The following is a 56368-nucleotide window of genomic DNA, read 5'->3' as shown; positions in this document are numbered from 1 at the left end:
GTTGTACTGGTTGGGTGCCGCCGCCGGGAGCCTGGTGTTCCTGCGGCGTGGTTTCAAGGACGCCTCCGGGATCCTCGCCTGGGCATTGTTGCCGGCGCTGGCCTGGTGGTTCTTCGGCGAGCCGCGCCCATTACTGGTGTTGCTGGGTACGCTGGGACTGGCTGCGCTTCTGCGCGCTGGACACTCCTGGAACCGGGTGCTGTTGTTCAGCATCCCCTTGGGCCTGGTGTATGGCGTAGCCCTGGCGTCGGCGTTCCGCGAACCGATCGAAGCTCTGGCTGGAGCGCTTGAAAAAGCCCTGCCGCAGATGCTCGACGGTCTCTACCAACAGTTATCGGTAGAGGAGCGGGCCCGCCTGGGTGGCCTGATTGCACCGGTGCTCAACGGCCTGATAGCGGCCTTGTTGCAAGCCGTCAGTGTGCTGGCCCTGATGTTGGGTCGTTACTGGCAGGCAGTGTTGTATAACCCGGGTGGGTTTGGTCGCGAGTTTCAAGCGGTCAGGCTGCCCCTGGTGCCGGCGCTGGTGCTGGTGGTGCTCATGCTGGTGGGGCCGAATTTCGGTCCTGAACTGGCGATGTTGACGCCACTGTGCAGCGTACCGCTGATGTTTGCAGGGCTTGCCCTGATGCATGGGCTGGTGGCGCAAGGACGACTGGGCAAGTTCTGGTTGGTCGGGATGTACGTGACACTGCTGCTGTTCATGCAGCTGATTTATCCGTTGCTCGTGGTTTTGGCCATTGTCGACAGCCTGATTGATTTTCGCGGTCGCAAGGCACCCAAAGGTGCCGACAACGATTCCGCGAACGGTGAAGGTTAAAAGTTAGAGGATTTTCATATGCAACTGATCCTTCTGGAAAAAATCGCCAACCTGGGCAACCTGGGCGATAAGGTAAATGTTAAGGCTGGTTACGGCCGTAACTACCTGCTGCCATTCGGCAAGGCCACCGCTGCTACCGCCGCCAACCTGGCTGCGTTCGAAGAGCGTCGTGCTGAGCTGGAAAAACTGGCTGCAGAGAAAAAAGCTTCGGCTGAAACCCGCGCTGCCCAACTGGCCGAGCTGGAAGTGACCATCACTGCCACCGCCGGTGACGAAGGCAAGCTGTTCGGCTCGATCGGCACCCACGACATCGCTGACGCCCTGACCGCCTCCGGCGTTGAAGTGGCCAAAGCTGAAGTTCGTCTGCCGAACGGCACCATCCGTAACGTCGGCGAATACGACGTTGCCGTGCACCTGCACAGCGACGTTGAAGCCACCGTTCGCGTGGTTGTTGTCGCAGCCTAAGCTGTACCGATCGGCTGGCACCTTGAGTGTCAGCCGGTTAACATCGGGCACGATCCTGCTTTGCAGGTCGTGCCCTTTGTCTTTTTCAACACCCTGATTCCTGCGTGGCCATGAACGAGATAACCACTCCCGAGCAATATGATCTGCAAACCGCTGCCCTGAAGGTGCCGCCGCATTCCATCGAGGCCGAACAGGCCGTGCTCGGTGGCTTGATGCTGGACAACAACGCCTGGGAGCGAGTGCTCGATCAAGTCTCCGATGGCGACTTCTACCGTCATGACCACCGCCTGATCTTCCGCGCGATCCACAAGCTGGCCGACCAGAACGCCCCGTTCGACGTCGTGACCCTGCACGAACAGCTGGACAAGGAAGGCCTGAGCTCCCAAGTGGGTGGCCTGGGCTACCTGGGCGAACTGGCCAAGAACACCCCGTCGGTTGCCAACATCAAGGCCTATGCCGGGATCATCCGCGAGCGGGCGACCTTGCGCCAGCTGATCAGCATCAGCAACGAGATTGCCGACAGTGCCTTCAACCCCCAGGGCCGCAATGCCGCAGAGATCCTTGACGAAGCCGAACGGCAAATCTTCCAGATCGCCGAAGCGCGTCCCAAGACCGGCGGTCCGGTGGGCGTCAACGAGCTGTTGACCAAGGCCATCGACCGTATCGACACGCTGTTCAACACCGACAGCGCGATTACCGGCCTGTCCACCGGCTACACCGACCTCGACGAGAAGACCAGCGGCCTGCAACCGGCCGACCTGGTCATCGTCGCCGGCCGTCCGTCGATGGGTAAGACCACTTTCGCCATGAACCTGGTGGAAAACGCCGTGTTGCGCAGCGACAAGGCGGTGCTGGTGTACTCCCTCGAGATGCCAGGCGAATCGCTGATCATGCGTATGCTGTCGTCCCTGGGTCGTATCGACCAGACCAAGGTGCGTTCCGGCCAGCTGGAAGACGACGACTGGCCGCGCCTGACCTCGGCAGTCAACCTGCTCAACGATCGCAAGCTGTTCATCGACGACACTGCCGGCATCAGCCCGTCGGAAATGCGCGCCCGTACCCGCCGCCTGGTGCGCGAGCACGGTGACATCGCCCTGATCATGATCGACTACCTGCAACTGATGCAGATCCCGGGCTCCAGCGGCGACAACCGTACCAACGAGATTTCCGAGATCTCCCGCTCGCTCAAGGCGCTGGCCAAGGAATTCAACTGCCCGGTAGTGGCCCTGTCGCAGCTCAACCGTTCCCTCGAACAACGTCCCAACAAGCGTCCGGTGAACTCCGACTTACGTGAATCGGGTGCGATCGAGCAGGACGCCGACGTGATCATGTTCGTCTACCGGGACGAGGTGTACCACCCGGAGACCGAGCACAAAGGCATTGCCGAAATCATCATCGGCAAGCAGCGGAACGGCCCGATCGGCTTTATCCGCCTGGCGTTCATCGGCAAGTACACGCGCTTCGAGAACCTTGCGCCAGGCAGTTACAACTTCGACGACGACGAGTAATGCGCTGCTGGACGGGTCGGCACACTACTGCACCCGTCCATCCTCAAACCGGATCACTCGATCAAACCTTGAAAGTGCTTCCTGATCATGGGTAACGCAGATCAGGCCTCGTCCTTTGAAGGCTTCAAACAATACATCCCACGTTTGACTGGCCGATTTCCGGTCCAGGCCTCTGGTCGGCTCGTCGAACAGGTTGTAGTCCCCTGGACGGTTCAAGAGGCGCCGCAGTGAAAGGCGTCTTGCCTCACCGCCAGACACGCATTCGCCTCTTCCATCCAGCTCACGCTCATACCACTCGCCACCCAGCCCAAGTTGAGCCAGCCAGTGTTCGATCTGAGCTCTGTCGTGCTCGTGGTCGAAGAGCACTGACCTTGGCAGGGGGCCGGGAATGAAGCGGTCCCCTTGAGGGGATAGTCGCAGCCTTCTGAACTGGCATGGGGCGTCCAGCTTTTCGACGGTCTGGCCGTCGAGATGAAGATGTTGGCGCAAGGGGTGGAGCGTGCCGGCGAGGGCATGCAGCAGCGTGGACTTGCCTGCGCCGCTCGGGCCAACGAGCGCCACTCGTTCGTCTTTCCTGATGATCAGGGGGCTGTCCAGGTGCAGTCGTATCTCGCTACCCTCGTTCAGGCTGCAAGGTTGTAGTGTCAGGCGGGCTACGGCCTTGAGTGGAGCGCTTTCTGTCGGGGCGCCAGCACCAAAGTCAGGCAGTCGTAGCCAGTGTTCGAGGCTTTGCTTGTCGACCCTAAACTGGTCCAGCATGCGTCAGGCTTCGGCGAGTTGTGCGATTCCACCAAGAAATCCGCCGACCAGTGTGAACAGTGCCACCAGTTCGCCCAGGCTGAGTGAGGGTGCTTCACGCGCCTGATCCAGCATTCCCCACGCCAGCATCCCGCCGCTGCCAAGCCCGATGAACAGAATTTTCAGCGCTTGCAACCAACCACCGGAGGTTGCGACGCAAACGGCAGCATCCGCATAGCGCCCAAGTGTTTCGTTGACAGGTTTCATGGCTGCGGCTTCAGCACTCTCAAGCTTTAACGCCGCCGCGCTGGCAAAGGTATCCTCTCATTGTTCGGCCAGTTCATCCTCGCGGGAATTGACCGCTTCTATATGAGGCCGGCGCCAGTGGATGAGCCGGCTGTTGATAGCAAGATAGGCAGCACTGAGCACCGCAAGCCCGATCAGCACCGGGCTCGCCCCGAGGAAGATGAATAAGGCAGCCAGCACTGCTGCTTCCGCGAATACCGGCCAGGCAGAGCTGATCAGAAATCCCAGCCAACGCTCCTGGGCAGTGATTCCTCGGTCCAGCACCTTCACCAGGACGCCGCCCTGCAACTGCCCGAAGGCTTCAAATCGCTTCTCGAGCAACGTTCGGCACCACCCGATCGATAGCTGTCGCACACGGTCCTGGCAGAGGCGGGCAAGGCACCAGGCTTGTAGAGGGGTAAAAAGTGCCTGACTGGCAATCAGGCTGAGAAATATGGCCAGCAATGTCAAAGGGGGTGGGTGGGAGCTCGAGAGGTTGTCGATGATGTCCGCCAGTATCAGCGCAGGTATCACGGTGGCGACCTTCAGCAGTAACGTCATGCCCAAGGCAGCGAGAACACGTCTATAGGTAGGCATTTTTTTCTCTCAAGCCTTGGGAAAGCGTGCTTTGTGGCACGACGGGAATTCCCGAGCGAATGAGGTGAAAGCGCTCCAGGCCCGGTATGTAGGCTTGAACCACACATGCCACCCCCGGTTTATTGAACAACGTGCGATAGAAGACCGCGCGGCCATGTGCGTGCAGGTTTTCAGCGGCGTGCTGAATCTGTGCTCGCATGCCTTTAGTCGGCGTTTGCCAATTAAGCGGTTCAGTTGGGTAATCTACTGTGGGGGTTAGAAGATTACTGAGGCGTCTTGAGGAACCAAGCATGCAAGCCGTGCGTTGGTCTTCTTGTATTTCCTTTAGGCTGCGCAATCTAGAACATTGAAGTTGCTCACTGACTGCACGATAGAGTGCAACGGCTGGGTCGGCAGAGCATCCGGATCCGACAACGGAAAGTGAACAGTCAACATCGCGCGCTGCAATGGCAATACAAAAAAGACGCCGTAAGATTCGTCGGTCAAATATAAGGTCAAGCGTTCGGCATGAGCCCGCATTGTGTTGTTAGTGCAGCATGCATCTTCCAGGAGTGAGGCAGGGGGTGTTTTTAACTTGAGTGCGGGCATGAGTTCGCCTACCGACATGTAATAAACCGAAAGTGCATGGCGTTCAATACACTCATTGATGGCGTGCAGGAGCGCTTCATTCTCTGTGCACCCCAGCGCCATTCCAGAATTGCTGGAGTACTTGGTCAAAAACGAAGCCTCGGTTTCAAGAATTTCCGCTACGTACCCAGAGGTAGGGTTCAAGAGCACTGCTGGTACGTAAATACTGTCCTCGCCCTGCAGGGCATTCAGTCGAAAGGCGGGAATGTCAAGGCTGGCCGGTATGCTTTTAAGAAGCCAGTCGTCATGAACGTGAGGGCATGCGTGAATGTGTTGCCCTGAAATGACCTTGGGTTCATCCCCAATGCACTGCTCCAGAAAATGATGTTCCAAGCTTTCTGCGACTGCTCCCAGTTCACAGTACCGGCCTTTTCCGGCACCTGAAGAAATCTCTTCTCCGGAAGGAGAGTACACGCTGAAAATGGCAACTAAGTTGTCGTTATCCACACATTGTATGTTCGGATTTAGGTGCAGTAGTCGACATAGATTTTTAAGTCGGTGACTTGCTTCGGATGTGCTCATTTCACGTTCGGCGATCATTGTGACGTCCTCGAAGTCGGCGAGAAAGGCTCGGGCCTTCCTCGCCGGTTACCTACAGGTTGCTGAAGAACTCGATTTCCGAATGGGTGAGTGGATAGTTCAATGTATACGATGTGCTGATCTCGCTACGGCGTCGTCCCATGATGGGCGCTCCTTTATTTGTTTGATGTGCGTCGGTTGACGCCAGTACTTTGTATCACTGCTTTTTGATAATGCTCAACAGGGGGAGGAGTGATTTACAGGTGTGTTTATGTAGGAGGGGTCTTCAGGGGGCAGAAGTTTCTTCCTAAGAATTGTTGCTGATTTTGCGGTTGTGTTTTTATATCAATTAGTTGGTGTAATGAATGGGTAGGGGAGGGATAACATCTTGTAAAAAAATCTGTGCGCGAAGTACATCTGGAGCGAGGTTCTATCGTCCTGTGAAAAAGCGACTGCGCTACCAGGGTGGTGGCGTAACGCCTGCACCGAAGCCAAATCCGACCATTACCGTCGGATGTGATCAAAATTTGTGCTATATTCCGCGCCCGCGATTTTTCATCGATTAGCCACCGGTCACTGACATGCAAGCAGCCAAACCACTTTTCGACTATCCCAAGTACTGGGCCGAATGCTTCGGACCAGCGCCATTCCTGCCAATGAGCAGGGAGGAGATGGATCAGCTCGGCTGGGATTCCTGCGACATCATCATCGTGACCGGTGATGCCTACGTCGACCATCCGTCGTTCGGCATGGCGATCATCGGTCGTCTGCTCGAGGCCCAGGGCTTTCGCGTGGGCATCATTGCCCAGCCGAACTGGCAGTCCAAAGACGATTTCATGAAGCTGGGTGAGCCGAACCTGTTTTTCGGCGTCGCGGCCGGCAATATGGACTCGATGATCAACCGCTATACCGCGGACAAGAAGATCCGCTCCGACGACGCCTACACCCCGGGCGGTCTGGCCGGCAAGCGTCCCGACCGCGCCAGCCTGGTCTACAGCCAGCGCTGCAAGGAAGCCTACAAGCATGTGCCGATCGTGCTCGGCGGCATCGAGGCTTCCCTGCGCCGTATCGCGCACTACGACTACTGGCAGGACAAGGTCCGCCATTCGATCCTGATCGACGCCTGCGCCGATATCCTGCTGTACGGCAACGCGGAGCGGGCCATCGTCGAAGTGGCCCAGCGCCTGGCGTTTGGTGAAAAGATCGAGAACATCACCGACATCCGTGGCACGGCTTTCGTGCGTCGTGACACCCCGCAAGGCTGGTACGAAGTCGATTCCACGCGTATCGATCGTCCGGGCAAGATCGACAAGATCATCAACCCGTACGTGAACACCCAGGACACCCAGGCCTGTGCCATCGAGCAGGAAAAGGGCCCGGACGAAGACCCGAACGAAGCCAAGGTCGTGCAGATCCTGGCCAGCCCGCGCATGACCCGTGACAAGACGGTCATTCGCCTGCCTTCGTTCGAGAAGGTCCGCGGCGATGCCGTGCTCTATGCCCACGCCAACCGCGTGCTGCACCTGGAGACCAACCCGGGTAACGCCCGGGCCCTGGTGCAAAAGCACGGCGAAGTGGACGTATGGTTCAACCCACCACCCATTCCGATGACCACCGAAGAAATGGACTACGTGTTCGGTATGCCCTATGCGCGCATTCCGCACCCGGCGTACGGCAAGGAGAAAATCCCGGCCTACGACATGATCCGCTTTTCGGTGAACATCATGCGCGGCTGCTTTGGGGGCTGTACCTTCTGCTCGATCACCGAGCATGAAGGCCGCATCATCCAGAACCGCTCACACGATTCGATCATTCGCGAGATCGAAGAGATTCGCGACAAGGTGCCAGGTTTTACCGGCGTCATTTCCGACCTCGGTGGCCCGACCGCGAACATGTACCGCATTGCCTGCAAGAGCCCCGAGATCGAATCGGCGTGCCGCAAGCCGTCGTGCGTGTTCCCGGGTATCTGCCCGAACCTGAACACCGACCATTCGTCGCTGATCAAGCTGTACCGCAGTGCCCGAGCACTGCCGGGTGTGAAGAAGATCCTGATCGCCTCGGGCCTGCGCTACGACCTGGCTGTGGAATCGCCGGAGTACGTCAAGGAGCTGGTCACCCACCACGTGGGCGGCTATCTGAAGATCGCTCCGGAGCACACCGAGGAAGGCCCGCTCAATCAGATGATGAAGCCGGGTATCGGTAGCTACGACCGCTTCAAGCGCATGTTCGAGAAGTACTCGAAAGAGGCGGGCAAGGAGCAATACCTGATCCCGTACTTCATCGCCGCGCACCCGGGGACCACCGACGAAGACATGATGAACCTGGCCCTGTGGCTCAAGGGCAACGGCTTCCGTGCCGACCAGGTACAGGCCTTCTACCCCTCGCCGATGGCGTCGGCCACAGCCATGTACCACTCGGGAAAGAATCCGCTGCGCAAGGTTACTTACAAGAGCGACCCGGTGACCATCGTCAAGAGCGAGCAGCAGCGTCGCTTGCACAAGGCCTTCCTGCGTTATCACGACCCGAAGGGCTGGCCGATGCTGCGTGAAGCCCTGGAACGCATGGGCCGTGCCGACCTGATCGGCCCGGGCAAGCACCAGTTGATCCCGCTGCATCAGCCGACCACCGACACCTACCAGAGTGCCCGTCGCAAGAACTCGACCCCGGCAGGCAGCCATAAGGTGGGCAAGGAGCAGAAGATCCTCACCCAGCACAGCGGCTTGCCGCCACGTGCCAGTGATGGCTCCAAGCCGTGGGACAAGCGCGAAGAGGCCAAGGCCGCAGCGTTCGCCCGCAACCAGGAAGCGGCCAAGGCGCGCAAGGATGCCGCCAAGGGTGGCAAGGGCAAGAAGAAGCCCGCCCGCCAGCCGGTCATCCCGCGCTAATAAAACGCCAGCCCTCGGGCTGGCGTTTTTGTTTCTGCCATTGCGCCGCCGTGCCGGCGATGGACGGACGACCGCGAATCTTCCTGGCAAAGCTTCAAATCTGTGCAAGGCTTGCACGGCAGCTTCGTCACGGTGCGCTTTTGGTGCGCCGGCATGGGCTGTACGCAGGGATTCGCTGGCCTGGCCGCATGGCACAAGTCTTGCGCGGTTCCGCTACCGTCCAGGCTCGCAGGAGGCCCGCCGTGTCGATCCATGTCGCGTTGCACCATGTCACCGAGTACCGCTATGACCGTGCCATCGAACTGGGTCCGCAAATCGTGCGCCTGCGTCCGGCTGCCCATAGCCGTACGCGGATTCTTTCCTATGCCTTGAAAGTGCAGCCGACCGGGCATTTCATCAACTGGCAGCAGGATCCCCAGGGTAATTACCTGGCCCGCCTGGTGTTTCCGGAAAAAACCGACAACCTGCGGGTGGAAGTGGACCTGGTCGCCGAAATGGCCGTGTTCAATCCCTTCGACTTTTTCCTTGAACCGTACGCCGAGCAGATTCCCTTCAGCTATGGCCGCGATGAGCGTCACGAACTCACGCCCTACCTCGAAACGCTGCCGTTGACGCCGCTGCTCGCCAGTTACCTGAGCAGCATCGAACGCACGCCCCAGGCCAGCGTAGACTTCCTGGTCGCACTGAACCAGCGCCTGAGCCAGGACATCCGTTACCTGATCCGTCTGGAGCCCGGTGTACAAACGCCGGAGCAAACCTTGGAAAACCGTTCGGGCTCCTGCCGGGACTCGGCCTGGCTGCTGGTGCAACTGCTGCGTCACCTGGGGCTGGCGGCACGATTTGTTTCCGGTTACCTGATTCAACTCAAGGCCGACGTCAAAGCGTTGGACGGGCCGTCGGGCAGCGATGAGGATTTCACCGACCTGCACGCCTGGTGCGAGGTCTACTTGCCGGGCGCTGGCTGGATTGGCCTGGACGCGACTTCAGGCCTGTTTGCCGGGGAAGGGCATATCCCGCTGGCCTGCAGCCCTGATCCAACGTCCGCAGCACCGATCAGTGGCCTGGTCGAGCCTTGTGGATGCGACTTTTCCCATGAAATGAGTGTGGAGCGGCTGTGGGAATCGCCCCGGGTGACCTTGCCTTACAGCGACGAACAATGGCAGGCCATCGTCGCCCTGGGCCGCCAGGTCGACAGCGAACTCAAAGCGGCAGACGTGCGCCTGACCATGGGCGGCGAGCCGACCTTCGTCGCCATCGACGATCCAGATGGCGCCGAATGGAATACCACAGCACTGGGGGCGAACAAGCGACGCCTGGCGACTGAGCTGTTCCAGCGCCTGCGCAGGCATTACGCGCCCAAGGGGCTGGTGCATTTCGGGCAGGGCAAGTGGTATCCGGGCGAGCAGTTGCCGCGCTGGTCGCTGAACTGCTTCTGGCGCCGTGATGGCGAACCTGTGTGGAACAACCCGGCGCTGATCGCTGACGAGACGCAGAATCATGGCGCCGACAGCCACCTGGCCGGGCGTTTTCTCGCCAGTGTGGCCGAGCGGCTCAAGTTGCCGGTGCGGTATGTGTTTCCAGCCTGCGAGGATGCGCTGTATTACCTGTGGCGCGAGGGCGGTTTGCCCTCCAACGTACGTATCGACGACGCGCGCCTGGGTGATGAAATGGAGCGTGCGCGTTTGCGCAAGGTGTTCGGCCAGGGGCTGGACCAGGTCATAGGCCAGGTGCTGCCGCTGGCGCGTAGCGCCGATGAGCAGCGCTGGCAGAGTGGGCGCTGGTACTTGCGTGACCAACACTGCCGTTTGGTGCCGGGTGACTCTCCGCTGGGGTACCGCTTGCCGCTGGCAGCGCAGCCCTGGGTGAGCGCGGCGGAATATCCGTACGTACATCCAACCGATCCCAACCAGCCGCTGGCCGACCTGCCGGATCGCGATTCGCTAGCCAATGCCAGTGCCAACGATGCGGTAGATGAGCAAGAGCAGCAAGCCCCCGGGGTAGATGCCTCGGCCGACGGGTTGACCCGTACGGCCTTGTGCGCCGAGCCCCGGGATGGTCGGCTGTATGTGTTCATGCCACCGCTGTCGCGGCTGGAGGATTATCTGGAGCTGGTGGCGGTCATCGAGGCCACCGCCCAGGAGCTGCATTGCCCGGTGTTGCTTGAAGGCTATGAGCCGCCTGCCGATCCGCGTCTGGTCAATTTCAAGGTGACCCCGGACCCGGGTGTTATCGAGATCAATGTGCAGCCGTCGGCCAATTGGGACGAACTGGTCGAGCGTACCGAGTTCCTCTACGAGCAGGCGCGCCAGACGCGACTGATCAGCGAGAAATTCATGATCGATGGGCGGCACACCGGCACTGGCGGTGGCAATCACTTCGTACTCGGCGGCGCCACGCCTGCCGACTCGCCGTTCCTGCGCAGGCCTGACCTGTTGCGCAGCCTGATCAGCTATTGGCACAACCACCCGTCACTGTCGTACTTGTTCTCCGGCCTGTTCATTGGCCCTACCTCCCAGGCGCCCCGCATCGACGAGGCGCGCAATGACTCACTGTACGAGCTGGAAATCGCCTTCGCGCAGATGCCGGCACCGGGCGAGGCGTGTGTACCGTGGCTGGTTGACCGTCTGCTGCGCAACTTGTTGATCGACGTGACCGGCAACACCCACCGCGCCGAATTCTGCATCGATAAACTCTATTCGCCGGATGGCCCTGCCGGACGCCTGGGCCTGCTGGAACTGCGCGCCTTTGAAATGCCGCCGCACGCGCGCATGAGTCTGGTGCAGCAATTGCTGCTGCGGGCGCTGGTGGCGCGGTTCTGGCGCGAGCCCTATGCACCCGAATGCCTGACACGCTGGGGCACGGCGCTGCATGACCGCTTCATGCTGGCGCACTTTATCGAGCAGGATTTTGCCGACGTTCTGGTCGAGCTCAACGCCGCGGGCTTCGCCCTGCGTGCCGAGTGGTTTGCCGCGCACCTGGAGTTTCGTTTCCCCAAAGTGGGCGATTACGCAGTCAACGGTATTGAACTGGAGCTGCGCCAGGCCCTTGAGCCCTGGCATGTGCTGGGCGAGGAGGGCGCTGGCGGTGGCAATGTGCGTTACGTCGATTCGTCTCTGGAGCGCTTGCAGGTCAAGGTCAGTGGCATGAGTGCCGAGCGCTATCGGCTGACCTGCAATGGAATCGCCGTGCCGCTGCAGCCCACCGGGCGAGTGGGCGAGTATGTAGCGGCGGTGCGCTACCGTGCCTGGCAGCCGGCCAACTGCCTGCAGCCGACCATCGGGGTGCATGCGCCATTGGTGTTCGACCTGCTCGATACCTGGATGGGACGTTCGCTGGGGGGCTGCCAGTACCATGTGGCGCATCCGGGGGGGCGCAGCTACGACAGTTTTCCGGTCAATGCCAATGAAGCCCAGAGCCGACGTCAGGCGCGCTTCTTCCGTATCGGCCACAGCCCGGGCGCCTTGCCGGTGCCGGACGTGCGCATCGATCCCGAGCTGCCCTTTACCCTGGATTTGCGCCGCTACTGAGCGCTACTCTGAAATTACCCGTGGTCCTCGAGCACTGCCATGCCTGATCTGTTTGATGCCTACCCGCTCAACCCGGGGGCTTACCATGAAATGCTCGAAGCCGACGGCAAGGTGCGCAGGCATTGGCAACCGCTGTGCGATTACCTGCAGCGCAGCGGTGCGGCGCAATTGGCGCAGCGTCAGGCTTCCCTGACCCGGCAACTGCAGGAGAACGGTGTTACCTACAACATCTATGCCGATCCCAAGGGGGCCGATCGCCCGTGGGAGCTGGACCTGCTGCCCAATCTGGTACCTGCAGACGAATGGCAGCAACTGGCTGAGGGCGTTGCCCAGCGGGCACGCCTGCTCAATGCAGTGCTGGCGGATATCTATGGCCCGCAGCAGTTGATCGGGGAGGGGCTGTTGCCGGCCGAGCTGGTCTATGGGCACAACAACTTTCTCTGGCCCTGCCAGGGTATTCGGCCACCCGACGGGACCTTTCTGCACGTCTATGCCGTGGACCTGGCACGGGCGCCGGATGGCCGCTGGTGGGTGACCGCCGACCGCACGCAGGCGCCCTCCGGTGCCGGTTATGCCCTGGAAAATCGCGTCATCGTTTCCCGCGCTTTGCCCGAGTTGTACCGCGACCTGAAGGTGCAGCATCTGGCCGGTTTCTTCCGCACCTTGCAACACACCCTCATCCGCCTTGCGCCGCGTGACAACGAGGCGCCACTGGTGGTCCTGCTGACACCGGGGCGCTTCAACGAGAGCTATTTCGAGCACCTGTACCTGGCGCGCCAGCTGGGCTATCCATTGGTGGAAGGCGGCGACCTGACCGTGCGCGATGCCACGGTGTACCTCAAGACCCTCAGTGGCCTGCGCCGCGTACACGCCATCATGCGCCGCCTGGACGACGACTTCTGCGATCCATTGGAGCTGCGCACCGACTCGGCCCTGGGTGTACCGGGGTTGCTCGACGCGGTGCGTCAGGGTCGGGTGCTGGTGGCCAATGCCCTGGGCAGCGGTGTGCTGGAGTCGCCCGGTTTGCTGGGTTTTTTACCGGCGATCAATCAACGCCTGTTTGGCCAGGACCTGAGTTTGCCGTCGATTGCCACCTGGTGGTGTGGCGAACAACCGGTCATGGCCCGAGCGCTGGAGCAGTTACCGCAATTGCTGGTCAAGCCGGCGTTTCCTTCGCAGAGTTTCAGCCCGGTGTTCGGACGGGACCTGGATGCCGCCCAGCGCCAGGCCCTGGCCGAGCGAATCCAGGCCCGGCCGTACGCCTATGTTGCCCAGGAGCTGGCGCAGTTGTCGCAGGCGCCGGTGTGGCAACCGGAGCAAGGCCAGTTGCAGTCGCGGGCGGTCGGCATGCGGGTGTATGCCGTCGCATCGCAGGATGGCTACCGGATACTGCCCGGCGGCCTGACCCGGGTTGCGGCGCAGGCCGACGCCGAGGTGGTGTCGATGCAGCGCGGAGGGGCCAGCAAAGACACTTGGGTATTGGGTGAGGCTGCACCGGTTGGCGACCAGTGGCGGGCAAGCCGCAACCTGGGTGTGGCCGACCTGATCCGTCAGGATCCGTACCTGCCCTCGCGGGTGGTGGAAAACCTGTTCTGGTTCGGGCGCTACTGCGAGCGTTGCGATACCAGTGCTCGGTTGCTGCGGATCATCCTCACCCGTTACCTGGACGGCGACGACCCGTTGGCCCTGCACGCGGCAGTCAACCTGGCGGACGAGCTTTCGCTGCTGCCGGAAGAGGGGACGCTGCCCGAGCGCTTGCGTGCAGCCCTGGCCGATGACGACTGGGCTTTCAGCCTGCAGGCCAACCTGCAGCGCTTGCAGTGGGCCGCGTCGCAGGTGCGCGGCAAACTCTCGCGGGAAAACTGGCTGGCGCTGGTGGAACTGCAGCGCGAAGCCCGGAGCCTGGACGATGAGGCGGCGGACTTTGGTGAGCGGGTGGACTTTCTCAATCGCCTGGTGATGTCCCTGGCGGCGCTCTCGGGCTTTGCCCTGGACGACATGACCCGCGACGATGGGTGGCGCTTCTTGATGATCGGCCGGCGTATCGAACGCCTGCAATCACTATGCAGCAGCCTGGCGGCCTTTCTGCGTGGCCCGGCGGTGTTCGATCAGGCCGGGCTCGAATGGTTGCTGGAACTGGGCAACAGCAGCATCACCTACCGCTCGCGCTACTTGGCCGTGGCGCAGTTGATCCCCGTGCTGGACCTGATGCTGCTCGATGAGCAGAACCCTCATGCAGTGCTGTTCCAGCTCAAGTTGCTGGTGCGTGCCTACGAACGCCTGGGCCAGGAGTTCAGCAGCGCCCGCGACCCCGCCCTTGCGCTGCTGGCAGAGCAGCTCAGGCATTTTGACTTGCGCAGCCTGGAGGACTCGCTGTTCGGCAGCCCGAGTGTCCACGCGGTGCTGGCTGGTCTTGCCGATCTGCTGCAGTCGATCGCCCGGGCCTGCGGTGAAATCTCCGAGCGTCTGGCCTTGCGTCATTTCGCCCATGTCGATGATGTCAGCCAGCAAACGGTATCGGTGTGATGAGCGCGCATTACCAGGTAATCCACGATACCCATTACCACTACGACAGCCCTGTGTCCCTGGCCCAGCAACTGGCTCACCTGTGGCCACGACCTTGCGCCTGGCAGCGTTGCAGCGCCCAGGTGCTGCAGGTCAGCCCCGAGCCCTCCCAGCGCCGCGATGAGTGGGATGTATTCGGCAACCCGGTGACGCGCCTGGCCTTCGAGCGTCCGCATGAGCAACTGCGGGTGGTCGCGCGATTGCAGATCGAAGTGATGGCGCGTGCAGAGCCGGATTTGAGCATTTCGCCTGCCTGGGAGCAGGTGCGCGATGGGCTGTCGTATGCCAGCCACCCATTGTCGGTTGAATGCCTGGAAGCCTGCCGCTATCGGTTCGAGTCACCGTATGTACGCTTGAAGCAACGCTTCGTGGCCTTCAGCGAGTCGTGTTTTGCGCCGGGGCAGTCGCTGTTGCTGGGGGCTCAGGCGTTGATGGAAAAGATATTCAGCGAGTTTACCTTCGATGCCGAGGCCACCCAGGTTGCCACCCCTCTGGTCGAAGTGCTGGCGCGGCGCCGAGGCGTCTGCCAGGATTTTGCCCACCTGATGCTGGCCTGTCTGCGCTCGCGGGGCCTGGCAGCACGCTATGTCAGTGGTTACCTGCTGACCCGGCCGCCACCCGGTCAGCCGCGTCTGGTCGGGGCGGATGCATCCCATGCCTGGGTGTCGGTGTTCTGCCCGGTGCAAGGTTGGGTCGATTTCGATCCCACCAATAACCTGCGGCCCGCGCTGGAACACATAACCCTGGCCTGGGGCCGGGATTTTTCCGATGTATCGCCCTTGCGCGGGGTGATTCTGGGAGGGGGGAGCCATGACCCGGAGGTACAGGTCACGGTCATGCCACTGGATAGAGCGTAGCGGCTGGCGATAGCCTGCGATCGGCCGCGCAGCGGTCGTATTTCAATCAGGTTTTTTATCCACCCACTTGGGCAGTACCGGCGCCTCGAAGTCTTCCATGGCGTCCAGCAGTTCATCCGGGGTTACGGCCAGCTTGAGCATGGCGCGGTGCTGCGGGCGCACGAAGCCTTCTTCCACCACATGGTCGAGAAAGCTGCCCAGCTTGGTGTAGAAGCCGTTGACGTCCAGCAGGCCCAACGGCTTGGCATGGTAGCCCAGTTGCCCCCAGGTCCAGACCTCGAACAATTCTTCCAGCGTACCCAGGCCACCCGGCAAGGCCACAAAGGCATCGCTCAGCTCTGCCATGCGCGCCTTGCGTGCGTGCATGCCATCGACCACTTCCAGACGGGTCAGGCCGGTGTGGCCGATCTCGGCGCTTTTCAGGGCTTGGGGGATGATCCCGATCACTTCACCGCCAGCGGCCATGGCCGCGTCCGCAACGATTCCCATCAGGCCGACCGCGCCGCCGCCATACACCAGCGTCAGGCCGCGTTGGGCAATGGCCTCGCCGAGGGCAATGGCCGCCTCGCGATAAGCCGGGTTGACGCCAGTGCTGGCGCCACAGAACACACAAACGGAACGTACAGGCATCATTCATCTCCGGTTACAAACGCACACAGAGTAAGGCTCAAGCCAGTAGCTTCCAAGTCTGCAATGTGGCATCAATACTGGCCGTTTGAGCTCACTCGGGTCGTGCGAATTCGCACGTGGCACCGCTGGCGCCGCAGGCATAGGCCGCGAGGAGACTGCGCATAAGACTATTGAGGGACATGACGTTTACGCCTAAATGAGAGGTTGTCTCATCGTCGCGCAAAGGTGCATGATGGGCACTTAGATTTCGTGTATACAATCCATAGAACAAATTCACTGCCTGGCTCACTGCCAGCGCTTGACCCACATCATGGGCCCGCCTTGCGGATTCAGGCAGTCTTCAAGCTGATAAAAAACCCTGCCATGGAGATTCACGATGTTTGCCAAAGTTGTTGCAGTATCCTTGCTGACCCTCGCCAGCACTCAGGTATTCGCCGCTGAGTGCAAGGTCACGGTCGACTCTACCGACCAGATGTCCTTCAACACCAAGGCCATCGAAATCGACAAGAGCTGCAAAACCTTTACCGTTGAACTGACTCACTCCGGTGCCTTGCCGAAGAACGTCATGGGGCACAACCTGGTGATCAGCAAAGAAGCTGACATGCAGCCGATTGCCACCGATGGCCTGAGCGCAGGCATCGACAAGAACTACCTGAAGGACGGTGACGAGCGCGTTATCGCCCACACCAAAGTGATCGGCGCCAAGGAAACCGACTCGGTGACCTTCGACGTTTCCAAGCTGAAGGCTGACGAGAAGTACGGCTTCTTCTGCTCGTTCCCAGGCCACATCTCGATGATGAAAGGCACTGTTACTCTGAAGTAATTCGGGTGACCTGTCGCGGGGCAAGCCCGCTCCTACAGTAGGAGCGGGCTTGCCCCGCGATTTTTTTACGGCGCAAATGGCATCTCGCGTTTGTGCTGGGTCTTCTCGTACGTTCCCTTGATGATCTGAAACGCTTCCTCGCTTACCGGTTCACCGTGCAGGAAGGCATCGATCTGGGCGTAGGTCACACCATGGGAGGCTTCGTCCGGCTTGCCCGGGGCCAGGTCTTCCAGGTCCGCCGTCGGCACTTTTTCCACCAATGATTCGGGCGCGCCAAAGCTGCGTGCGATCGCCCGTACCTGGTTTTTCACCAGCCCGCTCAAGGGTGCCAGGTCGCAGGAACCATCACCGAACTTGGTAAAGAAGCCCATCACCGCTTCGGCAGCGTGGTCGGTGCCGATCACCAGGCCCTGGCGGGCCCCCGCGATGGTGTACTGGGCAACCATGCGCATGCGCGCCTTGGTGTTACCGACCACGAAGTCGACCATCGCCGGCGCGCCGTTCTCCAGTGCCTTGACCTCGACAGCCAGGGCGCGTACGGCCGGGGCGATGTCTACGGTGTGTACTTCGTCGGCCTTGATGACGTCCAGGCACGCCTGGGCGTCATGCTCGTCATGCTGCACCTGGTAGGGCAGGCGCACGGCGATGAAACGGTAGTCCGGATTGCCCGTCTCGCTGCGCAGCTCGTTGATTGCCCGTTGCGCCATCAGTGCTGCAGCCAGCGAATCGACGCCACCACTGATACCCAGCACCAGGGTCTTGAGCCGGGCATTGTTCAGGCACTGCTTGATGAACGCCACACGACGGGCCACGTCGGCATCGAGCGCGGCGCGGTCGGCGAAGGGCGGCTGGACCTTGAGCGCTTGCGCAATCTCTCGCTGGACGGCTTGCATGAATTACTCCTTGGGCACTTTGAACACGTGGCGCAGGTAGGCGACGAAGTTTTCGTCGCGGCATTGGGTCTTGGCTGCCTCGTCGGAAATCTTCGCGACAGGCTGGCCGTTGCAGTCGGTCATTTTAAGCACGATGCTCATCGGCGCCACCCCGGGAATGTCGCAGGTCAGGTTGGTGCCGATGCCGAAGCTGACGTTGATCCGACCCCGCAGGGCACGGAAGATCTCCAGCGATTTGGTCAGGTTCAGGCCATCGGAGAACACCAGGGTCTTGGTCATCGGGTCGATCCCCAGCTTCTGGTAGTGGACGATGGCTTTCTCGGCCCATTGCACCGGGTCGCCCGAGTCATGGCGCAGGCCATCGAACAGCTTGGCAAAGTACAGGTCGAAGTCACCCAGAAAGGCATCCATAGTGATGCAGTCGGTCAGGGCGATGCCGAGCAGGCCGCGGTATTCGCGAACCCAGCAGTCCAGCGCGGCGATCTGGCTGTCGATCAGGCGCGGGCCCAGTTGCTGGTGGGCCATGATCCATTCATGGGCCATGGTGCCCAGGGGCTTGATATCCAGTTTCCGTGCCAGGTGTACGTTGCTGGTGCCGACGAAGCGCGCTGGGAAGTCCTCTTTGAGCACTCGCACCACGTCTTCCTGGACCTTGTAGGAGAAGCGTCGGCGAGTTCCGAAGTCGGCCACCTGCAATTCCGCCAGTTCGTCACTGCTGGCGTGTGCCCTGAGCCAGTCGAACTTGCGGTAGAGCTGGTCACGGGCGTCGCTCAGCTTGACCTGTGGATAACGATGGCGGTTGCGCACTTCGCTGATGATTGCCAGCAATGGCACTTCAAACAGAATCACATGCAGCCAGGGGCCGCGCAGGCGCAAATACAGCTGGTCGTTCTCGATGCCCAATTGCAGGTAGCGCAAATTGAAGCGAAACAGCCCGAGGAAGCGCAGGAAGTCGGGCTTCAAGAAACTGATCTGCTCCAGGAAACCCAGCTGGCCATTACCCAGGTTCAGCTCACACAACTGTTCGATCTGTTCGCGGATCTGCGCCAGATAGGGGCGCAGGTCTTCGCCATTGCGGCAGCGGAACTCCCATTCGACGTCGACGTTGGGGTAGTTGTGCAGCACCGCCTGCATCATCGTCAGCTTGTAGAAGTCGGTGTCGAGCAGGTTCTGCACGATGCGATCGGCGAAGGCGCTCTCGCTCATAAGGGGCTCCGTAGGGGGCGCGCGCCATCAATTGCCAGCAACGACGCACAGACCTTGCCATTGTGCCAGCCTTTTTAGGCAGGTGGGCGGCCTGCCGCGGGTACATCGGTAGCAGCTACATGTCGCAGCAGTTTCCCGTCCCAACGTCTAGCCTGTAATGGTGCCCGCTGTAGCAGTCGCGCACCAAGGATGTGCAGTTCGGTTACGCATCTTGTTACAGGCTGGTTGCACGTAAACACTTGCCGGGGTTGCAATGATGGCACATGGCGGTTGCTCTTTTTGTTTGGCGGTAGTGGCGCTCGGCGTGAGGCAGAGGGTTGCACAGCCAGTAAAAAAAGGACGCGACCAGGGCTCCGGCAACTTCTTAACGAGTTTTCCCAGAATAAAAAACCAATGGCACGGCCCTTGCTCTGAGCAATTGCTGAAAGTTGTAGTGCCAACCAAAAAAAACTCCAGGAGCACCACCTCATGTCGCAGACGTTTTACAAGAAAGGCTTTCTTGCCCTTGCCGTAGCTACGGCGCTGGGTGTTTCTTCGTATGTTCAGGCCGACATCAAGATCGGTGTAGCAGGCCCGATGACCGGTGCCAACGCAGCGTTTGGCGAGCAGTACATGAAAGGTGCGCAGGCGGCGGCCGATGCCGTCAACGCCGCGGGTGGGGTCAACGGCGAGAAGATTGTCCTGGTCAAGGGCGACGACGCGTGCGAGCCGAAGCAGGCCGTGGCCGTGGCCAACCGCCTGGTTGACCAGGACAAGGTTGCCGGTGTGGTCGGGCACTTCTGCTCCTCCAACACCATTCCGGCTTCGGAGGTGTACGACGAAGCCGGTGTCATTGCCATCACCCCGGGCTCGACCAACCCTCAGGTGACCGAGCGCGGCCTGACCGCCATGTTCCGCATGTGCGGGCGTGACGACCAGCAGGGCATCGTTGCCGGCGACTACATCGTCGACGTGCTCAAGGGCAAGAAAGTCGTGGTGCTGCACGACAAGGACACCTACGGTCAGGGCCTGGCCGATGCCACCAAGGCACAGTTGGCCAAGCGTGGCGTGACCCCGGTGCTGTACGAGGGCCTGACCCGCGGCGAGAAGGACTTCAGCGCCGTGGTCACCAAGATCCGCGCGGCCGGCGCCGACGTCGTCTACTTCGGCGGCCTGCACCCGGAAGCTGGCCCGCTGGTTCGCCAGATGCGCGAGCAGGGCCTGAAGGACGTCAAGTTCATGTCCGACGACGGTGTGGTGACCGACGAGCTGGTGACCACCGCCGGTGGCGCGCAGTACGTCGATGGCGTGTACATGACCTTCGGTGCCGACCCACGCCTGCTGCCCGAGAGCAAGGCGGTAGTGGATGCCTTCCGCAAGGCTGGTACCGAGCCTGAGGGCTACACCCTGTATGCCTACGCTTCGGTCCAGGCCCTGGCTGCGGCCTTCAACGGCGCCAAGTCCAACAAGGGCGAGGACGCCGCCAAGTGGCTCAAGGCCAATCCGGTGAAAACCGTGATGGGCGAGAAGAAGTGGGACGCCAAGGGCGACCTGACCGTTTCCGACTACGTGGTCTACCAGTGGGACAAAGACGGCAAGTACCACCAACTGGAAAAACAAAAATAACAACGGTATCCGACCCGGGCCTGTGCCCGGGTCGCTACCCGGTTCTGCGCCGTACCTGTCTTTTCTCGTAGATCTGCACAACCCTGCGCTGCGAGGGCCGCTTCATCCGGGGCTCACCGTAGTCGGCGCTTGTGCAATCTCAAATACGTGAGATTGCGTTATGGATGGTATTTTTCTGCAGCAACTGATCAATGGACTGACCCTGGGGTCTGTCTATGGTCTGATCGCCATCGGCTACACAATGGTCTATGGCATTATCGGCATGATCAACTTCGCGCACGGCGAGGTGTATATGATCTCCGCTTACCTGGCGGCGATCAGTCTGGCATTGCTGGCGTATTTCGGTATCGAATCCTTCCCGCTGCTGATGCTCGGGACGCTGATCTTCACCATCGTGGTCACAGGCGTGTATGGCTGGACCATCGAGCGCATCGCCTACAAACCGCTGCGAAACTCTACCCGGCTGGCTCCCCTGATCAGTGCGATCGGCATTTCGCTGATCCTGCAGAACTACGCACAGATCAGCCAAGGCGCTCGCCAGCAAGGCGTACCCACGCTGCTTGAAGGCGCCTGGCGCCTGGAAGTGGGCACCGGTTTCGTCCAGTTGACCTACACCAAGATCTTCATCCTGGTCGCCGCATTCGTCGGCATGGCCGCGCTCACCTACATCATCAAGTTCACCAAGCTGGGCCGCATGTGCCGTGCGACGCAGCAAGATCGCAAGATGGCGTCGATCCTCGGTATCAACACCGACCGGGTGATCTCCTACGTGTTCGTCATCGGTGCCGTGATGGCCGCGCTGGCAGGCGTGCTGATCACCATGAACTACGGCACCTTCGACTTCTATGCAGGCTTCATCATCGGCATCAAGGCCTTCACCGCGGCGGTACTGGGCGGCATCGGCTCGCTACCGGGCGCCATGCTCGGGGGGATCATCCTCGGTATCTCCGAGTCGTTGTTCTCCGGGCTGATCAACTCCGACTACAAAGACGTGTTCAGTTTCTCGCTGCTGGTTCTGATTCTGATCTTCCGTCCCCAAGGCCTGCTGGGTCGCCCACTCGTGGCGAAGGTGTAAGTATGTCTGCTGCCAAATCCGCTTCATTCGATATCAAGCGCAGCCTGATCGATGCGATTCTCGCCGGGCTGATTTCCCTGATCGTGTTCGGGCCCATCGTCGGCGTGGTGCTCGACGGCTACAGCTTCAACATGGAACCGACCCGCGTCGCCTGGCTGGTGGCCGGGGTGATGGTCGGGCGCTTCGTTCTCAGCCTGTTCCTGCAGACCCCCAAGGGCCAGTCGATCCTGCAGGGCTTCGAGGGCAGTGGCTCGGGTGTGCATGTGCTGGCACCTGACTACAAGTCGCGGCTGCGCTGGATCATTCCGGCACTGATCGTGATTGCCATCGTGTTCCCGTTCTTTGCCAACAAGTACCTGTTGACGGTGGTGATCCTCGGCCTGATCTACGTGCTGCTGGGGCTGGGCCTGAACATCGTGGTGGGCCTGGCCGGCCTGCTCGACCTGGGCTACGTGGCGTTCTACGCCATCGGCGCCTACGGCCTGGCGCTGGGTTACCAGTACCTGGGCCTGGGGTTCTGGACCGTGCTGCCGCTGGCGGCCATTGCAGCGGCGCTGGCTGGATGCATATTGGGCTTTCCGGTGCTGCGGATGCACGGTGACTACCTGGCCATCGTGACCCTTGGCTTTGGTGAGATCATCCGCTTGGTGCTCAACAATTGGCTGTCGTTCACCGGCGGGCCCAACGGCATGCCGGTGCCATCGCCGACCTTCATGGGCCTGGAGTTCGGTCGCAGGGCCAAGGACGGTGGCGTGCCGTTCCATGAGTTCTTCGGCATCGACTACAACCCCAACGTGAAATTCCTGTTCATCTACATCGTCCTGTTCCTGGTCGTGCTGGCGGTGCTGTACATCAAGCACCGGCTGACCCGCATGCCCGTCGGCCGTGCCTGGGAAGCACTGCGTGAAGACGAGATTGCCTGCCGCTCCATGGGCCTGAACCATGTACTGGTCAAGCTCTCGGCGTTCACCCTGGGTGCCTCCACGGCGGGTCTGGCGGGGGTGTTCTTCGCCAGCTACCAGGGCTTCGTCAACCCGTCCTCGTTCACCTTCTTCGAGTCGGCATTGATCCTGGCGATCGTGGTGCTCGGCGGCATGGGTTCGACGGTCGGCGTGGTGATCGCGGCCTTTGTGCTGACCGTGGCGCCGGAGTTGCTGCGCAGCTTCTCCGAGTACCGGGTGCTGCTGTTTGGTGTGCTCATGGTGCTGATGATGATCTGGAGACCGCGCGGCCTGATTCGCATCAGCCGTACCGGTGTAGTCCCGCGTAAAGGAGTGGCGCCATGAGCGATGACGTGATTCTCTCGGTCGAAAACCTGATGATGCATTTCGGTGGCATCAAGGCGCTCAGCGATGTCAGCCTCAAGGTCAAGCGCAACCAGATCTTCGCCCTGATCGGTCCCAATGGCGCAGGGAAGACCACCGTGTTCAACTGCCTGACCGGCTTCTACAAGGCCAGTGGCGGCAAGATCGAACTGAACCTGCGCGGTACTCGCACCAACGTCATCCAACTGCTCGGCGAGCGCTTCCAGCTCGGCGATTTCGTTTCCCCCAAGCGCTTCATCAACCGCGTGCACTACAAGATGTTCGGCGGCACCCACCTGGTCAACCGCGCAGGCCTTGCGCGAACCTTCCAGAACATTCGCCTGTTCAAGGAAATGTCAGTGGTGGAGAACCTGCTGGTGGCGCAGCACATGTGGGTAAATCGCAGCCTGCTGGCGGGGGTGCTCAATACCAAGGGCTACCGCAAGGCTGAAAGCGATGCCCTGGACCACGCTTTCTACTGGCTGGAGGTAGTCGACCTGGTCGACTGCGCCAACCGCCTGGCCGGCGAGCTGTCGTATGGTCAGCAGCGCCGCCTGGAGATTGCCCGGGCCATGTGTACGCGCCCGCAGATCATCTGCCTGGACGAACCGGCAGCGGGCCTCAACCCGCAGGAAACCGAAGCGCTGAGCAAGATGATCCGGGTACTGCGCGATGAGCACGACCTGACCGTGGTGCTGATCGAGCACGACATGGGCATGGTCATGAGCATCTCGGACCATATCGTGGTGCTGGACCATGGCAACGTGATCGCCGAGGGCGCCCCCCAGGACATCCGCAACAACCCGACCGTGATCGCTGCCTACCTGGGTGCCGACGAAGAGGAGCTGGTATGACTGCACCCATTCTCGAACTCAAGGAGCTGGACGTTTTCTACGGGCCGATCCAGGCCCTGAAAAAAGTCTCGATGCATATCGACGAAGGCGAGACGGTCAGCCTGATCGGGTCCAACGGGGCCGGCAAGTCGACGCTGCTGATGTCGATCTTCGGCCAGCCGCGTGCGGCAGGCGGGCAGATCATCTATCGCGGCACCGACATCACCCACAAGTCGTCCCACTACATCGCCTCCAACGGCATTGCCCAGTCGCCGGAGGGGCGTCGGGTGTTCCCCGACATGTCGGTGGAAGAGAACCTGATGATGGGCACCATTCCCATCGGCGACAAGTTTGCCAGCGAAGACATGCAGCGCATGTTCGAGCTGTTCCCGAGGCTCAAGGAGCGGCGCAACCAGCGGGCCATGACCATGTCCGGTGGCGAGCAGCAGATGCTCGCCATTGCCCGGGCATTGATGAGCCGGCCCAAGTTGTTGCTGCTCGACGAGCCATCCCTGGGGCTGGCGCCGATCGTGGTCAAGCAGATTTTCGCCACCCTGCGGGAGCTCGCCAAGACCGGCATGACCATCTTCCTGGTGGAGCAGAACGCCAACCATGCGCTCAAACTCTCGGACCGCGCCTATGTGATGGTCAACGGCCAGATCCGCCTGACCGGCACCGGGCAAGAGCTGTTGGTCAACGAGGAGGTGCGTAACGCTTACCTGGGGGGGCACTGATTCCAACGGTGGGAAAACGCCCTGCCATGCAGGGCGTTTTTTTGTCCAGCGTTTTGTGGACAACCTTACGAGCACTTTCTTTTAGCCGCGACACAAAGTCGCTGCAAGCGGCTGTTTTTTGTAGGGTTTGAGTTGTCCACCATTGGTGTGGAAGCGGCTGTGGGTAACTTGGTGGCACCTTGCTGAAGCCCTTGTAATACAAGGCCTGCAGGATTGTGGTTGTTTTTTGATCAGGTTTCTTTGCAAAGATTCCTGACGCAAATGTCAAGACTTTTATACCCGGTAAAACCTGCCCTCAAATCACTGTGCTGCCTGTGGATAAGTCTGTGGGCAAGCCTTGGAAAGAATGCCGAAAGTACCGCCTGCACGGGCCCTGGGCCATTACGTAAAATGCTCCAGGGGCAGGCGAGTACTGGCTGAGGTCAATTCACCCCCGCATGGTCAAGGAAAATACTTGTCGTTGCAGGCGTTACGGCCGATTCTCGGGGGGAGGAGTTGCCCCCGGATTTTGTGCAAGAGCCTGTGGATAAGGTGGGCAAAGCTTGCTCGAGCCCATGTGGATCAAGGCTTTGGCACTTATGGTTGTTTTTTGTACAGCATGGCTGTACTTGCTGGTGGCGTTGCCTGCGGGCATGCTGCTGACCCGTTTTTTGGACCTTGCAAGGAGTTGAGCATGACCTCTACCGTTTTCATCACTGGCGCAACCTCTGGCTTCGGTGAAGCCTGTGCCCGTCGATTTGCCGAGGCCGGCTGGTCGCTGGTGCTGACCGGTCGCCGTCAGGAGCGCCTGGATGCGCTGTGCCAAGAGCTGTCGGAAAAGACCGAAGTACACGGGCTGGTGCTGGATGTACGTGACCGCAAGGCCATGGAGGCGGCGATTGAAAGCCTGCCGCCGACGTTCGCCACGCTGCGTGGCCTGATCAACAACGCAGGTCTTGCGTTGGGCGCCGACCCTGCGCCCAAGTGCGACCTGGATGACTGGGACACCATGGTCGACACCAATATCAAGGGCCTGATGTACAGCACTCGTTTGCTGCTGCCTCGGCTGATCGCCCACGGGCGCGGCGCGACCATCCTCAACGTCGGATCGGCGGCCGGTAACTACCCGTATCCGGGGAGCCATGTGTATGGCGGCACCAAGGCCTTTGTCAGTCAGTTTTCCCTGAGCCTGCGTTGCGACCTGGCGGGTACTGGTGTACGGGTCAGCAACATCGAGCCTGGCTTGTGCGAAAGCGAGTTTTCCCTGGTGCGCTTCGGTGGCGACCAGGCGCGCTACGACGCCACCTATTCCGGTGCCGAGGCGATCCAGCCGCAGGAAATCGCCGAAACCATCTTCTGGATTCTCAACCAGCCGGCACACATCAACATCAACAGCCTTGAGCTGATGCCGGTAAGCCAGGTGTGGGCCGGCTTTTCGATTGATCGGTCAGGGAAGGCTTGAGAGGCCTTCGCGGAACAAGCCCGCTCCTACAGCGTGGGCGCGGGCTTGTTCCGCGATAGCTGCAACCCTTGCAGGCAGGTCGCCAGATGATAAGGCGTGGTCGACGGCATATCGCTGCGGCTGACCGCGCCATGGGCGTCACGGCACTCGTACCATCCATCGGCATGCAGGAAGTGCTGCTGCAGCGCTTGCAACTGTTCAAGGACCCTGGCCGCACTGCCAGGGCGCAACGCCAGTGCCCGCAGGTATTCAGCCTGTGCCCAGATACGCTGGGTGGCATCGCGGACGCTGCCATCAGCCTCGAGCATGGCCAGCACCGCTGTCTCTTCGACGCCATGCTCCTCGGCATAGCTGAAGGCTTTGTCCAGGGAGGCATGCAGGGCGCCACCGCGTAGCAGCGCCGAGGTGTCGAGGAGGAAGAACCACTCGAACTGGTGGCCCGGCTCAAACCAGTTATCCACAGCCCCGCGCGGCTTCTCCAGCATCACGCCGTGTTCGTTATCGACGAAGTACTGCTGCATGGCTTCGGTCAGCGCCAGCAGGGCGGCTTTCACCTGGGCATCGTCACGTACGGCGTGGGTTGCCAGGAAAGCTTCGGCCAAGTGCATCAGCGGGTTCTGCAACGGCCCGCTGTCCAGGCCCGACCAGTCTTCATCGAGGCTGGCCTCATACAAGCCGTCATCACGGGAAAAACGATCGGCTACCACGCTAAGCGCAGCATTCAGGGTCGATTCGACCAACTGCTCGCGCACCTGCCCCCAGTAGTGGGCGCAGGCAAAGATGATGAAGGCGTGGGTGTACAGGTCCTTGCGGCGATCCAGTGGCTTGCCCTGGGCGTCGATGCTGTAGAACCAGCCACCATGCTCGGCGTCGTGGAAGTGCCGTTGCAGCGAGCGGAACAGCGCCGCTGCCCGTTCGCGGGCGCCCGGTTGCTCGATGCGGCTGCTGAACAGATACAACTGGCGGGCGCAGGCCATGGCCCGATAGCGCTGTACTGGCAGCGGCTGGGCGTGGGCGTCCAGGGCTTCATAGGGCAGGCCCATGTCGGCATTCCAGCCCGGACCCAGCCAGAGCGGCACGATGCGCTGATCGAAGTGAGCCTGGGCCCGGTCGAGCAGGGCAGGCAGTTCAGGCTGGGCGGTATGGAGGTCGGGCATGGAAAAGGTATCGTCATGATCGCTGCGTTTGCGCGCATGTTAGCAGGAAACGTAGCCACCGTAGCCGCTGCCGCCAGGCCGCGAGGGGGCGCGTAAGGGCCACACTCGGACAGATGCAGCGGCCGTTGCGACTGCTACGCAGTCGATCGAGCGGCTACAGGGTACTCAGGCCTTGCCAGTGCTTGGCACCGACGAAGATGAAGCGCAGTTGCTGGGTAATCTTGTCCTGGGCGCTGAGCGGCTGGGTTGCGCCGTCGACCGGTTCGTCAATCAATTCCGGCAGGGTGGCGAACACGGTTTTCACCACCAGGTCGGCGATGACCGCCAAGGCGGCACTGTCCAGGTGCTGCCAGCGCGGCATGCGTGCAAGGTCGGTGGCAAGGTCGGAGCTGATGCCCTGGCGCAGGGTGGCGATTGCCTGGCGCACGGGCTGCGAGCCGCCATATTGCTCGCGGGCCAGGAACAGGAACTGCTGGCGATTGGCCGTGACCACGTCGAGGAAGATCCGTACCGAAGCATCGGTGATGCCGCCCAGTTCGAACTCATTCTGTCGCACCAGGCGAATGGTATGGCGGAAGGTCTCCCCCACTTCATTGACCAGGGCCAGGCCCAGTTGGTCCATGTCGGAGAAGTGGCGATAAAAGCCCGTCGGTACGATGCCGGCGCTCTTGCTCACTTCACGCAGGCTGATGCTGCCGAAACCTCGGCCACTTTCCATCAGGTGGCGGGCGGCATCCAGCAGGGCTTGGCGGGTCTGTTGCTTTTGTTCGGCGCGCGGCAGCATGGCGAATATCGGCTGGCAGTGAAACAGCCCTGCACTCTAATAGCCTGCGCGTGGAAAAACAAAGCCCGGTCAATGGACCGGGCTGGGAGGGGAGCAGCTACAGCGCTGGGTGTTCTTGTTGTCTGGCATCGGCATCAGCCCACCCGTTGGTTTTTTTCGATCAGGCGATCAGAGCCACCTTCGGCAACACGGTTGCGTTCCAGCAGGCGGTCAGAACCACCTTCGGCTACGCGGTTGCGTTCCAGCAGGCGGTCAGAACCACCTTCGGCTACGCGGTTGCGTTCCAGCAGGCGGTCAGAACCACCTTCGGCTACGCGGTTGCGTTCCAGCAGGCGGTCAGAACCACCTTCGGCCACACGGTTGCGTTCCAGCAGGCGGTCAGAACCACCTTCGGCTACGCGGTTACGCTCCAGCAGGCGATCCGAGCCACCTTCGGCCAGAGGGTTCAGGGGCTGTGAAATCTCCGTGGAGCTGGAGCGCGACTCAGCGGTCAGGCTTTGTTCGCTGGCTGGAATGGCGAAGGCATTGGCGGCCAGGATGGACAGGGACAGGCTCAGCAGTAATTGGCGTTTCATGGTTCGGTGCTCCTCGGCGGGGCTGGAAAGTGAGTACGGAGCCAATGCTACGCTTGGGAGCGGGAGATAAAAGTTCATAAGGCTAATGGTGACAATCGATGGGATTGATGCTTTGCCGCGAGGGCTCTAGCACAATGGTTGCAGCGGCTATCAGGGAGCATTGTCGGGAGGAAGGAGCCAACAAAACCCCGCTATCATGCATCCGCGGTTAAACCCCTGAGGCTTTCATCAGTCCGATGATTAAGTGCCATCAATACGCCCACTCTTGCCGTGTGGTCGTCAGGAGAATCATGCAATGACGCGCCCCGCCAGAATCCTCACCTGGACCCTCGCCAGCCTGCTGCTGGTTCTGACGCTACTGATCATCCTCATCGCCACCTTCGACTGGAACCGGGTCAAGCCGACCCTCAACGCCAAAGTCTCCGAAGCCCTGCACAGGCCTTTCGCCATCAATGGCAACCTCGCTGTGCAGTGGCGCCGCGAGCCGGAGCAGGGCGGCTGGCGTGCCTGGGTACCGTGGCCGCATTTCATCGCCGAAGACCTCACCCTGGGTAACCCGGACTGGCTCAAGGCGCCGCAGATGGTCGGCCTCAAGCGCGTGGAATTTCGCCTTGCACCCCTGCCGTTGCTGTTCCAGCAGATCGTCATTCCCCGCATCGACCTCAACCAGCCCACCGCCAGCCTCAAGCGTCTGGCCGATGGCCGGGCCAACTGGACATTCGATTTCGGTCCCAAGGATGAGCAGAGCGAGCCGTCGAACTGGACGCTCGACATCGGCGCCATCGGCTTTGACAAAGGCCAGGTCAGCGTCGACGACCAGGCTCTGAAAACCACGCTGGATGTGCAGATCGACCCGCTGGGCAAACCGATCCCCTTCGGAGACATCGTCGGCAAGGCCTCGGCGCAGAAGGCCGGAGGGGCGCAGGACTATGCCTTCGGGCTCAAGGTGAAAGGCCGCTACAAGGGCCAGGCGCTGTCTGGCGACGGCAAGATCGGCGGCCTGCTGGCGCTGCAGGATGCTACCCAGCCGTTTCCCTTGCAGGCCGACGTGAAGATTGCCGATACCCGGATCGCATTGGCCGGCACCCTGACCGACCCGCGCAACCTCGGCGCGCTGGATCTGCGCCTGCGCTTGTCGGGCGCGAGCCTGAGCAACCTGTATCCGCTGACCGGCGTGACCTTGCCGGACTCACCGCCTTACGCCACGGACGGCCACCTGGTGGCCAAGCTGCATAAGCCGGGTGGTGCGCTGTTTCGCTACGAAGGCTTCAACGGCAAGATCGGCAACAGCGATATTCATGGCGACCTGACCTTCGTTTCCACTCAGCCGCGCCCCAAGCTCAGCGGTAACCTGGTGTCCAATCAGTTGCTGTTCAAGGACCTTGCGCCACTGATTGGCGCCGACTCCAATGCCGAACAGAAGGCCCGGGGCGGCGCCAGTAAACAACCCGCCGGCAAGGTGCTGCCGGTGGAGGCGTTTCGCACCGAGCGCTGGCGCACCATGGATGCCGACGTGACCTTCAGCGGCAAGCGCATCGTTCACAGCGAGGCGTTGCCGTTCAACGACCTTTCCGCCCACTTCGTCCTCGACGACGGTGTGCTGCGCCTGGAACCGCTGCGCTTTGGTGTAGCAGGCGGCAAGCTCGATGCCCAGATCCGCCTGGATGGTCGCACGGTGCCGTTGCAAGGCCGTGCCCAGCTCAGTGCGCGGGGGTTCAAGCTCAAGCAGTTGTTTCCGACATTCGAGCCGATGAAAACCAGTTTCGGCCAGCTCAATGGCGATGCGGACCTAAGTGGTCGTGGCAACTCGGTGGCCGCCTTGCTGGCAACGGCCAACGGCGACCTGAAGATGCTGATCAACGATGGCGCGATCAGCCGCGGACTGATGGAAATCGCCGGGCTCAATGTGGGTAACTACGTGGTGGGCCAGCTGTTTGGCGACAAGGAAGTGAAGATCAACTGCGCCGCTGCCGACTTCGGCATCAAGGACGGGTTGGCGACGACCCGGTTGTTCGTGTTCGATACCGAGAACGCGATCATCTACATCAATGGCACTGCCAACTTTGCCACCGAGCAACTGGATTTGAAGATCAACCCTGAATCCAAGGGGCTGCGACTGTTCTCGCTGCGTTCACCGCTGTATGTACGTGGCCCCTTCGCCAAGCCAAGCGCCGGTGTGCAAGCCGTGCCGTTGGCGTTGCGTGGGGCGGGGATGGTGGCGCTGGGGGTAGTGATCGGCCCGGCGGCGGGCTTGCTGGCGCTGGTGGCGCCGGGTGGGGATGTGCCTAATCAATGCACGCCGTTGTTGGAGCAGATGAAATCAGGCAAGGCGCCGCGCACGGTCAAGGCGGGTTGAACGCGGGGCAAGGCCAGACTTGCCCCGCGATCCGGTCCTAAAGCCCCTTCAACAGGTCCGCCATATCATCGGCGTGCTCTTCTTCCTGTGCCAGGATGTCTTCGAAGATGCGCCGGGTGGTCGGGTCGCTCTCACCGATGTACTGGATGATCTCGCGGTAGCTGTCGATGGCGATCCGCTCGGCCACCAGGTCTTCGAGCACCATGTCCTTGAGGTTCTTGCCGGCCACGTACTGGGCATGGGAGTTCTTGCTCAGGTTGTCCGGATTGAGGTCCGGTTCGCCACCCAACTGCACGATGCGCTCGGCCAGTTTGTCGGCATGCTCTAGCTCCTGGGTGGCATGTTCGAGAAACTCCTCGGCCGCAACGCTGGCCTTGATACCGCTGGCCATGTAGTAGTGGCGCTTGTAGCGCAGGGCGCACACCCACTCGGTGGCCAACGACTCATTGAGCAGGCGCAGGATAGTCTCCCGGTCGGCGTTGTAGCCTTCGGTCACGGCGCCTTGCTCCACATGCTGGCGGGCACGTGCGCGCAGGGTTTTCACATCGGTCAGTTCAACGGTGCTCATTGTCATCTCCAGGCTGCTAACGGGATGTTTTCGGGGCTAGACGCCGGCCTTGGCCTTGGCTTTCTCGACGGCAGCGTCGTCTTCCTGGCGTTGCTCACAGGTCTTGAAGCCCTTGTCGTCGACATGGCCGGTGGCGTCGAAGCGCACGTAGTAGGGCTGCTGGTGACCGTCGCGGTTGAGGATGTAGTTGTTGCAGGTACCACCATGAGGCAGGTCGATGGCCGTGGACGGGTTGCCGCCGATGGCGATCACTCGCTGCATGGTCATGCCGTTCTCTACTTGCTTGACCAGCGGTTCGTCGCGATAGGTGACGTAATCCACCGGGTTCTCTGGACGGCTGCCGCAGGCGGCCAGGGCGGTGGTGGCCAGGAGGATTGCCAGGGTCTGCTTGTACATGGTCCAGCTCCTTGCTGAGGGTCTACAGGGTTGGAACCGCAGCGCGCGCCGGGAGTTCGATTGCGATTGCAATCGAAGTGCCTGTAGGGTTGGCCGACTGTCCACGGAACGGGGGAATGCAGCCATGGCGCAAGCGCTTGCCACACGTTATCCACTGGTGCTGGTGCCGGGCATGCTCGGCTTTGTCCGCCTGCTGCTCTATCCCTACTGGTTCGGCATCGTGTCGGCCCTGCGCCGGGGCGGGGCCCAGGTGTTTGCCATTCAGGTATCGCCGATCAACTCCACCGAGGTGCGTGGCGAGCAGTTGCTGCGGATCATCGAAGACCTCCGCGCCCACCACGGCATCGACAAGGTCAACCTGCTCGGCCACAGCCAGGGCGCCCTGACGGCCCGTTATGCCGCTGCCCGGCGTCCGGAATGGGTGGCCTCGGTGACGTCCGTCGCCGGCCCCAACCACGGCTCGGAACTGGCCGATTACCTGCACGAGAAATACCCCGCCGACTCTGCCCGCGGACGCGTGCTCAAGGCGGTTTTGCATGGCCTGGGGGTGTTGATGGGGTGGTTGGAAACCGGCTGGCGGGGGCCGAAACTGCCCATCGATGTACACGCCTCGCACCATTCGCTGACCCGTGCCGGTGTTGCCCTGTTCAATCAGGCTTATCCACAGGGCCTGCCTACCACCTGGGGCGGGGAAGGGCCGGCCGAGGTCAATGGCGTACGCTACTACTCTTGGTCGGGCACCTTGCAGCCGGGGCTGACCGACACCGGCCTGAACCGCCTGGACGGCAGCAACCGCTTTTGCCGCTTGTTTGCCCGCACCTTCGTCCATGAGGTCGGGCAGTGCGACGGCATGGTCGGGCGCTACAGCTCGCACTTGGGCCAGGTGATCGGTGATGACTACCCGCTCGACCACCTGGATATCGTCAATCAGTCACTCGGCGCGGTCGGCAAGGGCGCTGATCCAGTGCGCCTGTTCACCGAGCACGCCGAGCGACTCAAGGCTGCGGGGCTGTAGCGTGGGCAGGACGCACCGGGGTTTTCCAGCGTTCGGCAAGGATCACCCCGGCCAGCGTCAGCAGGCCGCCGAACAGGTGATACAGGGCCAGTTGCTCATCGAGTGCAACCGCAGCGATCACCGCGGTAACCGCAGGCAGCAAGTTGAAGAACAGCGTGGTGCGGCTGGGGCCCAGGCGGCTGACGGCCTGCATCCACACCAGCGGCGCGACCATCGAGGCGAGCACGCAGGCGTACAGCACCAGGCCGATGTTGCCCGTGCCAAGGCCGGTCTTGTCCGAGAACAGAAACAGTGGAAACAGCACGATGATCGCCACCAGTACCTGCAGGTAAAGCAGCAGCAAGGGCGGCAGGCGCAGTTGCCATTTCTTCAGCAAGGTGCTGTATAGCGCATAGGCCAGGGTGGCAATCAGCATCAGCGCATCGCCGCCATTGAGGCCGTGTTGCACCAGCACGCCCAGGTCACCCGCCGATACCACCACCAGCACGCCGACCAACGAGACCAGCGCGCCGATCAGCGCACCGTAGGTCAGGCGCTGGCCCAGGCTGATGATGGCCATGGCCAGCGACATCAACGGCATCAGCGAGAGGATGATGCCCATGTTGGTGGCGCTGGTGATCGCCGCCGCGAAGTACGCCAGGCTTTGATACACCGCCATGCCCAGCACGCCGAGAATGAAGATCTTGCCGAGGTTGGGGCGGATCTGGGCCCAGTTTCGCAGCATCGGCCGCAGCAGGAACGGGGTGAACAGCAGCCCGGCCAGCAGCCAGCGATAGAAGCCGATCTCGGCGGGAAAGATCGCGCCGGCCGACATCTTGGTGACCACGGTATTGCCGGCCCAGATCAGAATGGCCAGCAGGGGAAACGCATAATTCATGAAGCAGGAACTCTTGAGGGTACAGGGAGCTATTATCCGCCTGTCTGTCTTGTTGCTTATACTTGCATCCAGACAACCGGCCCATCGATCCAGACACCATGGCACGTAAATACGTCAACATCCCGCAATTCGACGCCTTGCCGGCGCCGGTGTACTTCCGCTACGACGAGTTCGGCGCCGATACCCACAGCGCCGCGCACCGGCACGGCTGGGGCCAGCTCAACTATGCGGCCCACGGCATCATGCACCTGGAGATCGGTGGGCAGCGCTTCGTCTCGCCGCCCCACTACGCGGTGTGGGTGCCACCCGACACCGAGCACAGTTGCTACAACCCTCAGGCCATTGTTTACCGTTCGGTGTATCTGGACCGCGCCTTGTGCCAAACGCTCCCGGCGCAGCCCTGCACCCTGGTGATCAGTGAAATCCTCAAGGCAATCCTGGGCGACTTTGCCCGGCGCGACGTGAAAGTCCCGGTAGACGAGGCCGACCGGCGGCTGGCCCAGGTATTGGTAGACCAGCTGCGCCTCGCCCCGACTCAGACGTGTTTCTTGCCCTATGCCCGCAGCGCCGGCCTGCACGCCGTACTGCAGGCCCTGCACGACGAACCTGGGGACAATCGGCCGCTGGCCGACTGGGCAGCTTCGGTGCATGTCAGTGAACGGACCCTGGCCCGCCAGTTCGCGCGCGAATTGGGCATGAGCTTTGGCGAGTGGCGCCTGCGCCTGCGGTTTTTGCGTGCTATCGAGGGGCTGGAGCAGAACCTGCCGATCCAGCAGATCGCCTTCGAGCTGGGCTACAGCAGCCCATCGGCTTTTATCGCCATGTTCCAGCGTCATGCCCACTGCACGCCCGAGCAATATCGGCGCCAGGCCCGGGCCGGGGGGGTGTAAGGATTGTTGTCTACACTCAGGGCGATGCTGCGCGACGGGCGCTGCGACAAGGAGAGACACTATGAAGTGGGTGCGTGTACCGCTGCTGTTGCTGGGCGTATTGATGTGTTCACAGGGCTTCGCCGCCACCGCTCAACAGGAAAAAATGAAAACCTGCAACGCTGACGCCACCGCCAAGGCCCTCAAGGGCGATGAGCGCCAGGCCTTCATGAGCGGGTGCCTCAAGGCCAAGCCCGCCACCCAGCAGGAAAAAATGAAAACCTGTAATGCCGATGCCACCACCAAGGCGCTCAAGGGCGACGAACGCAAGGCGTTCATGAGCGACTGCCTGAAGAAAAAATGAGCCGCTGGGCCTGACCCGGGTCAGCCGCTGCCAACGCAGCGGCCGCGGCACTATGCCTGCCCGGCGAAGGCTGGCAGACTGCGCCTTTTCCTGCAGTTGCCCCCTTGAGGTTGTATGACCTTCACTCCGCGCCAGATCAAACTGGCCAGTTGGATCATTGTGTTCGCCGGCCTGTTGCTGGCGCTGCCGCTCAAGCTGTTGCCGAGCCTGTTGGCAGGCTTGCTGGTGTTCGAGCTGGTCAACATGCTTACCCCCAAGCTGCAGCACCTGATTGCCGGGGAGCGGGCGCGCTGGCTGGCGGTGGCCCTGCTCGGTACGCTGGTGGTCAGCACGCTGACCTTGCTGTTTGCCGGTGCCATCAGTTTCCTGTTGCACGAGGCCGAGAACCCCGGCGCCTCGCTGGACAAGTTCATGCTTCTGGTGGATCAGGCCCGCGGCCAGCTGCCGCCCTTCGTCGACGCCTACCTGCCGGCCAGCGCTGCCGAGTTCAAGGTGGCCATCGGCGAATGGCTCAAGACCCACCTGGGCGAGCTGCAACTGGTGGGCAAGGGCGCGGCGCACATGTTCGTCACCCTGCTGATCGGCATGATCCTGGGGGCCATCGTTGCCCTGCAGCGCATCCCCGACATTTCCCGACGCAAGCCGTTGGCGGCAGCGCTGTTCAACCGCCTGGCGCTGTTGGTGCAGGCATTTCGCAACATCGTCTTCGCCCAGATCAAGATTTCGCTGCTCAATACCTTTTTCACCGGGATTTTCCTGGCGGTGGTACTGCCGATGTTCGGCGTCCACCTGCCGCTGACCAAGACCCTGATCGTGCTGACCTTCCTGCTGGGGTTGTTGCCGGTCATTGGCAATTTGATGTCCAACACCCTGATCACCATCGTCGGCCTGTCACTGTCGATCTGGGTGGCCATGGCGGCGCTGGGCTATTTGATTGTTATCCACAAGGTCGAGTACTTCCTCAACGCGCGGATTGTCGGCGGGCAGATCAGTGCCAAGTCGTGGGAACTGCTGTTGGCAATGTTGGTGTGCGAGGCGGCATTTGGCTTGCCGGGGGTGGTGGCAGGGCCGATCTACTATGCGTACCTGAAGAGTGAGCTGAGGCAGGCTGAGCTGGTTTGACAGCATCGCGGGGCAACGTCTCGACTTGCCCCGCGATCGGTGTTCAGCCGTACCGCTTGCGCGCTTCGATCGCCAACCCGCTACCAATACTGCCAAAGATGTTGCCCTCGACGTGCCGGGCCTTGGGCAGCATCGCCGCCACGCTCTGGCGCAACGCCGGAATACCGCTCGAACCACCGGTGAAGAACACCGTATCCACCTGCTCGACACCCACCCCGGCCTTGGCCAGCAGTTCGCTGACGCTGCCGCGCACACGTTCGAGCAGGCTGTCGATGGAGGCCTCGAACAACGCCCGGGTCAATTCCACGCTCAGGCCCGGCTCGACGCGCTTGAGGTCGACCAGGCGGCTGTCGGTGTGGGTGAGCTCGATCTTGGTCTCTTCCACTTCCATCGCCAACCAGTGCCCGGCGCGCTGTTCGATCAGCTTGAACAGGCGGTCGATGCCATTGGTGTCTTCGATGTCGTAGCGCATGCTGCCCAGGGCCAGCTGGGACTTTTGCGAGTACACCGAGTTGATGGTATGCCAGGTCGCCAGGTTCATGTGGTGGCTGGTCGGCATGAAGGCGCCGCTTTTCATCCGGCTGCCATAGCCGAACATCGGCATGACGCCCTGCAGGCTCAGTTGTTTGTCGAAGTCGGTACCGCCGATGTGTACACCACCGGTGGCGAGGATGTCTTCATGGCGGTCGTCGAGCATGTGCCGCTCAGGTGCCAGGCGCACCAGGGAGAAGTCCGAGGTACCCCCGCCGATGTCGACGATCAGCACCAGTTCCTCGCCCTGGATGTTCGACTCGTAGTCGAAGGCCGCGGCAATCGGCTCGTACTGGAAGGAGACTTCCTTGAAACCGATCTTCTTCGCCACCTCTGCCAGCGTGTCTTCGGCTTCCTGGTCGGCGGCCTGGTCGTCATCGACAAAGTGTACCGGACGGCCCAGCACCACTTCATCGAACGCGCGGCCGGCGTTGGCTTCGGCGCGCTTTTTCAGCTCGCCGATAAACATGCCCAACAGGTCCTTGAACGGCAGGGCGGTGCCCAGCACGCTGGTGTCGTGCTTGATCAGCTTGGAGCCCAGCAGGCTCTTGAGCGAGCGCATCAGCCGGCCTTCGTAGCCTTCGAGGTATTCGTGCAGGGCGAGGCGGCCGTACACCGGGCGGCGCTCCTCGATGTTGAAGAACACCACCGACGGCAGGGTGATCTTGCCGTCTTCCAGGGCGATCAACGACTCGATGCCGGGGCGATGCCAGCCGACGGTGGAGTTGGAGGTGCCGAAGTCGATGCCGCAGGCACGGGCCGGGGATGCGTCACTCATGGGATGTACTGTCCGGGGGAAAAACGGCCGCGCAGTTTATGCCAGTTGTCAGCAGAATCAAGACCGAATATCTGCTTTGCATCAAACCCAGGGACGCCTTGTAAAGGCTATGCTTGACCCCCATCTACAGCAGCATCAAATTTACTCATGGTGGTTCCTTAGATGGACTTCAAAGACTACTACAAGATACTTGGCGTAGAGCCCACGGCGGACGACAAGGCGATCAAGACCGCCTACCGCAAGCTTGCGCGCAAGTATCACCCCGACGTCAGCAAAGAGCGTGACGCCGAAGAAAAATTCAAGGAGGCCAACGAGGCCTACGAGGCCTTGAGCAGCCCGGAAAAACGCGCCGAATACGACGAACTGCGTAAATATGGCCAGCATGGCCGGCCGTTCCAGGGCCCGCCTGGCTGGGAAAGTCGCAGCAGCGGCGGGTTTGAGGGCGGTGATTTTTCCGATTTCTTCAGCTCGATCTTTGGCGCTCGCAGTGGCAATGGCAACGGCAATCCCTTTGGTCGCGGCCAGCAACGCAGCACCGGTCGGCGAGGGCAGGATGTGGAAATGGAACTGGCGATTTTCCTCGAGGAAACCCTGTCCACCGAGTCGAAACAGATCAGCTTCCAGGTGCCGCAGTACAACGGCAGCGGCCAGCGCACCGGCTTCACCACCAAGACCCTGAACGTGAAGATTCCAGCCGGCGTCAGCGATGGCGAGAAGATCCGCCTCAAGGGCCAGGGCGCACCGGGGATTGGCGGCGGCGCCAACGGTGACCTGTTCCTGACCATTCGCATGGCACCGCACCCGCTGTTCGATGTCGAAGGTCATGATCTGATCATCACCGTGCCCCTGGCGCCATGGGAAGCTGCCCTGGGTACCAAGGTGGCGGTGCCGACCCTGACCGGCAAGATCAACCTGACCATTCGCCCAGACAGCCAGAGCGGTCAACGCCTGCGGGTCAAGGGCATGGGCCTGGCCAACAAGCAGGGCCAGCGCGGTGACCTGTATGCGCAGCTGAAGGTGGTGATGCCGAGCCACAACGACGATGCGACGCGCGAGTTGTGGAGCAAGCTGGCAGAGAAGGCGGCGTTCAATCCGAGGACACAATGGAGTAGCTGATCATGAGCAGTACCCTGGTCGTTCAACTGGACATGCAGACCCTGTGCCGGGAAGCCGATCTACCGGCGGCCTACGTGATCGAAATCGTCGAACATGGCATTGTCGAACCTTCTGGGCGAACGCCGGAAGAGTGGCTGTTTGACGATCAGGCCGCGGTGCTGGCCAAGCGCGCCGCCAAGCTGCAGCGTGACCTTGAGCTGGAGTGGGAAGGGGTGGCGCTGGCGCTGGAACTGCTGGAGGAAGTGCAGCAGTTGCGTAGCGAGAACTCAATGCTCAAGCAGCGCTTGGGCAGGTTCTTGCAGGGGTAAAGCCGATCGTTCGTAGCTGCTGCCGCAGGCTGCGATCGACTGCGTAGCAGTCGCCATATTGGTGTGTACGACCGTTTTGCGGCCGATCGCAGCCTGGCGGCAGCGGCTACAGTAATTTGAAATACAGGGCCGTCGCCTGATACATCCCGTCCGGCCCACAGGCATACTGCGGAATCTCGCCTGCCTTGCTATACCCCAGCGTCCGATAGAAGCCCTCTGCGCCTGACCCTGCCTCGGTATCCAGGTACAACAGCCCCCGCTGTTGCTGGCGTGCCGCAGCCTCCAGTGCCTGCATCAACTGCTGCCCCAGCCCGTGCTGGCGCACTTCGCTATGCACCAGCAGCTTCTGCACTTCAGCCCGGTTCAAACCATTGGGCTTCTGGCACAACCCCAGCTGCACACTGCCCAGTACTTGCTTGTCCTTGCTCACTACCCACAGCATCAGCTCACCGCTGGCCACGCGCTGCTTGACCTCGTCGAAGTAGCTGTTGGCCTGCTGTGTATCGATACCTTCCATGAAACCGACCGAGGCGCCGTGGCGCACGGCATCGATCAACAACGCCACCAGGCCGTCACGGTAGTGGGCAAAGCTTTCGTGAGTCACGCGGTTGAGTTGCGCAGCATTCATCGGGCATCACTCCGTCGAGCGTGGGGGCATACCGGGGTTGAGGATCAGTTGCATGAAGGTCAGGTCAAGCCAGCGGCCGAACTTCACGCCAACCTGGGGCATTTGCCCGTTGAGCGTGAAGCCCAGGCGTTCATGCAGGCGGATCGAGGCGGTGTTGCCGCTTTCGATGGCGGCGACCATCACATGCTTGTGGCAGGCACGGGCACGCTCGATCAGGGCCTGCATCAGCATAGGTCCCAGGCCGTTGCCGCGTTGGTCGCTGCGGATGTACACCGAGTGCTCGATGGTATGACGAAAGCCTTCAAACGGCCGCCAGTCACCGAAAGAGGCGTAGCCCAGCACGTCGCCGCTATCATCCACCGCCACCAGGATCGGGTAGCGCTGGGCCTCGCGGGCATCGAACCAGGCCTGGCGGTTGGCCAGGTCCACGGGTTGTTCATTCCAGATCGCCGTGGTGTTGAGCACGGCGTCGTTGTAAATGTCGCGAATGCCCGGCAGGTCGGCAGTTACGGCATCACGCAGCAGGTAGGTCATGGCAGCTTCTCGAACAGGTAGGCAGTGGCGCTCAGGTTAAATGGTTACCAGACCGCGCACACCTTCGGCCTCCATGTTTTCACCGCGTCCGGCCTGAACGATCTCGCCCCGGGACATCACCAGGTACTGGTCGGCAAGTTCGGCGGCAAAGTCGTAGAACTGCTCCACCAGCAGGATGGCCATATCGCCGCGGGCGGCCAGCGTGGCGATCACGGCGCCGATTTCCTTGATCACGGATGGCTGGATGCCCTCGGTCGGTTCATCGAGGATCAGCAGGCGTGGCTGGCTTGCCAGCGCGCGGCCGATGGCCAGTTGCTGTTGCTGGCCGCCGGAAAGATCACCGCCGCGGCGGTGCTTCATTTGCAGCAGCACCGGGAAGAGCTCGTAGATGAACGGCGGCACGCTTTTGGCCTGGCTGGCGCTGAAGCGGGAGAGGCCCATCAACAGGTTTTCCTCGACACTCAGGCGCGGGAAGATTTCCCGGCCCTGGGGCACGTAGGCAATACCGGCCTGTACCCGTTGATGCGGCTTGAATGCGGTGATCGGCTGGCCCTCCCAGAGTACGCTGCCTTCGCGGGTAGGCAGCAGGCCCATCAGGCAGCGCAGCAGGGTGGTCTTGCCGACGCCGTTGCGGCCGAGCAGGCAGGTGACTTCACCGACCTTGGCCTCGAAGGAGAGGCCACGCAGGATATGGCTGCCGCCGTAGTATTGGTGCAGGGAGTCGATTTTCAGCATGGTTTTTATCCTTGGTTGGCAATCGCGGGGCAAGTCGAGACGTCAAAAGTCACCGTCCGAGATAAACCTCGATCACCCGGTCGTCGGCCTGCACCTGCTCAAGCGATCCCTCGGCCAGCACACTGCCCTGGTGCAACACAGTGACGTGGTCGGCGATGCTGCCGACAAAGCCCATGTCATGCTCCACCACCATCAGCGAGTGCTTGCCCGCCAGCCCCTTGAACAACTCGGCGGTAAACTCGGTCTCGGCGTCGGTCATACCGGCCACCGGCTCGTCGAGCAGCAACAGTTGCGGGTCCTGCATCAACAGCATGCCGATCTCCAGGAACTGCTTCTGGCCGTGGGACAGCAACCCGGCCGGGCGCTGGGCCGAGGTTGTCAGGCGAATGGTGTGCAGGACTTCGTCGATGCGGTCGCGCTGTTCGCCGTTCAGGCGCGCTACCAGGCTGGCCAGCACCGACTTGTCGGCCTTCTGTGCCAGCTCCAGGTTCTCGTAAACACTCAATGCCTCGAACACCGTGGGCTTCTGGAATTTTCGCCCGATGCCGGCCTGGGCGATCTGCACCTCGCTCATGCGGGTCAGGTCCAGGGTGTCGCCGAACCAGGCCTTGCCTGTGATGGGGCGGGCCTTGCCGGTGATCACGTCCATCAGGGTGGTCTTGCCGGCACCATTGGGGCCGATGATGCAGCGCAACTCGCCGACGCCGATGTACAGGTTCAGGGCATTCAGGGCCTTGAAACCGTCGAAGCTGACGCTGATGTCCTCAAGGGTCAGCACGGTGCCGTGGCGCACATCCAGCCCCTGGCCGCGGGCCTGGCCCAGGCCGATGGCGTCGCGGCCGCTGCCGCCATCAAGGATCGGTTCGAGCATGAATTCCGGGTGTACCGGTGGCAGTGGTATGGCGCTCATTGTTCACCCCTTTTCTTCAACAGACCGACCACGCCCTTGGGCAGGTACAGGGTCACCAGAATGAACAGCGCTCCCAGGCAGAACAGCCAGTATTCGGGAAAGGCTACGGTGAACCAGCTCTTCATGCCGTTGACCAGGCCTGCGCCGAGCAGCGGGCCGATCAGTGTGCCGCGTCCACCCAGGGCTACCCACACGGCGGCTTCGATGGAGTTGGTCGGCGACATTTCACTGGGGTTGATGATGCCCACCTGCGGCACATACAGCGCCCCGGCCAGGCCGCAGAGCACGGCGCTCAGTACCCACACGAACAGCTTGAAGCCGCGTGGGTCGTAGCCACAGAACATCAGGCGGTTCTCGGCATCGCGCAGGGCAGTCAGCACTCGGCCGAACTTGCTGCGGGCCAGGCGCCAGCCCAGGTACAGGCTGGCCAGCAACAATGCCACGGTAAGCAGGAACAACACCGCCCGGGTGCTTTGTGCGGTGATTTCGAAGCCCAGGATGCTGCGAAAGTTGGTAAAGCCGTTGTTGCCGCCGAAGCCGGTTTCGTTGCGAAAGAACAGCAACATGCCAGCGAAGGTCAGGGCCTGGGTCATGATCGAGAAGTACACGCCCTTGATGCGTGAACGAAAGGCGAAAAAGCCGAACACCAGCGCCAGCAGTCCCGGCGCCAGCACCACCAGGCACAGGGCCCAGGCAAAGTGCTGGGTGCCGGCCCAGTACCAGGGCAGTTCGGTCCACGACAGGAAGGTCATGAAGGCGGGGAAGCCATCGCCGGCGGCTTCGCGCATCAGGTACATGCCCATGGCATAACCGCCCAGCGCAAAGAACAGGCCATGGCCCAGCGACAGCAGCCCGGCATAGCCCCAGACCAGGTCCAGTGCCAGGGCAACAATGGCATAGCAAAGGATCTTGCCGACCAGGGTCAGGGTATAGGCCGAGACCTGCAGGCCGTGGCCGTCGGGCAACAGCGACAGCAGCGGCAGGGCCAGCAGCACCAGCAGGGCAGCGGCGCCGACGGCCAGCGTCCAGCGCGGGCCGACCTTCTGGGTGGCGGTAACAAGCAGAGGCTGGTTCATCAGTCGATTACCCGTCCCTTGAGCGCAAAGAGGCCTTGCGGGCGCTTCTGGATGAACAGAATGATCAGCGCAAGGATGAGGATCTTGCCGAGTACCGCACCGATCTGCGGCTCCAGCAGTTTGTTGGCGATGCCCAGGCCGAAGGCTGCCCAGAGGCTCCCGGCGAGTTGGCCGACACCGCCGAGCACCACCACCAGGAACGAGTCGATGATGTAGCTCTGGCCGAGGTCCGGGCCGACGTTGCCGATCTGGCTCAGGGCAACCCCGCCCAGGCCTGCGATGCCCGAGCCCAGGCCAAAGGCGAGCATGTCCACGCGCCCGGTGGGTACGCCGCAGCAGGCGGCCATGTTGCGGTTCTGGGTGACGGCGCGCACGTTCAGGCCCAGGCGGGTGCGGTTGAGCAGCAGCCAGGTGAGCAGCACCACGAACAGGGCAAAGCCGATGATCACGATCCGGCTATAGGGCAGCACCAGGTTGGGCAGCACCTGGATGCCGCCGGAGAGCCAGGCCGGGTTGGCCACTTCCACGTTCTGGGCACCGAACAGCAGGCGGATGGCCTGGATCAGGATCAGGCTGATGCCCCAGGTGGCCAGCAGGGTTTCCAGCGGACGGCCGTACAGGTGGCGGATCACCGTGCGCTCCAGCAGCATGCCGACCCCGGCGCTGACCGCGAACGCTGCCGGCAGGGCTACCAGCGGATAGAACTCGAGGGCGCCAGGTGCGTAACGCTGCATGAGGATCTGCACCCCATAGGTGGCATAGGCACCGAGCATCAGCATCTCGCCGTGGGCCATGTTGATGACCCCCAGCAGACCGAAAGTGATTGCCAGGCCCAGGGCCGCGAGCAGCAGGATAGAACCCAGCGACAGGCCGCTGAAAGCCTGGCCAAGCAGCTCGCCCATCAGCAGCTTGCGCTTGACCTGGGCCAGGCTGGTCTCGGCGGCGGTACGCACGTTGGCATTCGCTTCTACGCCCGGTTCGAGCAGCGCCTCAAGGCGTGTGCGGGCCATGGGGTCGCCGGTTTCACCGAGCAGCCGCACCGCTGCCAGGCGTACTGCAGGATCCTCGGCAACCAGCTGCAGGTTGGCCAGGGCCAGGCCAAGTGCTGCGTGTACGGCAGCGTCCGGCTCGGAGGCGTAGCGCCGGTCGAGGAAGGCAACCTGCGCCGGTTGTGCGCTTTTCTGCAGTTGCTGGGCCGCGGCCAGGCGCACCTGGGCGTCATTGCCGAGCAGTTGATGGCTGGCCAGAGCGTTGTCGACCAGCCCGCGCAGGCGGTTGTTCAAGCGCAGCTTGCGGGTGTCGCCGGGGGCGATGCGACCTTGCTGCAGGGCGGTCAGCAGTTCAAGTCGAGCCGGGTCGGGTTGCGCCGCCCAGGCCTGGAGCAGGCGGGCCTGCTCGTTGGCCTTGGCGGCAATGAAGTAGTCGGCGTCGCTTGCCTGGGCGGCCAGGGGCAGCAGCAGGAGCAGGCCGAGGAGGAGGCGGTGGAGGGCCTTGGGCATAGCGCAGTTCCGTCGCGATTGATTGATGGGGCCTCTTCGCGGGGCAAGCCCGCGCCTACACCGGTAGGAGTGAGCTTGCCCCGCGAAGACCTCAGTTACCCTTCACCGCATAGTCCGGCCGCTTGTCGTTGCCGGGTATGAACGGGCTCCACGGCTGGGCGCGCAACGGCTGCTCGGTTTCCCAGACCACGTTGAACTGCCCGTCGTCCTGGATCTCGCCGATCATCACCGGCTTGTGCAGGTGGTGGTTGGCCTTGTCCATGGTCAGGGTGTAGCCCGACGGGGCCTTGAAACTTTGCCCGGCCAGGGCTTCACGGACCTTGTCGACATCGGTGGACTTGGCTTTTTCCACCGCCTGGGCCCACAGGTGGATGCCCACGTAGGTGGCTTCCATCGGGTCGTTGGTCACCGCCTTGTCGGCGCCCGGCAGGTTCTTGGCCTTGGCGTAGGCTTTCCAGTCGGCCACGAACTGGGAGTTGACCGGGTTCTCCACCGATTCGAAGTAGTTCCACGCTGCCAGGTGTCCTACCAGTGGCTTGGTGTCGATGCCGCGCAGTTCTTCTTCGCCTACCGAGAAGGCCACCACCGGTACGTCGGTGGCCTTCAGGCCCTGGTTGGCCAGCTCTTTGTAGAAGGGCACGTTGGAGTCGCCGTTGACGGTAGAGATCACCGCAGTCTTGCCGCCGGCAGAGAACTTCTTGATGTTGGCGACAATGGTCTGGTAATCACTGTGGCCGAAGGGGGTGTAGACCTCTTCGATGTCCTTGTCGGCCACGCCCTTGCTGTGCAGGAAGGCGCGCAGGATCTTGTTGGTGGTGCGCGGGTAGACGTAGTCGGTGCCGAGCAGGAAGTAACGCTTGGCCGCGCCGCCTTCTTCACTCATCAGGTACTCCACAGCCGGAATGGCCTGCTGGTTCGGCGCGGCGCCGGTGTAGAAAACGTTGGGCGACATTTCCTCACCCTCGTACTGCACCGGGTAGAACAACAGGCCGTTGAGCTCTTCGAACACCGGCAACACCGATTTGCGCGACACCGAAGTCCAGCAGCCGAACACCACAGCAACCTTGTCCTGGGTCAGGAGCTGGCGGCCCTTCTCGGCGAACAGCGGCCAGTTGGAGGCCGGGTCGACCACCACCGGTTCCAGCAGCTTGCCGTTGACCCCGCCCTTGGCATTGATCTGTTCGATGGTCATCAGGGCCATGTCCTTGAGCGACGTCTCAGAGATCGCCATGGTCCCGGACAGCGAATGCAGGATGCCGACCTTGATGGTCTCGGCGGCCTGGAGGGTCCAGCTCAGGCCCATCGCGGCGATGGACGCACTGAGGGTAAAGGCCTTGATCAGACTGCGACGCTTCATAGTGCTCTCTCCGTTGAGTTCGAATGTGCGGGTAAGGCAGATGGCGACTTCGGGAGAGAGCTTTAGCAAAGGCTGTGCCGAGTCAGTGAAAGGCTCTGGCACGGGCTTTCGGGCGGAACAAGAGGGAAGGTTGCACCGGCCTGGGGCCAGGGTTGGCAGGCGGTGCAGCCGGTTGCGCCGTACTGGTGCGCAACCGTTTGGGGGGCAGTGAACTTTTTGGCACCCCCGGCTACTTGAGTACCTTGCCGCACGCAGTAGTTTCTGCGGTGCGGGATTGGCGTCCCGATTACAGAAGAGAAGAAAGCACTAGCGTATACAGCGCTGTGCTCTGCATGGCTGCACCTGTTATGGGCGGAGCCGTGTGTGGGAGCCTTCGGGCTCACCGGTTCTCTTCTGTCCGGCACGCCAACCCGCACGGCTCCGTCCACCCATTCTGGCGTATGGGCTCGGAGAAATACTTCAGAAGAGTTGCAAGGAATAGCACCCTGCTCAAGAAGATCGTCCCTGATCCGCCGTCGACGCTGATGGACGTCCATAACCCCCGTCCCGTAACGGCCAGCACGCATTTTGGTACCTGCCATGAGGCCCATGCCGCCCTGTTCTCGTGCACGGTGGTGTCAATTGCGCGGATGCGTTGGTGTGCGCCGTGGCGGCATTGAAGGCGGCCTACGAGACCAACGCCCTGGCGCTGGACAAAGCGCAGGAACCGCTGCGCAGTTTGCCGACCGCCACAGAAAATTCGCTAGAGAAAGGGTTGGCGATGGCTGACGCTGTACTCGTCGGGATGGAACGAGGCTAAACCTCAGGTAAAAGGGCCGCAGAGGCGGCCCTTTTTGTAGGCGGGGACTTTGTGCTTCAAGGTCGCGGGTGCTGCTTGTTACGCACGAACAGCCAGGTTACCGCCAGCAGCAGAAACCACAGCGGCGTGACGATCAGTGCCTGGCGGGTATCGCTCTCAAGGCTGAGCAGCACCAGGATGAAGGCGAAGAACACCAGGCATACCACCGACATGAAACGCCCGCCGGGCATCTTGTACTTCGACGCCTGGTGCAGTGCTGCGCGGCGCTTGCGGTAGCTCAGGTACGACAGCAGGATGAGGGTCCAGACGAACATGAACAGGATCGCCGACACCGTGGTCACCAGGGTGAAGGCTTCGATCAGGTCGGGGACCACATACATCAGCGCTGCGCCGAGCAGTAGGCAGGTGCAGGAAAAGTACAAGCCATTGGCCGGCACCTTGCGGCTTGAGAGGTGTTCGAAGCTGCGTGGTGCATCACCTTGCTGGGCCAGGCCGAAGAGCATGCGGCTGGTGGAGAACACGCCGCTGTTGGCCGAGGAGGCGGCCGAGGTCAGTACCACGAAGTTGATGATGCTCGCCGCTGCCGGCAGGCCGGCGAGCACGAACAGTTCTACAAACGGGCTCTTGCCCGGCACCACGTCACGCCACGGCGTCACCACCATGATGGTGATCAGGGCCAGCACATAGAAAATGATGATCCGCACCGGGATCGAGTTGATCGCCCGCGGCAGAGTGCGCTCGGGGTTCTTGGCTTCGGCGGCGGTGGTGCCCACCAGTTCGATTCCGACAAAGGCGAACACGGCAATCTGGAAGCCGGCGAAAAAGCCCATCAGGCCATGGGGGAACATGCCCCCGTCGTTCCACAGGTTGGCCAGGTCCGCCGTACGGCCCGACGGCGACTGGAAGCCGACCAGTACCATGTACAGGCCGGTACCGACCAGGGCGAGGATGGCGACGATCTTGATCATCGCGAACCAAAACTCGATCTCGCCGAACATTTTCACGGTAATCAGGTTCAGTGACAGCAGCAGGCCGACACAGGCCAGCGCCGGCGCCCACTGGGGCAGGTCAGGGAACCAGAACTGTGAATAGGCCGATATCGCGATCACATCGGCGATGCCGGTGATGATCCAGCAGAACCAGTAGGTCCAGCCGGTGAAGTAACCCGCCCACGGGCCGAGCAGGTCGGCGGAAAAATCGATGAACGACTTGTACTCGAGGTTCGACAGCAGCAGCTCGCCCATGGCGCGCATGACGAAGAACAGCATGAAGCCGATGATCATGTAGACGAAGATGATCGAGGGACCGGCCAGGCTGATGGTTTTGCCCGAGCCCATGAACAGCCCGGTACCGATGGCGCCGCCGATGGCGATCAGCTGGATATGGCGGTTGGACAGGCTGCGCTGCAGGTGTTCGTGTTCGTCGGGCGAGGTGTGTTGCGGGGACAGGTTCGCGGTCATAGGCTGGAGCATTCCGTTCAATACAATTTCTTGTGCGCGCTAGGCTAACACGCGCATTCCGGGCACAACCGCGACAATACGTCTCAAGACCAATGACGGCTTGACGGTGTTTATCGCTTGCGCATCAGGCCGATAAAAAACAGACCGCCAATGGCGGCTGTGGCGATGCCGATAGGCAGGTCTTCGGGTGAAATCAGGGTGCGGGCGGCCACGTCTACCCAGATCAGGAACAGGCTGCCCAGCAGCAGGCACACCGGCAGCAACCGGGTATGTTCGGCACCGACCAGGCGCCGGGCAATGTGCGGCACCATCAGGCCGACGAAGCCGATCGAGCCACTGATGGCCACCAGCACCCCGGTCAGCAACGAGCAGATCAGGAACGCCGCGAGCCTTACGGAGCGGGCATTGAGGCCCAGGGTCACGGCGGTCTGTTCGCCGGCCATCAGCGCATTGAGCGCACGGGCCATGCCCAGCAACAGGGTCAGCCCCAGCAGCACGCTGATGGCCGGGATCGGCAGCAGCTCCCAGCGTGCCAGGCCCAGGCCGCCGAGCATCCAGAACATCACCGCCGAGCTTGCCCGGTGATCGCCCATGAACAACAGCAGGTTGGCTGCTGCCATCATTACAAAGGCCACCGCCACGCCGCACAGCAACAAGCGGTCGCTGTCCAGCCGGCCATGACGGCTGGCGATGGCCAGCACCAGCAGCATGCTGCACAGGGCACCCATGAACGCGGCCAGGGGCAAGGTCAGCACGCCGAGCAGTTCACCGATATGCAGCACCACCAGCACCGCGCCCAGGGTGGCACCCGAGGTGACGCCGAGCAGGTGCGGGTCGGCCAGCGGGTTGCGGGTGACGGCCTGCAGCACCGCCCCGATCATCGCCAGGCCGCCGCCGACCAGGGCGGCAAGCAGCATACGCGGCACCCGGATCAACCAGACGATATGTTCCTGGCCGGTGGTCCAGGCGGGCGTTTCGGGAGCGATACCGAACAGCTTGAACAGCAGCACCCGCCACACCACCTCGACCGGCACCGGTGCAGCACCAAAACCCAGCGACACCACGCAAGAGACCAGCAGCAGGCCGACCAGGGCGAGCAACAGCAGGCGATAGCGGTTCATGCGCCGTGCAAGCCTGTGGCAATGGCCTCGATGGCTTCGACGTTCTCAAGGCTCGGCGTGGCCGCCACGTAGGGGATCACCACAAAACGCTTGTCACGGATTGCCGACACCGACTGCAAGGCCGGATGTTGTTCGAGGAAGGCCTGCTTCTGCGCGGCACTGACTTCGCCGTAGTCGACGATGACAATCACCTCGGGGTTGCGTTCCACCACGCTCTCCCAGTTCACCCGGGTCCAGCTGGCCTCGATATCGTCGAGCACGTTGCGCCCGCCTGCCGCCTCGATCAGGGCCTGGGGCATGCCCAGGCGGCCGGACGTCATGGCGCGGTCTTCACCGCTGTCATAGAGGAACACCCGAGGGCGCTGCGCGGGCACGCGCTGTTGCACGACGGCGACCCGTTGTTGCATCTGGTCGATCAATTGCTCGGCGCGATCCTGCACATCGAAGATCCGGCCCAGGTTGCGCAGATCGGTGTAGGTGTCGTCCAGGCTTGCGGCCGGGCGCTTCATCACGAAGGCGCAGGACTCGGTCAATTCATACACGGCAATGCCCAATGGAGCGAGGCTTTGCGGTGTCAGGTCGCCACCCACGCGCATGCCGTAGTCCCAGCCGGCAAAAGAAATCGACGTTGGCGTTGAGCAGGGTTTCCACCGACGGGTACTTGCTGGCCAGCTCCGGCAGACCGTCGAGCTCCTTGCGCAGTTCGGGGGTGACGGCCTTCCAGCCGCTCACGCCGCTGTAGCCGACCATACGTGAACGCAGGCCCAGGGCGAGCATCATCTGGGTCATGTTGATGTCGTGGCTGAGGGCGTGCTCGGGTGGCTTGTTGAACGTCACTTGGCGGTTGCAGCTTTGCACGTTCACGGGGTACTGGGTGGCCTGGGCAATGGCGCCGGCGCTGGCGAGCAGGCCCAGGACGAGTAGCAGGGTGGCTCGAATCATCGCTGGGTTATCCAGGTTAGACGTGGGTGGTCGGCCAGGGGGTGGCGGTCGATAAGGGCGTGTACGCCGAAAACATCGTGCAGCAGAGCGCTGGTCAGCACCTCGTCGGGCGTGCCGCTGGCGACGATATGTCCGTGGTCGAGCACATACAGGCGATCACAGAAGGCGGCGGCCAGGTTCAGGTCATGGATGCTCGCCAGGGTTCCGATGCCCAGCCGGCGCACCTGCGCCAGCAATTCCAGTTGATAGCGTGGGTCGAGGTGGTTGGTCGGCTCGTCGAGGATCAGCACCCGGGGCTGCTGGACCAAGGCCCGAGCGAGGATCACCCGCTGCTTTTCGCCACCCGAGAGGCTGGCGAACTCATGGTCATCGAAGCCCACCAGGCCCACGGTCTGCAAGGCGTTCCTGACCTGCTGGCGGTCGTCTTGCGTGTCGCCATCGAACAAGCCCTTGTGCGGGGTGCGGCCCATGGCGACCACCTCCTCGACATTCAGGCCGAAGGCATCGGGAAACTCCTGTAGCACCACGGCGATGCGCTGGGCACACCAGCGGGGTGACTGGCGCCACAGGTCATGCTCGTCGAGTTTCACCTGGCCGCGTTCGGGCTTGTTGAAGCGGTAGGCGCAGCGCAGCAGGCTGGTCTTGCCGCTGCCGTTGGGGCCGATCAGCCCGACGAATTCGCCGGGCTTGACCTGCAGGTCGACCGCGCGCAGTTGGAACTGATGATGACAATGGCCGTGGCCCAGGGGCGACCAGTGCAGGTCGCTGATACTCAGGGTGCTCATGTCAGTCCTGTTGAAAACGGGCCGCCATGTTAGCGGATTTGCACCACACCCGCAGACCCTGCTCATACCGTAGCCGCTGCCGCAGGCGGCGATGGGACCGGCAGGGCCCCGGCAATCAGGGGCTCTTGCGCCTGCGGTAGCGGCTACAGCCCCACTTGTGTCTTGGGTTTGACGCGTGCCATGCCCACCCGGTCCGCCAGCCATACCAGCAGCATCGAGGTACCCACCAGCGGGAAGACGACGCCCAAGATCAGCATGATCACCGTCGCGGCTTTCCAGCGTGGCAGGTCGTGACGCAACGGCGGTACGCCCAGGCCGCCCTCGGGCCGGCGCTTCCACCACATCACCAGGCCACTCACCGAACCGAGCAGGATCATCAGGCACACTAGCAAAATGATCAGCTGGTTCAACGGGCCGAACATCTTGCCTTCATGCAGCATCACGCCCAGTTCGGTGGCGCGGGCGACGATGTTGTAGTCCTGCCAGCGCACATCCACCAGGACCTTGCCAGTGTACTGGTCGACATGCAGGGTGGCATCGTTGCGCGGGTCGTCGGCAAACACGGCGATGGTGTACACGCCTTCGGCGCTGGTTGGCAGGGTAATGCTGTAGCCAGGGGCGACCTTGCGGGTGCTGGCCAGCTCCTGGACCTGCTGCAGGCTGGTCTGCGCTGCAGCCGGTGCGCTCGACGCCATGCTGTGGCCGGCGTGTTCGGCGTGGGCACCCGACTGTGGCATCGGCGTATTTTCCATGGCCCAGGGCACGGTCTGGCGGGTGGCCGTGTTGAGCTCGCGGGCCTGTTGATCGGAGGTGGGCACGTCGTTCCACATGGCTGCCGGGAAACGGTTCCACACATCGGCGTACTGCTTGCCCCAGAACCCGGTCCAGGTCATACCGCTGAGCAGCATCAACAGCAGCAGGGCCGAACCCCAGAACCCGGTGACGGCATGCAGGTCGCGCCACAGCAGACGCCCACGGGCATTCAGGCGCGGCCAGAGTACGCCGCCCGTGCGCTGGCCACGTGGCCACCAGAGGTACAGGCCCGACACGACCAGCACCACGCCCCAGCCTGCCGCCAGTTCAACCAGACGGTCGCCGAGTGTGCCGACCATCAACTCGCCATGCAGGGCCCGGGCGACGGCCTGCAGGTTGTTTTTCGCGTCCTGCTCGCCCAACACGTTGCCGTTGTAGGGGTTGATGAATACGTTGAGCTCGCGGCCGGCGTCCTGTACCACGAACTGGGCGCTGCGGTCGCTGGCAGCGGCGGGCAGGTATTGGCTGACCTGGCCCTTGGGATACGCCTGATGAACCTGCTGCAGGAGGCTGTCGGCGGTCTGAGTGTGATGGCCGGCTTCGACCACCATCAACTGGCGATAGAGCAAAGGATCGAGCTGGGGCTTGAACAGGTAGATGATCCCGGTGATTGCCAGCAGGATCATGAAGGGCGCAACGAACAGCCCGGCATAGAAGTGCCAGCGCCAGGCCAGGTTGTAGAAAGAAGGGGTCGGTTTGCTCATGGAGCGCTCCCGTATAGTGCCTGGGGTGAGGCGCGATCGAGGATCGCGCCCTGGTCGGGGATCAGAAACTAAGGTCGACCTTGGTCCAGAGCGTCCGCCCCGGCTCGTTGATCGCCTGCGGGTCACTGGCGGGGTAGCCGAAGCCTGCGTTACCCGCCAGGTTCAGGTGTTCGGCATAGGCCTTGTCGAACAGGTTGTCGACCCCCGCACTGAGCTTCAGGTGCTTGCTGAGCTTGTAGCTGCCGTTCAACGAGAACACCCCGAAGCCCGCACTCTTTTCATAGTCCTTGCCCACCACATTGCCGTAGTCCTCGGCAATGCGGTTCTGTGCCGCCACCACCCGCCACAGGGCACCGGCACTCCAGTCGTCGCGGCTGTAGGTAAGGCCCAGACGGCTCTCGAGGGGAGGCATCTGTGGAAGCGCCTTGCCATCACTGCTGTTCTTGCCCCAAGCGTAGGCCAGGGTAGCGTCGGCTTTCCAGTTGGAGGTCAACTTATAGGTCGCACCCAACTCGCCGCCCATGATCCGCGCATCGATGTTTTCGGCGCGGGAACTGGCCATGCCCATCATCCCCGAGCGGTAGTCGAACAGGATGTAGTCGCGGATCTGCCCGACATAGCCCGAGGCCCAGGCCTGCAGGTCTTCGGTCTGGTACTGGATGCCGACGTCGAGCTGGGTGGTTTTCTCCGGCTTGATGCTGTCGAAAGCATTGACCGAACCTGCGGGGCCCGACTTGGGCGAAAACAGCTCCCAATAGTCGGGGAAGCGCTGGGCATGGCCCAGGCCGACATAGGTGGTGGCAGGCAGGTCGAGCAGGTCGTGCTCGTAGCGGACAAAGCCGCTGGGCAGGGTGTCGGCACGGGTATCGCCGTTGGTAGCGCTGGTGGCGCGGTAGTCCTTGGCCGAGGCACGGTCCAGGCGGGCGCCGGTGATTACCCGGTCCTGGTCGGCGGCGAACCAGGTCAGCTCGCCAAAGGCACCGTAGTTGTGGAAGTCGGCGTCCTTGGTCCACGGCATGCCCTTGTGTGCATCGATACCCATGCCGCCACGCTGGCGGTGCTCGTTGGTCTGCGCGTCGACGCCAGCGATCAGTTGCAGGTCGCTCCAGCGCCAGGTGCCCTTGAGCCGGCCACCCAGGGTACGCCGGTCGACGTTGCTGACCAATGGCATGCCCATCATCCCCGACCCCGAGGGCGTACGCAGGCTGTAATTGTCCATCACGTGGTCGGCGTAGTTGTAGTAGACCTGGGCTTCGAGCTTGTCGAACACATCGCCGATGTCGGACTTCTCGAACCGCAGGCCCAGGCTCTCGCGCTTGAACTGTGAACCGTCCATGCCGCGCCCGGCATAACGGGCTTCGCCATCACCCTTGCCGGCAGTGAGCTCCACCAGGGTGTCGGCATCCGGGGTCCAGCCCAGGGCCACATCACCGTTCCATTTGTCCCAGCCTGACGGCACGGTATCGCCATTGCCGTCTTCGTAGTCGTCGGAGTGCGACTGATTGCCCACAAAGCGCACGTAGCCCAGGCGGTTGCCGGCGGCGCTGTCCAGGACCTTGTCGAAGCGGCCGTTGGAACCGGCCAGCAGGCTGGCGTTTACGCGGCTGCCCAGTTCGCCGAATTTCTCTGGCTCGCGGTCGAAGAGGATGGTGCCTGCCGAGGCGCCCGGGCCCCAGACTACGCTTTGCGGACCTTTGATCACCGTCAGGCGGTCGTAGGTCTCGGGCGAGATGTACGACGTGGGGGCGTCCATGCGATTGGGACAGGCACCGAGCATCACGCCGCCGTTGGTGAGGATGTTCAGGCGCGAGCCGAACATGCCGCGCAGCACCGGGTCGCCATTGGTGCCGCCGGCGCGGATGGCCGAGAAGCCGGGGATGGTCTTGAGGTAGTCGGCACCGTCGCTGGCCGGCACCGGTTGGCGCGGGTCCTTGGGATTGGTGACGATGGTCAGTGGCGAGCTTGGGGCGACGGCGGTGATCACCGTCGGGCTCAGTTCGTTGTGCGCATGGGCATGCTCATCGCCCTGGGGCGTCGCGGCCAGGGCCAACGGAGCGAGCAGGGTGCCGCAGATCACGGCGATGGTGCCTTGCAGGGACAGATTAAAAGCAGCAGTGCAGCTGGACATAATGATTCCAACATCGATCAGTCATGGGGGCGCGCACGGTCAACGGCCAAGTGCCGGACCTGTGAGCGCAACAGTGGCTTCAGACGACGATGAAGGCAGGTGGCGCGCGGCTGCGGGCGCCGGGGAACACGGTTTGCCGGGCATGCCCCTGACGTGGCTGGACGACCAGGGTGCTGCTGGCGGGTGTGGCTTCGGTGTTGAGCAGGCTCAGGGCCTGGGGCAGGGCGGGGCAATGGAAGAACAGGCTGCAGTAGCCGCACTTCTCCCAGATCACATGCAGCGAAGCGTCGCTGCCAGGGTGATCGCCGGCGTGGCAATCGGCAGCGCTGTCCATGGGCATGCTCATGTTCATGCCTTGCGGCATGGCACGGTGATCCATCGGCATCGACTGGGAAACCAGTGGGCCGATAAAGATCATCAACATGGCGAACAGGCTCAGCCAGCTGCCACGCGCCCTCTTGGTGTCAGGGCGGGCGGTGCGGGCGAAGCGGCTGCGGGCGAAGCTCATGGCGAGCAGCGTTCAGCGATCAATGCGTGTGGGCGGTGCCTTCCGGGGGTTGCTTCTGCACGGCGACTTCGACGGTGACATCACCTGCGTTCTTGAAATGCAGGGTCAGCGGGAAGCGCTTGCCGTCACTCAACAGGCTGCGATCCTTGGGCTGCATCAGCATCACGTGATAGGCGCCGGGAGCAAACACCAGGTCCTTGCCGGCGGGTACCTCGACATTCTGCACTTGCTGCATTTTCATCAGCCCGTCCTTGTGCACATGTTCGTGCAACTGGGCGTCGTCGCTGATCGGGCTATCGACACCCAGCAGCGTGTCGGCGGTTGCGCCGTTGTTGTGGACGACGAAATAGGCCGCGACGTTGGGGGCGTTGGGCGGCAGCTCCTGCGACCACGGGTGGGCGATATGCAGGTCGCCCTTGGTGTATTCGTGGGCGTTGGCAAAGGTCGCCGGCAGCATCAGCGCAGCCAGCAGCAGGGCGTTCTTGAACATGGTGATTCTCCAGTCGATTCAGGTTCGCAGCAGGTAGCGTAGTGAAATCAGACCAGAGGGGAGGCGCGGGGATTGAGCGATGGCCAGAGTTGGCGCGGGGTGGGCTGGAATGTTGCGAGCAGCGGTTCGCGGGCAACGGGCACCGCCAGCGGATGGTTCAGTTGCAGTGCGTGCCCCGGTAGCGCCAGCAGCGGCGCCGCGCCGGAACAGCACCAGCAATGTTGCATGCTGGCCTTGGCATCGCCTTGCTCGCCAAGGTCGAGCTTGCCCAGGGCCATGACTTCAGGCGTGAGCTTGCTGCCGACACTCGAACAGAAAGCCCCCCACAGCAGTTGTTCGGCCGGGCCCCTTGGGGCGGCGGACGCCAACGGCATGGCCAGCAGATTGAACAGCACTGCAAAGCAGGCAATCCAGGCAATGGCGGGCCGATGTGCGGGCATGGAGGGATCCGGTCAGGAATCAAGTGGTGGCTATTGTAACGCCCAGTATAGGAAAAATTGCCGGGGGTGCGGTGAAGTGCCGCACTCCCGGCAGCCAGTGCTCAGACGGGCTTGTTGCGGCCCATCAGGCCACGCACGGTTTCCTGCAGGTCGGCAGGCAGTACAACGACCTTGGCGTTGTTGCTGCGGGCCAGGTTTTCCATGGCGCCGATATAGCGCTCACCCAACAGGTACATGGCCGGGGTGATCTCGGTGCCCACCGCGTCCCTGACCAGGGTGATCGAACGGGCCGAGGCCTCGGCGAGGTTGATCTGCGCTTCGGCGTCGAGCTTTGCCGCCTGCTGGCGGGCTTCGGCTTCGAGGATCGCGGCCTGCTTGGCGCCCTCGGCGCGGGTGACGTCGGCTTTACGTTCACGCTCGGCGGCGGCCTGGCGTTCCATGGCGGCCTGCATGTTTTCCGAGGGCTTGATGTCCTGGATTTCAACCGAGCGTACGGTCACGCCCCAGTCTTCGGTCTGCTCGGACATGGCCTCGCGCAGGCGGGCCTTTATCTGTTCGCGGCTGGACAGTGCTTCGTCCAGGTCCATGGCACCGACGATGGCGCGCAGGGAAGTCATGGTCAGGCTGGTCACGGCAAAAGAGAAATCCTGCACGCCGTAGGCCGCTTTCTGCGGGTCGACAACCTTGGC

51 protein-coding genes and 2 pseudogenes (2 of these 53 cut by a window edge) are annotated in these 56368 nt (G+C 62.2%); 21 read left to right on the top strand and 32 right to left on the bottom strand.

Going from position 1 to position 56368, the window contains the following annotated elements:
- From ABVN19_RS20140 to dnaB, 3 genes are all read left to right on the top strand, one after another.
- On the top strand, positions 1 to 817 hold the 3' portion of the coding sequence (locus ABVN19_RS20140) for a hypothetical protein (RefSeq protein ID WP_028945688.1). 80 nt of this gene lie to the left of the window's left edge; only the last 817 of its 897 coding nucleotides appear in the window; the start codon falls outside the window, past its left edge; its stop codon occupies positions 815 to 817.
- 18 nt (positions 818 to 835) lie between these two features.
- Positions 836 to 1282: a 50S ribosomal protein L9 gene (rplI, locus tag ABVN19_RS20135; RefSeq protein WP_028945689.1), complete on the top strand. Its 447-nt coding sequence runs from the start codon at positions 836 to 838 to the stop codon at positions 1280 to 1282.
- Positions 1283 to 1392: 110 nt separating this feature from the next.
- Positions 1393 to 2790: a replicative DNA helicase gene (gene dnaB / locus ABVN19_RS20130; RefSeq protein ID WP_028945690.1), complete on the top strand. Its 1398-nt coding sequence runs from the start codon at positions 1393 to 1395 to the stop codon at positions 2788 to 2790.
- 24 nt (positions 2791 to 2814) lie between these two features.
- On the opposite strand, the gene ABVN19_RS20125 is transcribed toward dnaB, so the two are convergent.
- The 5 genes and pseudogenes from ABVN19_RS20125 to ABVN19_RS20105 all read right to left on the bottom strand — a co-directional run.
- Complete coding sequence (locus ABVN19_RS20125) at positions 2815 to 3549, bottom strand: ATP-binding cassette domain-containing protein (protein WP_256585914.1); 735 nt, start codon at positions 3547 to 3549, stop codon at positions 2815 to 2817.
- A gap of 3 nt (positions 3550 to 3552) precedes the next feature.
- Positions 3553 to 3795, bottom strand: coding sequence for a hypothetical protein (locus ABVN19_RS20120; RefSeq protein WP_256585913.1), 243 nt, complete (start codon positions 3793 to 3795; stop codon positions 3553 to 3555).
- Between the two features lie 57 nt (positions 3796 to 3852).
- Positions 3853 to 4374, bottom strand: a complete 522-nt coding sequence (locus ABVN19_RS20115) for a hypothetical protein (protein ID WP_256585912.1) — start codon at positions 4372 to 4374, stop codon at positions 3853 to 3855.
- Between the two features lie 22 nt (positions 4375 to 4396).
- Positions 4397 to 4858, bottom strand: coding sequence for a YcaO-like family protein (locus tag ABVN19_RS20110; protein ID WP_353632818.1), 462 nt, complete (start codon positions 4856 to 4858; stop codon positions 4397 to 4399).
- A gap of 131 nt (positions 4859 to 4989) precedes the next feature.
- Positions 4990 to 5559: pseudogene (locus tag ABVN19_RS20105) on the bottom strand (YcaO-like family protein); the annotation flags it as partial.
- 578 nt (positions 5560 to 6137) lie between these two features.
- Here ABVN19_RS20105 and ABVN19_RS20100 point away from each other — a divergent pair.
- From ABVN19_RS20100 to ABVN19_RS20085, 4 genes are all read left to right on the top strand, one after another.
- A complete protein-coding gene (locus ABVN19_RS20100; protein ID WP_105642414.1) occupies positions 6138 to 8441 on the top strand; it encodes a YgiQ family radical SAM protein in 2304 nt (767 codons plus the stop codon).
- 242 nt (positions 8442 to 8683) lie between these two features.
- On the top strand, positions 8684 to 11968 hold the full coding sequence (locus ABVN19_RS20095; protein ID WP_105642413.1) for a transglutaminase family protein: 3285 nt from the start codon (positions 8684 to 8686) through the stop codon (positions 11966 to 11968).
- A gap of 39 nt (positions 11969 to 12007) precedes the next feature.
- Positions 12008 to 14494, top strand: a complete 2487-nt coding sequence (locus ABVN19_RS20090) for a circularly permuted type 2 ATP-grasp protein (protein WP_105642412.1) — start codon at positions 12008 to 12010, stop codon at positions 14492 to 14494.
- Positions 14494 to 15390, top strand: coding sequence for a transglutaminase family protein (locus ABVN19_RS20085; RefSeq protein ID WP_028945694.1), 897 nt, complete (start codon positions 14494 to 14496; stop codon positions 15388 to 15390). Before ABVN19_RS20090 ends, ABVN19_RS20085 begins: the two co-directional genes overlap by 1 nt.
- Before the next feature lie 42 nt (positions 15391 to 15432).
- On the opposite strand, the gene ABVN19_RS20080 is transcribed toward ABVN19_RS20085, so the two are convergent.
- On the bottom strand, positions 15433 to 16020 hold the full coding sequence (locus ABVN19_RS20080) for a TIGR00730 family Rossman fold protein (RefSeq protein ID WP_028945695.1): 588 nt from the start codon (positions 16018 to 16020) through the stop codon (positions 15433 to 15435).
- A gap of 376 nt (positions 16021 to 16396) precedes the next feature.
- On the opposite strand from ABVN19_RS20080, the gene azu reads away from it, so the two are divergent.
- Complete coding sequence (azu, locus tag ABVN19_RS20075) at positions 16397 to 16843, top strand: azurin (RefSeq protein WP_028945696.1); 447 nt, start codon at positions 16397 to 16399, stop codon at positions 16841 to 16843.
- A gap of 65 nt (positions 16844 to 16908) precedes the next feature.
- Here the strand turns inward: azu and nadE are convergent, their stop codons facing one another.
- Both nadE and pncB read right to left on the bottom strand, forming a co-directional pair.
- Complete coding sequence (gene nadE, locus ABVN19_RS20070; RefSeq protein ID WP_105642411.1) at positions 16909 to 17736, bottom strand: ammonia-dependent NAD(+) synthetase; 828 nt, start codon at positions 17734 to 17736, stop codon at positions 16909 to 16911.
- A gap of 3 nt (positions 17737 to 17739) precedes the next feature.
- Entirely contained in the window at positions 17740 to 18942 is a 1203-nt protein-coding gene (gene pncB, locus ABVN19_RS20065) for a nicotinate phosphoribosyltransferase (protein ID WP_028945698.1), read from the bottom strand.
- A 468-nt stretch (positions 18943 to 19410) separates the two neighbouring features.
- Here pncB and ABVN19_RS20060 point away from each other — a divergent pair, with 468 nt between their 5' ends.
- The 6 genes from ABVN19_RS20060 (at position 19411) to ABVN19_RS20035 (ending at position 25934) form a co-directional block, all read left to right on the top strand.
- Positions 19411 to 20547 carry an ABC transporter substrate-binding protein gene (locus ABVN19_RS20060; RefSeq protein ID WP_028945699.1) on the top strand — a complete coding sequence of 379 codons (1137 nt, stop codon included), beginning with the start codon at positions 19411 to 19413 and terminating at the stop codon, positions 20545 to 20547.
- 160 nt (positions 20548 to 20707) lie between these two features.
- Positions 20708 to 21622: a branched-chain amino acid ABC transporter permease gene (locus ABVN19_RS20055; RefSeq protein ID WP_028945700.1), complete on the top strand. Its 915-nt coding sequence runs from the start codon at positions 20708 to 20710 to the stop codon at positions 21620 to 21622.
- Between the two features lie 2 nt (positions 21623 to 21624).
- A complete protein-coding gene (livM, locus tag ABVN19_RS20050; protein ID WP_028945701.1) occupies positions 21625 to 22908 on the top strand; it encodes a high-affinity branched-chain amino acid ABC transporter permease LivM in 1284 nt (427 codons plus the stop codon).
- On the top strand, positions 22905 to 23780 hold the full coding sequence (locus ABVN19_RS20045; protein ID WP_028945702.1) for an ATP-binding cassette domain-containing protein: 876 nt from the start codon (positions 22905 to 22907) through the stop codon (positions 23778 to 23780). Before livM ends, ABVN19_RS20045 begins: the two co-directional genes overlap by 4 nt.
- Complete coding sequence (locus ABVN19_RS20040; RefSeq protein WP_028945703.1) at positions 23777 to 24493, top strand: ABC transporter ATP-binding protein; 717 nt, start codon at positions 23777 to 23779, stop codon at positions 24491 to 24493. The genes ABVN19_RS20045 and ABVN19_RS20040 overlap by 4 nt, the downstream gene beginning before the upstream one ends.
- A 673-nt stretch (positions 24494 to 25166) precedes the next feature.
- On the top strand, positions 25167 to 25934 hold the full coding sequence (locus ABVN19_RS20035; RefSeq protein WP_028945704.1) for an SDR family oxidoreductase: 768 nt from the start codon (positions 25167 to 25169) through the stop codon (positions 25932 to 25934).
- 26 nt (positions 25935 to 25960) lie between these two features.
- Here ABVN19_RS20035 and ABVN19_RS20030 read toward each other — a convergent pair whose 3' ends face one another.
- From ABVN19_RS20030 to ABVN19_RS20020, 3 genes are all read right to left on the bottom strand, one after another.
- Positions 25961 to 27091 carry an AGE family epimerase/isomerase gene (locus ABVN19_RS20030; RefSeq protein WP_105642410.1) on the bottom strand — a complete coding sequence of 377 codons (1131 nt, stop codon included), beginning with the start codon at positions 27089 to 27091 and terminating at the stop codon, positions 25961 to 25963.
- A 154-nt stretch (positions 27092 to 27245) separates the two neighbouring features.
- A complete protein-coding gene (locus tag ABVN19_RS20025; protein ID WP_028945706.1) occupies positions 27246 to 27875 on the bottom strand; it encodes a TetR family transcriptional regulator in 630 nt (209 codons plus the stop codon).
- A gap of 134 nt (positions 27876 to 28009) precedes the next feature.
- Entirely contained in the window at positions 28010 to 28450 is a 441-nt protein-coding gene (locus ABVN19_RS20020) for a phage infection protein (protein WP_353632766.1), read from the bottom strand.
- 295 nt (positions 28451 to 28745) lie between these two features.
- Between ABVN19_RS20020 and ABVN19_RS20015 the strand changes: the two genes are divergently transcribed.
- On the top strand, positions 28746 to 30806 hold the full coding sequence (locus tag ABVN19_RS20015) for an AsmA family protein (RefSeq protein WP_105642408.1): 2061 nt from the start codon (positions 28746 to 28748) through the stop codon (positions 30804 to 30806).
- Between the two features lie 37 nt (positions 30807 to 30843).
- On the opposite strand, the gene ABVN19_RS20010 is transcribed toward ABVN19_RS20015, so the two are convergent.
- Positions 30844 to 31374, bottom strand: a complete 531-nt coding sequence (locus tag ABVN19_RS20010) for a ferritin-like domain-containing protein (protein WP_028945708.1) — start codon at positions 31372 to 31374, stop codon at positions 30844 to 30846.
- Between the two features lie 36 nt (positions 31375 to 31410).
- Positions 31411 to 31770 carry an osmotically-inducible lipoprotein OsmE gene (osmE, locus tag ABVN19_RS20005; RefSeq protein WP_028945709.1) on the bottom strand — a complete coding sequence of 120 codons (360 nt, stop codon included), beginning with the start codon at positions 31768 to 31770 and terminating at the stop codon, positions 31411 to 31413.
- A gap of 124 nt (positions 31771 to 31894) precedes the next feature.
- Here osmE and ABVN19_RS20000 point away from each other — a divergent pair, with 124 nt between their 5' ends.
- Positions 31895 to 32785: a triacylglycerol lipase gene (locus ABVN19_RS20000; protein ID WP_028945710.1), complete on the top strand. Its 891-nt coding sequence runs from the start codon at positions 31895 to 31897 to the stop codon at positions 32783 to 32785.
- Here ABVN19_RS20000 and ABVN19_RS19995 read toward each other — a convergent pair.
- A complete protein-coding gene (locus ABVN19_RS19995) occupies positions 32766 to 33662 on the bottom strand; it encodes a DMT family transporter (protein ID WP_028945711.1) in 897 nt (298 codons plus the stop codon). The genes ABVN19_RS20000 and ABVN19_RS19995 overlap by 20 nt on opposite strands.
- 98 nt (positions 33663 to 33760) lie before the next feature.
- Between ABVN19_RS19995 and ABVN19_RS19990 the strand changes: the two genes are divergently transcribed.
- The 3 genes from ABVN19_RS19990 to ABVN19_RS19980 all read left to right on the top strand — a co-directional run bounded on the left by ABVN19_RS19990 (position 33761) and on the right by ABVN19_RS19980 (position 36017).
- Positions 33761 to 34552: a helix-turn-helix transcriptional regulator gene (locus ABVN19_RS19990; RefSeq protein ID WP_028945712.1), complete on the top strand. Its 792-nt coding sequence runs from the start codon at positions 33761 to 33763 to the stop codon at positions 34550 to 34552.
- Between the two features lie 61 nt (positions 34553 to 34613).
- Positions 34614 to 34895 (top strand): PsiF family protein, encoded by a 282-nt coding sequence (locus ABVN19_RS19985; RefSeq protein WP_028945713.1) that lies wholly within the window; start codon positions 34614 to 34616, stop codon positions 34893 to 34895.
- 114 nt (positions 34896 to 35009) lie between these two features.
- Positions 35010 to 36017 (top strand): membrane protein, encoded by a 1008-nt coding sequence (locus ABVN19_RS19980; protein ID WP_028945714.1) that lies wholly within the window; start codon positions 35010 to 35012, stop codon positions 36015 to 36017.
- Between the two features lie 43 nt (positions 36018 to 36060).
- Here ABVN19_RS19980 and ABVN19_RS19975 read toward each other — a convergent pair whose 3' ends face one another.
- Positions 36061 to 37326 carry an Hsp70 family protein gene (locus ABVN19_RS19975; protein ID WP_028945715.1) on the bottom strand — a complete coding sequence of 422 codons (1266 nt, stop codon included), beginning with the start codon at positions 37324 to 37326 and terminating at the stop codon, positions 36061 to 36063.
- Between the two features lie 162 nt (positions 37327 to 37488).
- Here ABVN19_RS19975 and cbpA point away from each other — a divergent pair, with 162 nt between their 5' ends.
- Positions 37489 to 38442: a curved DNA-binding protein gene (gene cbpA, locus ABVN19_RS19970; RefSeq protein WP_028945716.1), complete on the top strand. Its 954-nt coding sequence runs from the start codon at positions 37489 to 37491 to the stop codon at positions 38440 to 38442.
- A 2-nt stretch (positions 38443 to 38444) separates the two neighbouring features.
- A complete protein-coding gene (locus ABVN19_RS19965; RefSeq protein ID WP_028945717.1) occupies positions 38445 to 38750 on the top strand; it encodes a chaperone modulator CbpM in 306 nt (101 codons plus the stop codon).
- Positions 38751 to 38856: 106 nt separating this feature from the next.
- Here the strand turns inward: ABVN19_RS19965 and ABVN19_RS19960 are convergent, their stop codons facing one another.
- The 17 genes and pseudogenes from ABVN19_RS19960 to ABVN19_RS19880 all read right to left on the bottom strand — a co-directional run.
- On the bottom strand, positions 38857 to 39378 hold the full coding sequence (locus ABVN19_RS19960; RefSeq protein WP_105642407.1) for a GNAT family N-acetyltransferase: 522 nt from the start codon (positions 39376 to 39378) through the stop codon (positions 38857 to 38859).
- Positions 39379 to 39384: 6 nt separating this feature from the next.
- Positions 39385 to 39912 carry a GNAT family N-acetyltransferase gene (locus ABVN19_RS19955; protein ID WP_028945719.1) on the bottom strand — a complete coding sequence of 176 codons (528 nt, stop codon included), beginning with the start codon at positions 39910 to 39912 and terminating at the stop codon, positions 39385 to 39387.
- 36 nt (positions 39913 to 39948) lie between these two features.
- Complete coding sequence (gene urtE / locus ABVN19_RS19950; protein WP_105642406.1) at positions 39949 to 40647, bottom strand: urea ABC transporter ATP-binding subunit UrtE; 699 nt, start codon at positions 40645 to 40647, stop codon at positions 39949 to 39951.
- 49 nt (positions 40648 to 40696) lie between these two features.
- Positions 40697 to 41518, bottom strand: coding sequence for an urea ABC transporter ATP-binding protein UrtD (gene urtD, locus ABVN19_RS19945; protein ID WP_028945721.1), 822 nt, complete (start codon positions 41516 to 41518; stop codon positions 40697 to 40699).
- 35 nt (positions 41519 to 41553) lie between these two features.
- Positions 41554 to 42633 (bottom strand): urea ABC transporter permease subunit UrtC, encoded by a 1080-nt coding sequence (gene urtC / locus ABVN19_RS19940; RefSeq protein ID WP_105642405.1) that lies wholly within the window; start codon positions 42631 to 42633, stop codon positions 41554 to 41556.
- Positions 42633 to 44132 carry an urea ABC transporter permease subunit UrtB gene (gene urtB, locus ABVN19_RS19935; RefSeq protein WP_028945723.1) on the bottom strand — a complete coding sequence of 500 codons (1500 nt, stop codon included), beginning with the start codon at positions 44130 to 44132 and terminating at the stop codon, positions 42633 to 42635. The genes urtC and urtB overlap by 1 nt, the downstream gene beginning before the upstream one ends.
- A 91-nt stretch (positions 44133 to 44223) precedes the next feature.
- Positions 44224 to 45489, bottom strand: a complete 1266-nt coding sequence (gene urtA / locus ABVN19_RS19930) for an urea ABC transporter substrate-binding protein (protein ID WP_028945724.1) — start codon at positions 45487 to 45489, stop codon at positions 44224 to 44226.
- Between the two features lie 855 nt (positions 45490 to 46344).
- A complete protein-coding gene (cycA, locus tag ABVN19_RS19925; protein ID WP_028945726.1) occupies positions 46345 to 47748 on the bottom strand; it encodes a D-serine/D-alanine/glycine transporter in 1404 nt (467 codons plus the stop codon).
- 110 nt (positions 47749 to 47858) lie between these two features.
- Positions 47859 to 48869 (bottom strand): iron ABC transporter permease, encoded by a 1011-nt coding sequence (locus tag ABVN19_RS19920; RefSeq protein WP_105642404.1) that lies wholly within the window; start codon positions 48867 to 48869, stop codon positions 47859 to 47861.
- Positions 48866 to 49811 (bottom strand): annotated as a pseudogene (locus tag ABVN19_RS19915) (ABC transporter substrate-binding protein). The gene ABVN19_RS19920 and the pseudogene ABVN19_RS19915 overlap by 4 nt, the downstream one beginning before the upstream one ends.
- Positions 49808 to 50596 (bottom strand): ABC transporter ATP-binding protein, encoded by a 789-nt coding sequence (locus ABVN19_RS19910; RefSeq protein WP_028945729.1) that lies wholly within the window; start codon positions 50594 to 50596, stop codon positions 49808 to 49810. Before ABVN19_RS19910 ends, ABVN19_RS19915 begins: the two are co-directional and overlap by 4 nt.
- 143 nt (positions 50597 to 50739) lie before the next feature.
- A complete protein-coding gene (locus ABVN19_RS19905) occupies positions 50740 to 52113 on the bottom strand; it encodes a PepSY domain-containing protein (RefSeq protein ID WP_105642403.1) in 1374 nt (457 codons plus the stop codon).
- Positions 52114 to 52174: 61 nt separating this feature from the next.
- Positions 52175 to 54241, bottom strand: a complete 2067-nt coding sequence (locus ABVN19_RS19900) for a TonB-dependent copper receptor (protein WP_105642402.1) — start codon at positions 54239 to 54241, stop codon at positions 52175 to 52177.
- A 79-nt stretch (positions 54242 to 54320) separates the two neighbouring features.
- Positions 54321 to 54749 carry a DUF2946 domain-containing protein gene (locus tag ABVN19_RS19895; RefSeq protein ID WP_028945732.1) on the bottom strand — a complete coding sequence of 143 codons (429 nt, stop codon included), beginning with the start codon at positions 54747 to 54749 and terminating at the stop codon, positions 54321 to 54323.
- A 19-nt stretch (positions 54750 to 54768) separates the two neighbouring features.
- A complete protein-coding gene (locus ABVN19_RS19890; RefSeq protein WP_028945733.1) occupies positions 54769 to 55239 on the bottom strand; it encodes a copper chaperone PCu(A)C in 471 nt (156 codons plus the stop codon).
- 47 nt (positions 55240 to 55286) lie between these two features.
- The gene (locus ABVN19_RS19885; RefSeq protein ID WP_105642401.1) at positions 55287 to 55679 is read right to left on the bottom strand and encodes a DUF2946 domain-containing protein; all 393 of its coding nucleotides are present in this window, start codon (positions 55677 to 55679) and stop codon (positions 55287 to 55289) included.
- 101 nt (positions 55680 to 55780) lie between these two features.
- Positions 55781 to 56368: the 3' portion of an SPFH domain-containing protein gene (locus ABVN19_RS19880; protein ID WP_028945735.1), read on the bottom strand. Its footprint extends 270 nt past the window's final position; 588 of the gene's 858 nt are visible here — the last part of the coding sequence; its start codon lies beyond the right edge, outside the window; the stop codon is at positions 55781 to 55783.

The organism is Pseudomonas vranovensis (genome assembly GCF_040438935.1).
GTDB lineage: Bacteria > Pseudomonadota > Gammaproteobacteria > Pseudomonadales > Pseudomonadaceae > Aquipseudomonas > Aquipseudomonas vranovensis.
Note: the sequence above shows the minus strand (reverse complement) of the source record. Positions and strands in the feature narration are given on the sequence as shown.

What these genes read in the sequence shown, in the direction of transcription:
- rplI (WP_028945689.1), top strand. Translation starts at nt 836, where the DNA reads ATGCAACTGATCCTTCTGGAAAAAATCGCCAACCTGGGCAACCTGGGC.
- dnaB (WP_028945690.1), top strand. Translation starts at nt 1,393, where the DNA reads ATGAACGAGATAACCACTCCCGAGCAATATGATCTGCAAACCGCTGCC.
- ABVN19_RS20125 (WP_256585914.1), bottom strand. Translation starts at nt 3,549, where the DNA reads ATGCTGGACCAGTTTAGGGTCGACAAGCAAAGCCTCGAACACTGGCTA.
- ABVN19_RS20120 (WP_256585913.1), bottom strand. Translation starts at nt 3,795, where the DNA reads ATGAAACCTGTCAACGAAACACTTGGGCGCTATGCGGATGCTGCCGTT.
- ABVN19_RS20115 (WP_256585912.1), bottom strand. Translation starts at nt 4,374, where the DNA reads ATGACGTTACTGCTGAAGGTCGCCACCGTGATACCTGCGCTGATACTG.
- ABVN19_RS20100 (WP_105642414.1), top strand. Translation starts at nt 6,138, where the DNA reads ATGCAAGCAGCCAAACCACTTTTCGACTATCCCAAGTACTGGGCCGAA.
- ABVN19_RS20090 (WP_105642412.1), top strand. Translation starts at nt 12,008, where the DNA reads ATGCCTGATCTGTTTGATGCCTACCCGCTCAACCCGGGGGCTTACCAT.
- ABVN19_RS20085 (WP_028945694.1), top strand. Translation starts at nt 14,494, where the DNA reads ATGAGCGCGCATTACCAGGTAATCCACGATACCCATTACCACTACGAC.
- ABVN19_RS20080 (WP_028945695.1), bottom strand. Translation starts at nt 16,020, where the DNA reads ATGCCTGTACGTTCCGTTTGTGTGTTCTGTGGCGCCAGCACTGGCGTC.
- azu (WP_028945696.1), top strand. Translation starts at nt 16,397, where the DNA reads ATGTTTGCCAAAGTTGTTGCAGTATCCTTGCTGACCCTCGCCAGCACT.
- nadE (WP_105642411.1), bottom strand. Translation starts at nt 17,736, where the DNA reads ATGCAAGCCGTCCAGCGAGAGATTGCGCAAGCGCTCAAGGTCCAGCCG.
- pncB (WP_028945698.1), bottom strand. Translation starts at nt 18,942, where the DNA reads ATGAGCGAGAGCGCCTTCGCCGATCGCATCGTGCAGAACCTGCTCGAC.
- ABVN19_RS20060 (WP_028945699.1), top strand. Translation starts at nt 19,411, where the DNA reads ATGTCGCAGACGTTTTACAAGAAAGGCTTTCTTGCCCTTGCCGTAGCT.
- ABVN19_RS20055 (WP_028945700.1), top strand. Translation starts at nt 20,708, where the DNA reads ATGGATGGTATTTTTCTGCAGCAACTGATCAATGGACTGACCCTGGGG.
- livM (WP_028945701.1), top strand. Translation starts at nt 21,625, where the DNA reads ATGTCTGCTGCCAAATCCGCTTCATTCGATATCAAGCGCAGCCTGATC.
- ABVN19_RS20045 (WP_028945702.1), top strand. Translation starts at nt 22,905, where the DNA reads ATGAGCGATGACGTGATTCTCTCGGTCGAAAACCTGATGATGCATTTC.
- ABVN19_RS20040 (WP_028945703.1), top strand. Translation starts at nt 23,777, where the DNA reads ATGACTGCACCCATTCTCGAACTCAAGGAGCTGGACGTTTTCTACGGG.
- ABVN19_RS20035 (WP_028945704.1), top strand. Translation starts at nt 25,167, where the DNA reads ATGACCTCTACCGTTTTCATCACTGGCGCAACCTCTGGCTTCGGTGAA.
- ABVN19_RS20030 (WP_105642410.1), bottom strand. Translation starts at nt 27,091, where the DNA reads ATGCCCGACCTCCATACCGCCCAGCCTGAACTGCCTGCCCTGCTCGAC.
- ABVN19_RS20025 (WP_028945706.1), bottom strand. Translation starts at nt 27,875, where the DNA reads ATGCTGCCGCGCGCCGAACAAAAGCAACAGACCCGCCAAGCCCTGCTG.
- ABVN19_RS20020 (WP_353632766.1), bottom strand. Translation starts at nt 28,450, where the DNA reads ATGAAACGCCAATTACTGCTGAGCCTGTCCCTGTCCATCCTGGCCGCC.
- ABVN19_RS20015 (WP_105642408.1), top strand. Translation starts at nt 28,746, where the DNA reads ATGACGCGCCCCGCCAGAATCCTCACCTGGACCCTCGCCAGCCTGCTG.
- ABVN19_RS20010 (WP_028945708.1), bottom strand. Translation starts at nt 31,374, where the DNA reads ATGAGCACCGTTGAACTGACCGATGTGAAAACCCTGCGCGCACGTGCC.
- osmE (WP_028945709.1), bottom strand. Translation starts at nt 31,770, where the DNA reads ATGTACAAGCAGACCCTGGCAATCCTCCTGGCCACCACCGCCCTGGCC.
- ABVN19_RS20000 (WP_028945710.1), top strand. Translation starts at nt 31,895, where the DNA reads ATGGCGCAAGCGCTTGCCACACGTTATCCACTGGTGCTGGTGCCGGGC.
- ABVN19_RS19995 (WP_028945711.1), bottom strand. Translation starts at nt 33,662, where the DNA reads ATGAATTATGCGTTTCCCCTGCTGGCCATTCTGATCTGGGCCGGCAAT.
- ABVN19_RS19990 (WP_028945712.1), top strand. Translation starts at nt 33,761, where the DNA reads ATGGCACGTAAATACGTCAACATCCCGCAATTCGACGCCTTGCCGGCG.
- ABVN19_RS19985 (WP_028945713.1), top strand. Translation starts at nt 34,614, where the DNA reads ATGAAGTGGGTGCGTGTACCGCTGCTGTTGCTGGGCGTATTGATGTGT.
- ABVN19_RS19980 (WP_028945714.1), top strand. Translation starts at nt 35,010, where the DNA reads ATGACCTTCACTCCGCGCCAGATCAAACTGGCCAGTTGGATCATTGTG.
- ABVN19_RS19975 (WP_028945715.1), bottom strand. Translation starts at nt 37,326, where the DNA reads ATGAGTGACGCATCCCCGGCCCGTGCCTGCGGCATCGACTTCGGCACC.
- cbpA (WP_028945716.1), top strand. Translation starts at nt 37,489, where the DNA reads ATGGACTTCAAAGACTACTACAAGATACTTGGCGTAGAGCCCACGGCG.
- ABVN19_RS19965 (WP_028945717.1), top strand. Translation starts at nt 38,445, where the DNA reads ATGAGCAGTACCCTGGTCGTTCAACTGGACATGCAGACCCTGTGCCGG.
- ABVN19_RS19960 (WP_105642407.1), bottom strand. Translation starts at nt 39,378, where the DNA reads ATGAATGCTGCGCAACTCAACCGCGTGACTCACGAAAGCTTTGCCCAC.
- ABVN19_RS19955 (WP_028945719.1), bottom strand. Translation starts at nt 39,912, where the DNA reads ATGACCTACCTGCTGCGTGATGCCGTAACTGCCGACCTGCCGGGCATT.
- urtE (WP_105642406.1), bottom strand. Translation starts at nt 40,647, where the DNA reads ATGCTGAAAATCGACTCCCTGCACCAATACTACGGCGGCAGCCATATC.
- urtD (WP_028945721.1), bottom strand. Translation starts at nt 41,518, where the DNA reads ATGCTCGAACCGATCCTTGATGGCGGCAGCGGCCGCGACGCCATCGGC.
- urtC (WP_105642405.1), bottom strand. Translation starts at nt 42,633, where the DNA reads ATGAACCAGCCTCTGCTTGTTACCGCCACCCAGAAGGTCGGCCCGCGC.
- urtB (WP_028945723.1), bottom strand. Translation starts at nt 44,132, where the DNA reads ATGCCCAAGGCCCTCCACCGCCTCCTCCTCGGCCTGCTCCTGCTGCTG.
- urtA (WP_028945724.1), bottom strand. Translation starts at nt 45,489, where the DNA reads ATGAAGCGTCGCAGTCTGATCAAGGCCTTTACCCTCAGTGCGTCCATC.
- cycA (WP_028945726.1), bottom strand. Translation starts at nt 47,748, where the DNA reads ATGACCGCGAACCTGTCCCCGCAACACACCTCGCCCGACGAACACGAA.
- ABVN19_RS19920 (WP_105642404.1), bottom strand. Translation starts at nt 48,869, where the DNA reads ATGAACCGCTATCGCCTGCTGTTGCTCGCCCTGGTCGGCCTGCTGCTG.
- ABVN19_RS19910 (WP_028945729.1), bottom strand. Translation starts at nt 50,596, where the DNA reads ATGAGCACCCTGAGTATCAGCGACCTGCACTGGTCGCCCCTGGGCCAC.
- ABVN19_RS19905 (WP_105642403.1), bottom strand. Translation starts at nt 52,113, where the DNA reads ATGAGCAAACCGACCCCTTCTTTCTACAACCTGGCCTGGCGCTGGCAC.
- ABVN19_RS19900 (WP_105642402.1), bottom strand. Translation starts at nt 54,241, where the DNA reads ATGTCCAGCTGCACTGCTGCTTTTAATCTGTCCCTGCAAGGCACCATC.
- ABVN19_RS19895 (WP_028945732.1), bottom strand. Translation starts at nt 54,749, where the DNA reads ATGAGCTTCGCCCGCAGCCGCTTCGCCCGCACCGCCCGCCCTGACACC.
- ABVN19_RS19890 (WP_028945733.1), bottom strand. Translation starts at nt 55,239, where the DNA reads ATGTTCAAGAACGCCCTGCTGCTGGCTGCGCTGATGCTGCCGGCGACC.
- ABVN19_RS19885 (WP_105642401.1), bottom strand. Translation starts at nt 55,679, where the DNA reads ATGCCCGCACATCGGCCCGCCATTGCCTGGATTGCCTGCTTTGCAGTG.